Raw genomic sequence first — 57,671 nt, forward strand, 5'->3', positions numbered from 1 at the left:
AGTTGCTGTCCATCGAAATCTTCATCCGCGTTAAATCCTCCCTTGTGAAGGGCATTCGTTGATAATGCCGCTTGAGCTTGTTCGTACGCTTGCTTCCAGCCTTCTGTATCCATTGTAACTTGCAATGTATCAAGGTTAACTGCCTTTAATCCCATAGATAAACCGATCCACGTACCTAGTTCATCCAGAGGGTTTTCTTTGTTTAACCCAAAACTAGTGAATCCCCCGTATATCCTAGACTGCTCATCTCCATCGGTAGGAAATCGTGCTGCTAAGTCGATCAGCTCTTGCCAAGTCATCCCGTCGCGTGGCGGCTCAATTCCATATTTCTCAAACAGGTCAATATTGTAAAAAATGGCTTTTCGCTGGAATGTAGGTGCAAAACCATACAACTTCCCGCCGCCTTGCTCCCTGAGAAAGCTGGTGATGGAAGGATAAATCGTGTCGATATTGTAGTGATCCCGCACCGCCAGCGGTTCAAGATCCAACAAGAACCCTGCTGCTGATAATCGGTTATAATCATCAATACTTAAGTAAAGAACATCGAGTTGTTCTTGTTCGATAGACTGCTCAAGAGCCTGCACATAGTTCGAAGCGGTCTTCTCAAGTTCCACACTTTTGGGTCTAACAAGCTGAATCTTAATCGAACCGTTCTCGGCATGGAACATATCACCGTATTGATGATTAAAGTATCTGTTTTCTTTGTCGTAAGTCATCACCTTCAACTTAACAGTGTTTGCCGCCGGCGAGCTTGTACAACCTGCCAACCCAATCATTAGTAAACCTATAAGCAGCATCGATGTTAACTTGAACTTGCGCAAACGGAATCCCCCTTTTTGAAAAACTGATTCATCTTTCCCATAAGTCCTGGCGGCTGTTCATACCATCATTTTCTGTAAAGCTTTCACATAACGCGATCTCGCCATGATAAAGTAGACGGTCTGGGCGGCCAGAAAAGCCAGTGCCACTGTAAAAGTACCCGTATAGACATAGACATGCGAGATCCTCATATATCTCAGTACAGACTTCAAAACCACAAGCGTTTGTATCGCGGATATCGGAATCGGAATAAAAAAGATAAAAGCAATTTGCTTCGTAGCCGCCGCGCTCATTTCTCCGCTGCTCAATCCGATCTTGGACAGGGCATGGTACGTTCGGCTGTCGGCAGATAGCTCCGTATAAAGCTTGAAGTACAAAAAGCTTGCCGTCGAAATCGAGAAGATCAGGGCGATAAAAATTCCGATAAAGCTGAACACGGAGGTCGTATCTTTCGTGCTCCGGTATTTGTCGGAACGAACCGTCAAAATATTATTCAGACAGTCTGCGACGCAGCCGTTCATTTGCTGCTGATTCCATGCGTACAGCTCTCTGCCGATCTTGGATTGCTCATCTTGCAGCGAGGGAAGCTGTGTCCAGGATGGTACATGATAGTGATACTCTGGTCTGCTAGATAAATCAGCTGTTAATTGGGTAAAAAAGGCATCTTCAACAATGAGCATAACCCCTGCATTACTAACGCCTCCCAACTGGGGTATGCTGATTTCCTGCACAATCGTAATGCTGGACTCGGTTCCCTCAAACTTTAAGGGCTGCCTGGGCAAACGTTTAACGTCCGGATAAACCGCCACAGCCGTTTGCCAAGGCAGATTCTCCAACGGCTCTACCTCCAGCAAAGCCGCCAGTTCATTAAACTGGCTTGCCCGAACAAACTCTACATCGCTGCCAGTTGTTGGGTCGTGGGCATAATTCTGCAGCATAGCGCCAATCGAATCTATCCGATACCGCTCAAAAGCGATGCCCGCTTCCTGCATGGACTGCTCAATAGTGGCCAGCTCCGCATCGATACGCTCTGGCTGATATACGTCATACCTGAAAGCAAATTTATTGTTCAAAAACTGCTGCTTGTTGTCTTGATCAACGGCCAGTACGAAGCCTGCACTTATGCAAGCGATCGAAGTAACAACCGTCACCAGAAACAGCATTTTGGCATTATCCTTCAGCTTATAGCTGATCTCGGAAATCCACAGCAAATTAGTGCCGCGCCATACACGCCTTCGATTTCGTTTGAGCAAACGAATGAGGAGAACTGACAGTTGGGAGTAAAAGAAATAGGTGCCGGAAATACCGGAAAAAGCGGCGATCATCAGTACTTTCGGAGATAGAGTGTCTTTGTCGAGGGCCACAAAACTAATAGTCAGTAAAATCGCGCCCAATATGGAAAGCCAAATTGAAACTTTCGGCTCCCGCTTCGGCCTGCTGCTGCCCTTCAAAAGCTCCAGCACCCGATTTTTGCGAATAAACAGCAGCGTAAATAGCGATATCGCCATAAATAAAGCAACAAAGCAGCTCGCCGTCAGTGCAATTGCCTTTACTGGCCAATAGAAGTTCAACTCGTTCATACCGATCATTTTTGTACTGACCAGTAAAAACAGCTTGGCCAACAGCAGCCCGCCGGCGATTCCGGTGACTATGGAAACTGTGCCGATGATCATATTTTCCAAAAAAATCAGGCCATTAATTTGTCCCGGCTGTGCGCCCAGTATCATTAAAATCCCAAACTCCTTATTGCGGGACTTCAAAAAGGCGCTGATCGAGTAGAGCACAAAAAAGATCGCAAAAATAAACACCACGTACGCGGCAACCTGCATGCAGATTAACGTCATTTTGCCCATCGGCGCCCGCTGAATTTCAGGATGATAAATGAAAACGGCATATGTAAAAAAAATCATCACCATAAATGCGCTGCTTAATAAATATCCCGTGTAAGCACGGCCGTTGCGTCTGACATTATTAAACGCGAACTGAGGAAAATTCATTTATATTCCCTCCCCAAAAAGACAAAAAATCGATAATTTTCTGAAAACTCGCAAAATGCGCATGCTTTTCATCCCTTTCAAGAGATGCCGCCCGATCATTGGTTCTTTCTCTATTAATGTACCTTATCGGCGGCTTGGGAACTATCGATTTACCTTAATCACAGCTTACATTATGGTTAAGATTATGTTCGCCTTTGCGTTCGGCAGTCTGTTCATTTTGTACATAAGTCCATCTCCTTTTTCCGACTTGAAAGTAAATCCAAGCGTGTGCGATGTTCGAACCAACTTATACAAAGAGGCTTTCCGTCTGATTGAGGATTATTACGGTGATCGCATTCATTTTTTTGAAACGCAAATTCCATTATCCGTCAAAGTTGGTGAAACAAACTTTTACTGTCTTACCTGCTCCACTGCTGCCGGGAAACATCGATTTCCGTATCGACAGTCCCTGGATTCCAGTTAAAGTATATCGAACATTTATGTATGAAACGTTTGGCACAGCCCAAATCATGACTCTTTCGGGATAACAAAATGAGGGTTTGGTAGAACACAAAGGAATGGAACACTAACCTATCAAAAAAGAAAACCGCTCCAAAGGAACGGAAATTAGTAAGCTTGCTTGCGCCAATCTTCAATAGTTTGGACCGAAAATCCGGTGGCTTGGGCAATAGATGAATCATCCATCCCCATTCGTATTAACTGTTTAGCTACTTCTTCTTTGCCTTTTTGCTCACCTTTGTGTTGTCCTCTGCGTTCAATATCATCCAAGATTTTTTCCAGTCCCATGAACGAAGCATCCCCTTTCACGTTTTGAATAAATTGCTGTAAGCTTGGCTCATTTTCCGGCAGCTTCTGTAGTAGAATGTTGGCCATCCAAGCCACAAATTTCTGCTGACTATCTGCCGGCAGTTGCTGAATCGTATTCATCAGCTTGCCGAGACGGTTCAATAACTGCTCCTGGTCTTCGGTCTGGTCGAGCAAGAAAACGGAGCCTATCGTATTCGACAACGACAATAGTTCTTCTTCTGTATAACGTGCAACATCTATAAGCAAATATTCAAAATTCAGCAGTTCCGAACCAAACAGGTTCTCGTTAGCAAGCAGCTTGCGGAACTCCAGCTCCGCTGACCACTTTAGCTTTCCATTATACAACACAATCGGAACAATCGGCGGCAATTGAAATGTTTTCCGGTTAGACAAAGCGTCCTCTTCATTTTGCAATAAGTAGCGCCAAATCTCCACCTGATACAAGAGCAACCGATAGGGCATCCGAAAATCCACACTAGATTGCATCTCCAGGAGCAAATAAAATACAACATCCTTGCCGTTCAGATTTACCCGGTAGACCAGATCGGCCTCCTGGCGCTTAAAGTCCTGCAGCACAAAGGAATGAGGAATCTCCTGTACATGCTCCTCGTCCACCGCTTGTACCCATCCTTTATTAATGAAAGAACGAAGTAGTTCCACAAAAAGCTTTTTACTGGAGAGTAAAAAGCGATAGGAGGTATCGTGCCGCTGATGCACCGTTTCTGGGTTCACATCTGAAGACATCCAATCTGCTCCTTTCCAATTTCCTATCTATATTATACGATTTTCCACCTTCCTAAACAACGAATGGAGGATGTGTTTCTATGACACAATACACCCTGTTTACCAAAGAGCAAATTAGATCAGCCAATCAGGTGAATTGGATTGAATTTGCAAAATCGCAGGGTTATGTACTTGAGTTGAAGAGGGGAGGCGGCTAGCTCCTTCTCGAGTAGAAGGGTCACCTTAACTGGAGCCCCCCCCAAGAGTCACAAGTGAATCTATAATAATGACTTACGTCAATAAGCTGGGAGAGTGAATTAAGCCGGGTTATATTACTCAACATTTTCCGCTCGTCCTGAAAAAACATAACTTGCGACGGATTCGGTTTCACGATCTTCGTCACAGTTGTGCCAGCTTAGTCCTTGCTAACGGTGTCAGCTTAAAGGAAATTCAGGAATGGCTGGGGCATAGCCATTATTCCACAACTGCCAACATTTATGTTCATCTTGAATACAGCTCGAAACTTTCTTCGGCCCAAGTAATGAGCAATAACTTGCAGATTCTAAGTATGCAAAAAGCCCTTGAATCTCCACCAAAAGGAAATTCAAGGGCTCGTTCATTGTTAAGCTGATGCGGTCGAGAGGACTCGAACCTCCACGGGGGGTTAGCCCACACGGACCTGAACCGTGCGCGTCTGCCAATTCCGCCACGACCGCGTATTTCGTTGATGCATTGTTTTGCAGCAACGAAATTTATAATATCACGAATATTTGGGGGAGTCAAGGCAGGAAAACAACTTTTTTACCGTTACTTAACCCCGGCCGATTGCCTCTCATTAAGAAAGTCGGCCATCGTTTGGAAGAACTTCAGCACCGCCAGCAGCTCGGCTTCGGCAAACGAGTCAAAGGTGTCCAAAAACCTGCGTTCCATCATCTTGTGCATCGCTTCATGCGCTTCGAAAATCCGCCTGCCTTTTGGCGTCAGGCTGAAGTACACTTCCTTCTTATTGTCGTTCAACTGGCCGCGCTTCACATACCCTTCCTCCAGCAGCTTGGCGCTGATTTTAGTAATGCTCGCTTTCGATAAATTCAGCTTGTCGGCAATGGTAGTGTTGTTGATCGGCTCGTGGTTGCCGATGCAGTCGAGCACATGAACGGTCGTCAAATTGTTCGGAAACGAGTCAAGCCCCATTTCCCGCGCCTGATCGGCGAATTCGTCCAACTCCCTATCGAACGACTGCTCCATCATATGCGAAAAATGGAGAAACTGCCCGTAAACCAGTTGCTTTAACTTCTCGGACGAGTTCACCTTCTCCCCCCCTTTCTTCCTGTTGAATTTCCGGTTTTGTTTACTCGATAACAATTTAAACAAGGATAATACTGAGGTTCATCAGGAATTATCTTTATTATTCTATTTTAGCAGGCGTTCGTTTTCTTGCAAATCAGGCAAACCAAAAGCCGTCGGCAATCCGTCGATACTTGCCGCGTTCTTTTCATGCCAGTACTTATCAAGCTGTTCTTTTCTGAACTTCAGCGATATTTCCTTGAGCTTCTCCCGGTCACCCTCATACTTCATAAATGGAACCCCAAAGCCGCACGAGTCCTGCACCATATGAACGTCAACGATAATCATTTGTCTTGCTCCCGGAAGCGGATCAAACAGCGGATACAGCTCCTCCCACCGGTTTGACCCGGGCAGCGCGACCGTCCCCTTACCATAAAGCCGCACAATGGAGGGCGGCCCCTCGAACGCGCAGAACATCAGGGTCACTCTGCCGTTCTCCAATATATGCGCGCTCGTCTCGTTGCCCGAGCCGGACATATCCAGGTAGGCCACCTGATTGTCCGACAGAATGCGAAAGGAGCTATAGCCCTTGGGCGATAGATTGACATGCCCTTCTTCCGACAACGGCGCCGAACCGACAAAGAAAAGATACTGGCGCTGAATGAACTCTTTATGCTTCGGCAAAAGAGCATCGTGTTTAATCCCCATTTCCTCTCCACCTTTTTCATGATATTGGCATGACATACAGATTTTCCTTAAATATTGTTAACCTTGAAACAAAATTATCATAATTACCTTTGGAAATCAATAGTAAAATGGATGTTTGACGGGTTGCTGGCGATCGTCCAAGAACCGTGCGAAAGAGCCGCATTCCTCTTTGTAGGATGCGGCCAATATTTAAAAGGGAGACAGACCTGCAAAACCAGACCGCCTGAGCAACTCCAGCGAAAAAATAAGGACATAAAGTGTCTTTATTTCGGCGATCCCCGCCCATTTGAGAGAAATAGAGACCTTTTATGCCGTTATTTTCCACGATCACAAGGAAATGGCCGAGATCTCCACCATTCATCGGATAATAAGTACATAAACTGCCGTTAATGGAGTGAACTAGCCAGGCTTCCGGATAATAAGTACATAAACTGCCGCTATATTTGAAGGCCGACGGGTGAGTGAAAAATTCAGCGGCCGGCCCGGCCGCCGCCCAGAGCCAACATCACTTCACCGAGCCGATCATCCCGGCCACGAAATGCTTTTGCATCACGAAAAATACGAGCGCCGTCGGCACCGTCGATATGACGATGGCCAGCATGATGAGTCCGTAATCCGGCGCGTAGCTGGAGCCCAGCGTCGAAATCAGCAGCGGCACCGTCTGCTTCTCCGGCGTTTGAAGCACGATCAGCGGCCACATGTAGTTGTTCCAGCTGCTCATGAACGTGATGATCGCCGCCGCCGCGTACGTCGTTTTCATCGTCGGCACATACACGCGGAAGAACAGCCCCAGTTCGGACAAACCGTCGATCCGTCCGGCTTCCAACAGCTCTTTCGGGAACATTTTCGTGCTCTGGCGGAAAAAGAAAATCAGAAATGCCGTCGTCATCGTCGGCAGCACCACCGCGGCCAGCGTATCGATGCCGATCAGCGGGATCAGGTTGGTGATTTTCCCGAACATCCGGTACAACGGCACCATCATCGCCGCAAACGGGATCATCATCGACAGCAGCAAAACGTTAAACACGATATCCTTCGCCTTGCTGCGGTAGATCTCAAAGCCGTAACCGGCCAGCGAGGCGATGAGCAGCGCCAGCAGCGTCGTCGATACGGAGACGATCAAGGAATTTTTCATAGCGCCGAGGATATCGACGGAATCCAGCAAATTACGCAGATTGGTCAGGAAATATGTTCCCGGCAGCAGCCGCCCCCGGGTGACATCGACGGACGGATTCGTCGAACTGACGATGATCCACAAAAATGGAAAAGTGGACACAAACGCCGCCACGACTAGAAACAGGTACATCGACAATCTTTTGACTTTAAGCATTGCGGTCACCTGCCACTTTAAATTGAAGGATCGACAGCACGATGATCATGATCACAATCGAATACGAAACGGTAGCCGCGTAGCCGAAATCCGCCGAATATTTGAACGACAGATTGTAAATGTACTGCGAGATCGAGGTCGTGGCATTGCCCGGTCCGCCCTTCGTAATGTTCATCACTTCATCGAACAGCTGCAGCGTGCCGATCGTCGAAGTGATCGAGGTGAACAAAATGATCGGCTTCAGCATCGGGACCGTAATGCGGAAAAACTGCTTAACCGCCGAGGCCCCGTCGATTTTTGCCGCCTCATAGATCGATGGATCGATATTTTGCATGCCGGACAAGTAAAAAATCATATTATACCCGGTCCAGCGCCACGTAATGGCGATAATGATCGTCACCTTCGCCCAAAACGGATCGGTGATCCAATGAATCGGTTCACCCGCGACATGCAGGCCCATCAGCAGCGAATTAACCAGTCCGCCGTCCGCAAACAAATATTTGAAAACAACCGAATACGCCACCAGCGAGGTGATGCAGGGCAGGAAAATCGCCGTCCGGAAAAAACCTTTCCACTTCAAATGGCGGTCGTTCAGCAGTACGGAAATAAATAAAGCCAGCAGCACCATGAGCGGCACCTGCACGATCAGGTAAATGAACGTATTTTTGACCGCGGTGATGAACATTGAGTCAGTAAACAGGCGTTTGTAGTTGCCGAGCCCGTTGAAGCTTAAGTTTGAGCCGGTGCCGGTCTGAAACGACAGGATCAGGGCCTGAATCATCGGGTAAAAATAAAAAACCGCGATCATCAACACAGCCAGGATCACAAACAGCCAGCCGACGGTGGAAGCTTTCAGGCGCATAGCAGAAGCTTTCAGACGCATGGCGGAGGCGGAAGCGGGGTCGGATGCTCTCATCATCGGGTTTCATCTCCTTTTTCTCTGATACAATCCATAAAGCCGGGCGGATAACAATAAAACCTTGAACCGGGAACAGCCCAAGGTTTTACCGTTATGACCGCGGGAGGTTTACTGCAATTGCGCTTCGGCCTGAGCCTGGGCTTCGCGAATGACGCTGTCCACGTCCTTGCCGTTCAGGTAATTTTGAATTTCAATGACCAGAATATCCTCGATCGCATAGGTGTGCAGCCCGTAATTGACCTTCGGCACCTCTTCCGTCCATTTGGCGAAGTCGGCGTAAATCTTCTGCCCGCCGAAATACTCGTCGGCTTTATCGTAAGCGTCGCCGCTGGAGGCGGCTTTCAGCGAACCGATGACCCCGGCTTTTTCCAGCATTTCCGAATACATCTCCGCATCGGAGCCAAACGTCTCGGCCAGAAAATTCGCGGCGATGCCCTGACTGTCCATGTTCATGACGTACCAGGAGCTGCCGCCAAGGCTTGACGCGCCTACCGCACCCGCGCTTCCGGCCAGCCGCGGCGTAGGCACGACCGCCCATTTGCCCGCTTGCGACGCCTCCGCCTTAACCGAAGGCGTAATCCAGTTGCCCGTCGGCACCGAAGCAACGTCGCCGTTGTTGAAGGCCGCCAAAAACTGGCTCCAGTCCGCGTTCATTTTGACGATATTGGCGTCAAACATCGCTTTGTACGTTTCCAGCGCTTCCTTGATGACCGGATTGTCCGCAAGGTTCGGCGTTTGGCCGTCCTCTTTCAAATACCAGGTGCCGGCCGACTGCGCCATCACCCGGATGATGCCGAGATCGTTCGGGTCCTGGGTCAGCATATCTTTGCCGGTCGCTTCCTTGACCTTTTTGCCGATTTCGATGTACTGGTTCCAGTCGATGTTCGTCAAATCGTCCACCGTATAACCGGCCTGCTCCAGATAGTCCGTGCGGACGTACAGCCCGGTGGCGCCGGAATCGAACGGCACCCCGTATTGCTTGCCGTTATAGCTGGTCGGCCCGATTTTGTATTCCGCGAAATCCTCCGCTTTGATCGCGTCGGACATGTCGCGGAACGCGTCGGGGTAAGCCTGCAGGAAGTTTTGCGCCCGATAGTCCTCGATCAGCACGATGTTCGGCAGGCCTTTTGTCGTACCCGAATTCAGTCCGGTGTTCAGCTTTTGCACGATATCGGCCTGCGCATATTCCACGATGTTCACTTTCACGTCCGGATGCTTCGCTTCATATCTCTCTTTGGCGATTTTAAGCGCGGCGATGTTGAAGTTAGGGTCCCAGGCCCAGACGGTGATTTCCTGGCTGCCGCCGGAACCGCCGCCGCCATTCCCCGCTCCCGAGTCCGCCGTCCCTTCCGGACCGCTGGACCCTCCGGACCCTCCCGCTCCGCCCGGCCCCGCCGAGCAAGCGGATAAGGTCAACATCAGCAGCATACCGGCAAGCATCAGAATCAAGCTTTTTTTCATCTTAGTTCATCCCCCTGCTTGTTTGTTTGGAAAGCGCTTCCTATTTCCGTTTTTATGATAGCATCGCGGCAATTAGGGCGGTTAGAAATATCTTTGTGCGGATTGGTGATTTTATTGTCCATTGCGGGAAAGCGCATTCACGGGTTTGGTCATATTTTTGGATTTTGGTAATTTATTTGGGCTGCTTTGTTTTCTTCAGCACCGGCCACCAGCGGCAGAACGATGCGGATTTTCGTCCCCTCCCCTTTGGCGCTGGAAATATGCACCCCGTAAGGCTCCCCATACAGCAGCTTGATCCGGTTGTCGACGTTTTGGATACCGATGCCGGTAAACAGCTGGCGGTTGCTTTTCGGATTCGGCAGCGCATCCGCGCCTTCGGTCAGCTCCATGCCGTCGCCGTTGTCGACCACCTCGCAGACCAGCGAGCCGTCGTTTTTCGAGATGAGGATGTAAATGGTCCCTTCGTTTTTTTCGTTGAAGGCGTGGAAAAAGGCGTTTTCGATAAACGGCTGGATGATCAGCTTCGGCACCTCGTAAAGCAGACAGTCCGGGGAGACGAAATAATTCACTTTGATCCGGTCGCCGTACCGCACATGATTGATGAACACGTAATTTTTCATGTTCTCCAGCTCCTGCCCGATCGTGATCGTTTCGCTGACGTTGCTGATCGTGTTTTGCAGCAGTGAAATCAGCGCGTTGATCGTTTCCGCGGCCGCACTTTTGCTCCCTTTTTGCACCAGCATTTTGATCGACGCCAGCGTGTTGTACAGGAAATGCGGATTAATCTGCCGCTGCAGCGCGGCCAGCTCCGCGTTCCGCTGCTCCTTTTGCGTCTCCAGCAGCCGGCGGATGTAATCGTTCAGCTCATCCAGCATGTAATTAAACGCCTTGCCCAGCTCTCTAACCTCAAAACCTCCGCTTACCGTTATGTAGTTGCTGAAATCTTTTTTCGCGATCGTGGACATTTGGCGCACAAGGCGCGTCAGCGATCCGGTCAGCCTGCGCGACATGACGAATACGGCCAGCATCGCAAACACGATGATGACCATGCAGGTAAGCGCCACGGACTTCACATTGATGATCTGCCTTGCGGTATACTGGCGGTCGATCAGGTTGACGAGGTAAAAGTTGTACGAGGGCAAGTTATTGGACAAAATAATCCGTTCCTTGCCCAGCACGGTGCCGCTGCGGTAATCAAGCCGCTTCTGGGCGATCGCTTCGGCATCGTCCAGCAGCTCCGGGGCCGCGGTCCCGATCAGTTCCGGCCGGTTGGCGGACACGATCATGCCGCTCCTATCGAGTACCAGCACATCGTTGCCGACGCTGGTGAAATTCTCGAAAAACTGCTTAAATTCCCGCTCGCGGATCGCGATGTACAATGTGCCGTAATGAAGTCCGCTGGTCCGGTCCACCAGCGCTTTGCTCGCGATGATAAAATGCTTCGGCCCGCCTTCGCCTTGCCGGGTATCGTATTGGTACAGAATGCGTCCGGGATTGGCCGCCGTCCTTGCGGTCAGCGGACCCGCCGCCAGCTCCTCCCCCGTCACCGGCCAGTAGGACCGGTCGGTCGAATAGCTTCGCCCGTTGATACCCGTGATCGTCACGGCCACATCAAAGGCGCCCAGATTGGTAGCAAGCCGGTCCATTTGCTCCGACATGCGGTAGAACACCTTGGACATTGAAACCGAATCCAGCTCCCCGCCGGTCAAATAGGTTTTTACCGTACCGCTCTGGGCGGCATAAGTAACGGCGTTAACGATCGAATCGTTAAACGAATCGAGGCTGGTGTTGATTTGCTTCAGCACCTTGCCGTTGGTGATGCTGAACGTTTCCGCAAACAGCCGCTCCGACATGCGGATCGTAATGAGCGACGTCAGCAAGCAGACGGCGACGATGCTGACCGTCATAACCAGGAACAGTTTGGTAAACAGCCGCACGCGGCCCAGTTTTTCAAGCGCTTTTTGCATAAAATCAGTCCCTCTTGCCGTCAGTATGTCTGCGGTATTGGCTGGGCGACATCCCCGTCTGCTTCTTGAACACCTTGGTAAAATAGCTGTGGTCCGAATAGCCGGCCCGCGCGCTGATCTCCGAAATCGTCAGCTCGCTGGCGCGCAGCAGCTCGGCCGCTTTGCTGATGCGGATTTTGTTCAGATATTCGCTGAACCCTTCGGCATTATGAGCCGAAAAATAGCTGGAAAGATACGACGGATTAAAATGAAAATGCCGGCTGAGCGAGCTTAGGGTGAGCGGCTCGCCGTAATGCTCGTCGATATATTGCAAAAGTTGCTTCATATTGCCAGCGGCAGCCGGCTGGGAATTGGCGGCCGCCAGCTTTTCCGCCTCCTCCAGAAACGCGTTCAGCAGCCCAACCGCTTCGCTTGCGTCCTTCGCCTCGTCGATCGCTTTAAAATAAGCGTATTTCATATCGTCCAGGTCCTTCAGACGCTCATTCGTTTCCGTAATAACGACGGTCATGTTGAAAATGGCGTTGCCGAGAAACGCTTTGAACTCGAACGGCGGAGTCCGGTAATTGCCCGCGGCCCGGGCGGCATAATCGCGCAAGCGGCCAAACGCCTCGCCATAACGTTCCTTTCTTAGGTCGGCCAGCAGCCGCTTCATCTCAAAAACCTCCGGCTCCCGGGCGGGCGGCAGTTCATCCTGCAACATCAGCACCCGGTCCGGAAAATAAAACCGGAAGTGGAGCAGCTGCTGCCATTCCTCGCGGTAAACCGCCTCAAGCCGGTTCAGGTCGGCAAAGCCGGAGCTTACCGCCCAGACCATTTCGGGCATGGCCTCCGCTTTGCCGGCGGCAAGCTCTTTGACGGCGTGAACGGCCTGGCGAACGTGCTCCCGCGGCAGGTTGACCAGCATCAGCAGCCGCTTGCCGTCCACAGGGATCGTCCTTGGCCGAACCGGAAAAGGCGCCTCCTTCAGACGCGTCTCCAGGCCGGCGGCAAGCCCGGCGATATAGCTGTGCGGCTCCCCGGCGACCCGGCTGAGGTCCGCCCCGAGCAGCATAAACATGTCGTACGGAAAAAACTCCCGGAGACGTTCGCCATCCTCGGGCTGAAAGCCGGCCAACAGCCGCTCAAGCATTGGATCCAGCGGCAAACCGCCATCCCCCGTCAGCTCTTTATAATGCAGTCCCGGAATTTTCCGCGCCGTATTTTGCAGCACCTGCAGCAGTTCCTCCGTCTCCAGCTTGGGCTTCAGGATATAATCGGCAACCCCGCTCTGAAACGTGGAGCGAACATAATTGAATTCCCCGTAGCTGCTGAGCACGACAACTTCGATTTGAGGAAAGTGCGCCTTCAAGACTCGGGAAAATTCCTCGCCGTCCATGACCGGCATCACGATGTCCGTAATGACGATATGGGGCGACAACCGTCCGATCATCTCCAGCGCTTCCTTGCCGTTCGAGGCTTCGCCGACGATTTGAAAGCCGTATTGCTCCCAGTTCAAATGGTGTTTAATCCCCTGCCGCACCAAAATTTCATCATCAACGATCAAGATTTTGCACAGCTCGCGCATCCCCAGTCCCCCTTTTGCTGAAAGTTATACTTAGTTTGACAGCGTTTTCATTATTGCAAGTGCAGATATGCGCATCTCCAATTTATATATGCTAACATAAGATCAAAAATTGGCAAGCAGCCGTAAACCTTCGCATTAAAAGGCCACAGCCCGGGGAGAATCCTTTGGACTATGGCCAGTTCTCGCGCATGCATCCGTACCCGGCCGGCGGAACATGCCTACGAACCCAGCAACCTTACGGACCTTGCCCGGCCCGCCTTGATGTTGAAGCTGCCACAGCCTTGATATTGCAGCTAATACAGCCTTGATATTGCGGCTGACACAGCCTTGAAGTTGCGGCTGACGCAGCCTTTGGCGCCGACGAGGGCGCGGCCCACTGAAGCGCTACTCCCAGCGCTCCAGCATCCGGCACAACCCGACAAACCGCTTCAGACCTTCCCGCGATTGCTGCTCGTTCAGATAAGAATAACTGAGCCTGATCCAGGATGAGAACGATCTTAACGGGTCGCAGATAGAGCCGGGCACGAAGGTGATGGACTGCTTCACGCTTTCGACGAGCAGCCTATCGATCGAGACCGTCTCGGGCAGCTTGACCCATAAATTAAAGCCCCCCTCCGGGCTGGACCACTCCCAGCCTGCCGCGGCAAGCTGCTCCTCCATGATGTCCCGCCGGATCGCCAGCGCGATCCGCAGCTTTTCCAGATGCTGCTGCATCCGCTGCGAAAAGAAATAATGCAGAAAAATCTTCTGATTCAGGAGCGGCGTTCCACTGTTGGACAAAGATCTGGCTTTTAAGATATGTTTCATCACGGGCGGGCGGCAGGCCGTAGCGGCGATGCTGAGCCCCGGGGCCACGTATTTGCTGAAGCTGCGGATATAGATCGTCCACCCCTCCGTATCATAGGCGAACAGCGGCAGCGGAGGTTTTTTGCCGAAATAGATATCCCGGTAGGGATCGTCCTCGATCAGCAGGCATTGATATTGCTGGGCAAGCTCGACCAGTCTTTTGCGCTGCTCGGCCGGAATCGTGTAGCCCGTAGGATTATGAAAGGTAGGGTTGAGATAAAAGAGGCGTGGCTTATAGGACTGCATCAGTCTTTCCACCTCATCCAGCCGATAGCCGGATTCGCTTATTTCGATTGGAACGATGTTGGCCCCCCGCCCTCTGAAGACATCGATCGCCGGGCTGTAAGTGGGCCTTTCCATTAAAACGGAGTCCCGCGGTTTGACCAAAACTCTGGCCAGCAAATCGATGGCCTCCTGCGAACCGGAGGTTATCAGCAGTTCATCGGCCGACAGATGGAAGTGATATTGATCGGCTAAATAACCGCATAAAGCTTCCCGCAGCTCCATATCTCCCTGTATGCTTCCATAGGTGCCCAGAACTTTGGGGTACAAATCGAACACCTTTTTCACGTATTCCGAGAAATAGTGGTTCGGCAGCAGGTTGGGATCAAGCAGCGCTTTGGAATATTGATAGTCGGCCTGGACCTGATGGATTTCCGAAAGGCTGCCGCCCTGAACGCTGGCCAAGACGATCGGGTCGTCCCGCGTTTCGGCGGGCAGACTGCTGCCGGGCGACACATAGTAGCCTGATTTATCCTTCACATATACGGCTTGGCTTGCTTTCAGCAGTTGGTAAGCTTTAAACACCGTAAGCCGGTGGACCTGAAGCTCCGCCGCCAGCTTCCGCACGGAAGGCAGCTTCTCGTCGGCCCGCCACTCCCCGCGCCGGATTCTTTCCTGCACATAATCGTAAACCTGTTCGTACAGCTTATCCGCTTGAACTGCGGAGAACGCGGAGAACGCGGAGAACGCGGAGGAATTATCGTTTTCCACTCCAGTCCCGCCCCCTTCCTTCCATTTCAACTTCAATCTGTTCTATTATATTCGATCTGTTCTATAAAGTCTCCTGTATGATGGAGACAACGACAGGAGGAATGAATATGGTTTTACTGAATTACATCGTGATGTGTCTCATTTTCGGGACGACCTTTTTGGCCATTAAAGTGGGGGTTGATGCCGGGGCGCCGCCTTTTTTCTCGGCGGGGATTCGCTTTTTTCTGGCGGGCTGCGTCCTGTTTGTATGGATGGCGTGGAAAAAGAAAGCGCAGTTGTCGCTGCTGTTCCGCAAGGAGATGTTTCTAACCGGAGCCGGGCTCACCTTCGGCGTGTTTGCCCCGTTGTATTGGGCGGAGCAGTATTTGAGCTCAGGCATTGCCGCGGTATTGTCGGCGACGGGGCCGCTGATGATTCTGCTGCTGGAGACCCGCATCTCCGGACGCAAGCTGGCCCGCAGCTCCTGGGCAGGCTGCCTTACCGGGTTCGCCGGAGTGATCCTGCTGCTGCTGCCCGATCTGACGGTTGCGCTAAGCCCGCTCTGGCTGCTCGCCTGCGCCGCCGTTTTGTTCGGCGAGACTTTTTACGCGGCCGGGACCGTCTATTCCCGCCGCGTCATCCGGCGGTTTGAGGATACTTCGCCGATCGCCTTGAACGCGGCGCAGATGATGCATGGCGGGGCGCTGCTGCTGGTTTTGTCGCTGTTTACGGAAAACATCAACATCGGGTCCATGCTGGCGCCAAATGCGCTGCTGCCGCTGCTGTACTTGATCGTGGCCGGCTCCATGATGGGCCATACGATATACTACTGGCTTGTCGCCAAAACGAATCCCGTGTTCCCGGCGACCTGGCTTTATATCTCGCCGTTGATCGCCCTTACCCTGGGCGTGCTGCTCTACCATGAGCCGCTTTCTTTCGTGTCCGTGATCGGCGGGCTTACGATTATCGGCGGAATCGCGCTCGTCAACCTGGACAACCTGAAGCAGTTGGCGGGGAAAAAAGCAGCGCTGGCCGGTAAAGCAAGCGAAGCGGGGTAGGCGCGGTAGGTGAGACCGGCTAGGTAAGCGCGGCCCGCACGGTAGGCGCGGCTGGCGAGACTGGCACGGTAGACGCGGTGGGCGAGGCTGGCGCGGCGGGCTGGCCAGCACGATAGACGAGGCCGGCACGGTAGGCGAGACCGGCAAGGTTGGCGAGACCGGCAAGGTTGGCACGAACCGGAGGGCTCGCCGCGTTCATGGGCCGGGGGTTTCCCTTGAGCTGGCGCCTTTGCCCCAGGGCAGGATATCCGGCGAAATGCAAAAGTGCATGCGACTTTTGTCGAAACTCCTCAATGTGGGCAGCTCAAATGCAAATGTGCAGTTCATTTCCTCTCAAAAGATACTTTTTGATCAATTCGACGATTTTCAAATGCATTTTTGCATTTCATCCGCTCATAAAGGGAATTTTGTCTGAAATCAAATGCACTTTTGCATTTGATCAGTTGCTCCTGCGGTTGATTCAGCTAACTTAGAAAAGCGTTCCCTTTGGCGAGGCTCTTTGTCGTGTACACCCATACGCTGGTTGCGCAGGAGTGTTGGGATTTCCTCTTCGGTTCTACTACGAGAATCCTTCCCCTTCTTGCATGAGCAGGGGCACCGAGAACTTCGGCACTTTCGAATCTGTGGAAGCTGCCCTAACGGACTCCAGCGACCTTATCCGCCCATTCCCCGGGTATTTCCCGGCCTAACGGCCCCACATGTCTCTATCTAGCTGAAAACCAGGTCATCCGGACCGATTCGAGTGAAATAAGGTCATATGGGTCCGTTAAATTTTGCAAACCTCCGTTTTTCCGAAAATAACGGCTCTATGGAGCCCCTTAGCCTCCAGCTCCCTCCTCTCCTCTCTTCTCCTCGCTTCTCCTCGAGTTCTCCTCGCTTCTCTACCCGCCTCATCGGCCTCTGCCTGACCGGAAATTTGATAACGTTAAAAAAACCGCCATTCACATACAATGGCGGTTCCTTGATTCTAGGGGAGCTTCTTCATTCTAGGATTCAGAAAAACTGCGGGTATTGCTTGGCCATGCTGTTCACCTGCTCCAACAGGCTGCCCGAATGCTCCTTCACGGCTTGGCGCAGGGCTTCCGCATCGCGGCGGCGAATGGCCGCGACCATGTTCTCATGCTGACGGATATGGGATGGCAGAGCGCCCTCCATCTTGCCGTACAACAGACAAATGCGATTGTAATGGGAAGCTACCGTTTCAATCGTATTCCAGGCAAGCGATTCTCCGGCCGTCTCAAAAATAAGCTGGTGAAAACGATTGTCCTTATGGTAAAACTCGATAAAATACTTTTTGTCCGTGTATTTCTTCTGCTTGTTGATCAATTCCTGCATCGTGTCCGCCACCAGCTCACTGCACTTGCGGATAAATTCATCCACCACGGCGGATTCCAGCGATGTGCGAATAAACCATTCCTCGCGTACCCGCTGCAAATCGATTTTGGAAACCACCGTTTTGCGCTGGGGATAGATTTCCACAAGTCCCGACTGCTGCAGGCGCACGACGGCTTCCCGCACCGGCGTCCTGCTGACGCCGTAACGTTCGGACAACTTCTGAACGCTAACGTCCATGCCCGGCTCCAACGTCATATTCATAATATCTTCTTTGATTTTATTGTAAGTTACGTCATTTAATGAACTGCTGTTATTTATTATCTTCAACGGTTTCCCTACACCTTCCCGAACCCACTCCTAAAACGTCACGATATATGGTTTCCGCGCCGGAAGAATCGTAACTGAAGTACAAAAGAAAATCCAGAATAAACGGGGAGTAATTTAGTCCGTTCAGCTCCCGGGTAAACGCCATGGCGCCGATTTCGCTCAAAGCGCGGATCGTAGAGCGGTGTTTAAGCCCAAGCAAATTCCACAATACGACTTTTTCGGTCCGCGTATAAATTTCCGGCTCAAACCGCTCTTCCACAACATGAAAAATTTCATGCCCCAGGATAGTATTCATTATATCATCTTGCCGAAATAGATCAACCAAGCCCGGAGCTTCCCCGGACACCAGCCGCGCCGCCTTGCGCACGGGTTCCACCATTATTGTTACTTTGTCAGGCGGGGTATAGCAGGCAAACAGAATCCGTTTTCCCGTCACGGAAGCATCCTGGAACTCGATCCGGAGCTTCAACCTTTCGGCAAGCAAACGTACATCCGCACATCCATACTCCCCGCTGATCCGCCTGGCATATTGTTTGCCGCAAGAAACCGCCCCCGCAATCAGCTCCGCTTTTTGCTGCGGCCGTATACGCTGGTTTAAAAGATCCCTCGAAAAAGCATACCGTCCCCACGTTTCATCATTCACCCTGAGCAGCGCCCAGAGCATATCTCCCAATTTGCTTGGCTCCCCCATGCTCCCTCCGTTCCCCTTCCGTTTTCCACCGTTTTCAACTCTGCTTGATATTGGCGGCGACCACGATGATCTCGGTCTCGGGTTCAAAGGTGGACACTTCAATATCCATCAACAGTTCCAACTGTGCGAAATCGGATGCGGTAAAATCCATAACGCGCGCGCCGATGCACAGATAAAAGTCCGGTCTGGCAATGAGCTCCGTTTTATAAACGGCCATCGCTTCCCACAGTTGTTCCACGGCTTTGAGATATGCTCCGGCGGTTGTCTTGATCGCCATGGCCCGGCCGCGCTGAATTTTAATGAAGCCTTTGCTGTCCAGGATACGGACGGCCACGGCGTCTCCCGCTTTTTCAACCTTTTCGCCAAAAATATAAAAGTATCTGGTTTTCTCCAGCAACTCTGTCCGCTCAGCGGAAATCCGCATGTCGCCTGCGGCGATTTCCTTCAGTTCCGCTTCGCTGCATTCCTTTAGCAGCTCGTTGGTTTTGACCTCAGTGGAACCGGTGGCAATCGCGGTGACCTTGGAGGTTTGCGGATCGATATCGATATGGATTTCCACGCTTTCCGGCGTTGCCCCGCTTTGGATGGCTTTATTCATCGCTTCCATTTTAATCGCGCTGATGTCCTCCTTGGAAGGCGACGGGATGATCCGCTCCACCACGTCCCTGACCATGGCCAGGGCGACGCCGATCGAGGAAATGACCTCGGCATTTTCGGGGATGCTGTACTTTAGTCCCATCTTTTCCGCAAAATACACGATCAGCGAAGCCGCTCCGCCCCCGACCCCCACCAAAGAGATCTGATCCTTCTCCAGCTTGTATTTGTCCGCCAGCGCCAAAATAACCGGTTCGATTTTGGCGTACGCCTTCTCCATAATCTGCCCCGCGATATCTTCCACCGTCGTCCCGCAATAATCAGCCAGCGCCTGCATCGCCTTTCTTGCCGCTTCCGCATTGCCGTAGGAAAAATGCTCTTCCTTCACCAGTCCCAGCACATTGGCCGCGCAGGAATTCGTGATCGTCACCCGTTCGCCGTTCTCCAGCCGGATCGCCACATAATCCGCCGGATCACCCGGTTTTGGCGAGAAAAATTCCACCTTGGCCCCCTTGATTTTGGCCGGGTCGGTAAACACCGCATAATCGAGGCCGGCAATATGCGCGGATCTCGGTCCGACATCGATGACTCCGGTTTTGGCCGCGCGGACCATCGAACCCCCGGCCACGCCAAGCACCCGCACATCCAGCGAATTGACATAGGTGGGGTGACCGCCGACGATCGAGTAATCGATCGCCGGCCGCCCGTTTTTGATAACCCCGATATTGGTTGTCGTGCCGCCGACCTCAAAATACACGCCGTTGGAGGCGCGCAAATACATCAAAGAGCCCATCACCGAAGCGGCCGGACCGGAAAGCATCGTAAGAATCGGGCGTTTCTTCATTTCTCCGATTTCCATCACGCCGCCGTCGCCGCGCATAATCATTAGAGGCACGTAGACGCCGGCTTCCCTTACGGACCGCTCCGTTGAATTTGCCGTGTCCAGCATTTTGGGTAAAATACTGGCGTTGATCGCCGCCGTTCTTGTTCTGCGGGTCAGTCCGTACAACTTCGTAATATCCGACGCCATCGTGGTGGGGAGGCCTTTTTTCTCCGCTTCTTCATACACGAGCTGCTCGGGTCTGCCGTTGTCGACGCCAAAGGCCATGGACGGAACAATCACCTGCGCCCCCATCCTTTCCAGCTCTTCGATGACCTGCAGCACGGTTTCCTGCGTCATTTTTTTGACATTGATAAAGCTGTTGAAAATTTGAATCGCTTTGTTGTTTCCCAAATCGATGTTCGCTAGTTTCGTCTGTCTTTTGGCCAAAAAACCTTCGAATCCGCCTTTGCCCATCCCGACAATGCCGACCTGGGCGATATCGCCTTCGATCAGCGCGTTGGTTGCTTGCGTCGTACTGTGCGCCACAAAAACGACATCCTCCGGTCGGATGTTATTTTCCTGCAAGCAGTTTTGAAAACATTTTACTACTCCGGCGGCCACGCCCCTGGCATCGTCATGCGTCGTTTTGACCGACGATTTGCCGATAATCTCGTGGGTTTCGTTGTCAATGGCCACGGCTTTGGTATGCGTCCCTCCTACATCAATCCCCATGCGAATTACTCTGCCCATGTTTATCCTCCAACCTTATACGAGATTACCGTACATGACAAAAACGACGGCGCATAGAATAATCCCAATAATCCAGCCTGAAGGGATGGACATCTTCATGAAATCCCTGGCCGGTACCTTCGTATAGCCGAATCCCCAGGCGACCCAGGATTGGGTAACGTCAAGGTGCTGCGGTGCAACCGTGGTGACGGCGAATAATGGATACAAAAATTGCACCGGCCAGGCGGCCGTCGATACAACCACGGCCAGAATGGCCGCCCCGGACCCGACCAGATTCATCGGCCCGCGGAAGAAGCCAAGCGGCGTTAAAACCGCAAACACGATGCATAGCAAAAGCGCCGTCTGCGGCATCACTCCGCCAAATAGAATTTTAAAATAAGGGGAAGCATATGTAGCCGCGTTGTTGAACATGGCGAGCGTCAGCAAAAAGCCGATCATGGGCGCCACATCGATCGCGCCGTCGGCAAACTGCTTTGAAAGCATGCGGCAAATGCCGGCAAATCCGCCCTTTAGCTTGCCGCAGGTCCACAAAGCGAACAGGCCGGCAACAATAAATCCGAAAATAATCGGAATTTTGAACGCAACCACGCCGATCACCGGAAGAATGATCGAAATCCAGGAAATGGCGGGCGCATCTCCGGAATTTTGTTCTTCGGGCGTCGTTGCCGCCCAGGCGCGGGATATTTTCTTCTTGTTCATGGAAAGATTGGCTACAATGAGCACAACGACCAGCGAGACGGCCATCGCAATCATGCCGAAGGTGAAGTAGGCGTTATAATCATAGCTGGCGTAGCTTTCGTTGGCGGTGGCGAAGATCGCCTGATACTGTTTGAAGTTGACGATATTCCCGAAAATCCCGGCCATAATGGAGCCCATGAAGGAAAATAAGGCGATCGGCGAAGGAATGCCGAGCGACAGCATGATCGGCAATACGATGACGGCAATGGAAATTACCGGCCCGATCCCGGTCATGGAGGTAAAAATTACGGCCGTAACAATACATAGGAGCGACATCGTCACTCGCGGTTTGTCTCCGCCCAGTTCCACTACTTTGCGGATTAACGTCGCGGCGATCCCGGTGTCGATCAAAATTCTGCCGAAAAAAGCCCCGAAAAAAATGTTTACAAGGATAGCTTTACCGTAGTTTTCGGGTCCTGTCTGAAACACATTCGTCAGCACGGAAACCCAAGATTGCCCTTCCATCGTACCAGTGGGGGAAATCGCGTTACCGATTAAGGCGAGTGCCGTCCATAATACCGACATGATAAAAAAGCCCACCATGAGGTTATAGCCCTTCACGCAGTACCATACGAGTCCGAAAAACGACAGGACCATCATGAAACCGATTACAAAATTGGCTGCATCCACAAAATGCCCTCCTTAAAGTTTTGTGAGCATTGCTTCCTCAATACGGCATCGTAGAAACTCGCTTCGGAAGCACTACTGAATTAGGAATAAAACAACGCCAACTAACATACTAACATGCTATTTGCTATAACTGACATGTTAGTTTTGTGTCAAATGGTACCATGGCCGTTGTATAACGTCAATATACATTTTCACATAACTTTGAAATCGCTTAAATTCGCCTTGCCATGCAAAAAAGCCCGCAAATTACCGTGAAGGCAAATTTACGAGCTGAGTTGCGTGCTGAGTTGCGTGCTGAGTATTAGTGGATGCATGATGGTACGAAGCGCTACGGGTTCGTGGGCCGGCGGTTTTACCATTGCCGTTTACGACAGGACCGGAGGGGGCAGAGCATTCCCCGAATTTCCACAAACTGCAAAAGGACATGCGATATTTGTCAAATTCTCCCGAAACGGCCCATCGAAATGCAAAAGTGCAGTTCATTTCCGCCCAAAAGATACTTTTTTATCAAATAGCTCCAAAACAGATGCATTCTTGCATTTCATTCACTCAAAAAAGGGGATTTGCGTGAAATCAGATGTACTTTTGCAGTTGATTCGGCAGTTGGTCCCTTCACGAGGCGCCGGCCCCCGCAAAAAAACGGATTAACTCAAGGTTATTCGATGGTCTTCGTCGAGTTTCGTCGGGCCCTCGTCGGGTCTTCACGGTTTTTTTGCGGTCTTCTCCCGGGTTCCGCTCTTTCGGCAACAAACACGGTTCAATCGGCCGCTTGCTTACCTATCAAGCCTTTCCTGCCGCCAAAAATCCGTCCCCGAAAATACATGTTCCGGGCGATACTCGTATTCTTTCGCCGTGTCTTCCGCATATCCCGCCCACGGAACACGCAACGAGCGCAGCCGGGCGGCATCCTTGCTTCTTGTCCCCAATTCCATATACCGGACCGTCGCCTCGTTGGCGGGATTGTTCCAGTTGTCCCAGCCCTTAGGATGAATATGTTCATCCATCAGGCAATCAACAAACACGGTTTGCGCATACTCCCGCCAAGGGCGCCCCAAGTATACCGAAGCTTTAGGAACGCCCGGTTCCGCCGTCAGAAAACAATCGCGGAAGACGTAGCCGTGCTGCTGCCCCTGCGGCGTCGACGCTGCCGTTATATAGCCGACGCCGCAGCCTTCATGAACGAGGCTGCGGATTTCGCAAGCCTCGAACACCGCCGCCGCTCCGCCGAAGATGAAATCGACCGTCCCTTCGATATAGCAGTTTTGATAGTGCTGGCGGTAATGCTCATGATGCTCCTTAAGCGGAATCCCGCCGAACGCGGCCCTTTCCCGCGGCGCCGGGGGCAACGGGCCCGTGAACAGCGTATCCTGATGCCCTTTGAACGTACAGTTTCGGAACACTGCCTGGTCGCAATGCGCATACACCGCCACCGCCTGCCCTATCCGCTCGCCCTGCCCGGCCGTGTTCGAGATCGTCAGATTCTCCACAACGAGATGGCTGCCGCCCAAAAACAATGTCGGCGTGGCAAACGTCCCGATTTCCTCGCCGTGTTCATCCCGCTCCTTGGCATACCGGTTCATCGCGATTTCGACGTACCCGATGCCGACGATGCGAAGATGGGAGCGGTAAATCACCACCTGTTCTTCATATCGTCCCGCCAAAATGTACAGGGTTTCCGGCTGCATGGCGGCATCCCGCTCCAGCGCATCCACCGCTTCCCCGATCGTCCGGTAATCGCAAAACGATTCTTTTCCTACCAGCATGGTTTGCCAATCCCCCCGGTCAAATTATTCCGTCCGCTCACAAAGGCGACCGCAAGTTATACTTCCGATGCAGCTTTCTTTCAGAAAGCTTTCAGTTTCTGCGGAATCATTTTACTCCCTTGCCTGCATCACATTCTTTAGTGCATCCTATATAGATTCAAAGGACGAGAGCGTCACCTGCTCCACCAGTTTTTCCGGCTTGGCGGTATTTTTCGACCGGCAATCCGTAATTTCCACGTCATCCCCGTTTTCAATGTAAAAGGCCGGGCCTTCATGGTTTTCAATCGTTACCCGGCTGAACCGCACGTCCCGCACATTCCCCAAATAGAACCCGCGCCGCGCCATATCGCTGATGCCGGCCATCATCGCCGGGCGTCCGGGAATGGCGTCCTCCGCCATGGAAATGTCGATGTTATCGAACGTGATTTCGGAGATATACCGCTCCGCAAGACCGTACAGAAACCCGGCGGAAGCGTGAACCTGGCGCGCCGTGATCCCGGAAAAATGAATGCGCCGGAAGTTCGGCGTTTCCTCCGTCACAGGATACGGATTTTTATCCCAAACATATTTATCCTTGCCGCGCGGTCCGCAGAAATAATACAGATTCATAATGAACGGGCAGATCACGTCTTCCATCACGATATTGCTGATCCGGATATCTTCGACGACGCCGCCGCGGCCGCGCCGGGATTTCAGGCGGATGCCGCGGTCCGTTTGCTTGAAGACGCAATTTGCTATCGTCACATTGCGGATATTCCCGCTCATCTCGCTGCCCAGCACGACCCCGCCATGCCCGTGCACCATCGTGCAGTTCACGATGGTAATATTTTCGCACGGAATCCGCTCTTTCGTATCCTCGGTTCCCGCCTTGATGGCGATACAGTCGTCCCCTACATCGATATTGCAGTTGCCGATGCGGACATTCGTGCACGACTCCGGGTTGATGCCGTCCGTATTCGGCGAGTCCGCGGGGTTCAGAATCGACACATTGTCGATCGTCACATCGCGGCAGCAAATCGGGTTGACCGTCCAACTCGGCGAGTTGACCAAAGTTACATCCTTGATGCTTACCCTCCGGCAGCGGTCAAAGCTGATCAGCTTCGGACGCGGAAACTTAAGCTCCTCCGGGCGGTTTCTGTGCTTATCCCACCACGGCTCCCCGTTTCCGTTCAGACAGCCGCTTCCGGTCACGGACACGTTTTCGAGATCCTCTCCGTAAATGCAGGAGGCGTGGACCTCTCTTTTTACCCCTTCCCATCTGGACTCCACGGCCGGATAATCGTTTGGGTCCGTACTGAAGGACAACACCGCGCCGGGACTAAGCCGCAGCTCGATATTGCTTCTCATGAAGATGGCTCCGGTCAGGAACGTGCCGGCCGGAACCACCACCGTGCCTCCCCCCGCTTCGCTCGCGGCCGCGATGGCGGCTTCGATCGCCCGGGTTGCCAAAACCCCGCTGTCTCTGACGGCCCCATAATCGGCGATATTATACATACACATTCTCCGATCTGTTCAATAATGATTCCATTTCGACGCAAGCCATCACAAACGCGCCGACGCCATGCAAATCATTGTTCACTTTCGGGCGCGTTACGTAATTGTCGTAATCACCGGCCGAAGTGCCGATACAGATGCCCGGCAGCACCAGCCGGCCCTCATCATCCCACTCCACCGCACGGGTCAGCCCTTCATACCCTTTCTTGGCGGCGCTCAAGGCCTCTTCATCGGCGATTCCCCGCTGCACCGCTTTGGCGATCGTGTAGACAAAGAGGCAGGAGCCCGACGTTTCCAGCCAGTTTTCGGGCCGCTCCCCCTTGTCGACGACCTGGTACCATAACCCGCTCTCCCGGTCCTGATACCGGATCAGGGCATTTACGAACCCTTGTAAAGCGTTAACGAGTTCATCCCTCCCGGGCTCATCGTCAGGCAGCAGCTCAAGAAATTGCGCCAGGGCCAGGCCGTACCATCCGAGCGACCTGCTCCAAAATTCCGGAGAACATCCGGTTTGCGGGTCCGCCCATGGCATCCGCCGGCTCTCATCCCAGGCATGATACAACAGCCCGGTCCGCTCGTCCTTCATATGTTTGCGCATCAGTCTCTCCTGATGCAGCACCTCTGCCCTGAGCCCCGTATCCCCGAACGCATTCGCGTATTTCAGCGAGAACACCCCCGCCATATAAAGCCCGTCAAGCCACATTTGATAAGGATATTTATCCTTATGCCAATAACCGCCTTCGGACGTTCTGTTCAAAGTCAGCAGCAGGTTTCGCAGCTTATCCGCCGCGATCCGGTATTTCGCCGCTCCGGTCCGTTCATACAACCTGAACAGCAGCAGCCCCGCCTGCACGGCGTCCAGCTCATCCCTGGCAAAATAAAAATTGCCCCGCTCATCCACCAGATCATCCACATACTCCTGAATATACGAGATGTAGCGCTCATCCTGAACGGCTTCCCAAAGCAGCTCCATCCCGCACAGGAAAACGCCTTGATGGTAATGCCAGCGGTGCGCGGGCGGCAGGCTGCCGGCGGCGTAAGCGTCCATCAGCGAATCGCAGGCCTTCCTCGCCCACTCGATCGGTGTGTCCGGACAACGAACTGTCATTTCCAAGCTCCTTTCACTTCAAAATCATACTTTCCCGATTTTCCGCAAAAGTTCAGGTTTTCAAGCCGTTACTATCGCTCGCCGTAAATTTAACGGTTGCAGCAGCGGCTATTTTACGAAAAAAGGCCTTTGCTAAATTCTAACGGTTGCGAGCGTCGTTAATTTCCTTAGTTCAGGCAAACACAACCGGTTTTCAGTGAAATAAGCGCCATGGCAACCGTTACAATTTGAAATCAACGTTTTTGGAACAAATAGCGGTTGTGGCAACCGTTAGAATCGTTTTGCGGGTTAAAAAACGCACCATGTCACGCTGTACACGGAATAACGCGGCCTCTTAGCCTTTGATCGAGCCGAGCATGGCCCCTTTGGCGAAATGCTTCTGCAAAAACGGATACACAAGCAGAATCGGCACCGTGGCGACCACGATGACCGCCATCTTGATCGTCTGATCCGGCGGCGGCACCGTACCGTCCAGGGTGGAACTGTGATCCAGCCCGCTCGCCAGCACGACGATTTGCCGGAGCAGCACCTGAATCGGCCATTTCACGCTGTCGTTCAGGTACAAAATTGCCGACATGTACGTATTCCAGTACGTCACCGCATAAAACAGGGAAATCGTCGCGATTGCGGGCATCGAAAGCGGCAGTACGATTTTGAACAGGATGCCGAAGTCGCTGCAGCCGTCGATCCGCGCGGATTCCTCCAGGCCTTCCGGAATGTTCTGAAAGAAGTTTTTAAGAATGATCATATTAAAAGCGCTGATCGCCGACGGTACGACGAGCGAGGCATACGTATCGATCATCCCGAGCTCCTTGACGACCAGAAACGTAGGGATCAAGCCGCCGTTAAACAACATCGTAAAGACGACGAGGAAATTGAGCGTTTTACGGCCGTCGAGATCTTTGCGGGCCAGCGCGTAAGCCATCAGCGCCGTCAGCAGCATGCTGAACAGCGTACCGATCAAAGTAACGCCAACCGAAACGCCCATCGCCCTGAAAATTGTATTCGTCGAAAAAATAAATTTGTAAGCTTCCAAACTCCACACCTTCGGGATCAGCACAAATTTATTGGCTGCCAGCTCCGCGTTGGTCGTAAACGAACCGGCCACGACATGGATGAAGGGAAGCACCGTAATGAGCGCAACGATGGCCAGCAGCGTAAAATTAATGGCAGCGTATATTCTGCCGCTTATGGATCTGTCTTCTACCATATGAACTCCTCCACATCTATATTGAAACGATGGTTCAGGAAGCCATAAACCTAACTTCTTGAACACGTTCTAGTAGACGCCTTCCTCCCCGATTTTTTTGGCTACTTTGTTAACCAGCACGACCATGATCAGGCCGATCACGGATTTAAAGAACCCGATCGCCGTACTGTAACTATACTGCCCCTGCCGCAAACCGGCGGTGTATACGTAAGTGTCGATGATTTCCGCAACCTGCCGGTTCATCGAGTTCAATAGCAGGTAGACGTGCTCAAACCCGAGGTCAAGCACATGGCCGATTTTCAGAATAAACAGCGTGATGATGACGCCCCGGATCGCCGGAAGCGTAATATGCCATACCTGCCGCATTCTGCCGGCTCCATCGATCCGCGCCGCTTCATACAGTCCCGGATCGATGGCCGCAATGGCCGCCAGGTAGATAATCGTACCCCAACCCGCTTCCCTCCAAATGACCTGGAGGATATACATCGGCCTGAACCAGCCGGGATTCAGCAAAAAATTGATTTTTTCAAATCCGAAATAAACCAGCAGTTCGTTGATAATGCCGCCGTCCATCGTCACCATGACATAAGTAATCGAAACGATGATGACCCAGGACATGAAGTGCGGCAAATAGACAAGCGTCTGAAACAGCCGTTTGAAAAAATTGCCCCGCAGCTCGTTCAGCATTAACGCCAAGATAATCGGCACCGGAAAATAAATGAACAGGTTGAGGGCAAACAAAACGATCGTGTTCATCAAAATGTTCGCGAAGTCCGGTTCGGTAAACAATCGTTTGAAATGCTCCATACCGACCCATTCGCTGCCCATAATTCCGTTATAAGGCTTGTAATTCTGAAAAGAAATGATCAGCCCGTACATTGGCAAATATTTGAAAATGATAAAATAAAGCACTCCCGGCAGCAGCATGACATACAGCCATTTGTTTCTCCACAGCCGCTTCCTGAGCTCGCCGGTCTTGCGGCGGCTGCCAGGCTGGACCTTGGGAGTAACAGTGGACGGAGCGGTCGCTTCCTGCATGCGTCTCTTCCTCTCTGCTTCTTAATTCATGAACATCACATTCTTTAGTTCATCCTATTTATTGAAGCATCAGCCTCATTGCCTGTTCGGCCTACGTTTTATTTGGATGCGTTATACTCCTCGATGATTTTCGATCCGCCGCGGCTCTTCCATTGTTCCACCGCTTTTTCAAAACCGGCCTTGTCGATTTGACCATAGATATATTGGTACGTGGCGTCCGTAATGATTTGCTGAAGCTCTACTCCCTTATTCGTATAGGTTTGCGAGTCGAGAGCCGCCGTCGGGTCAGGCACGCCTACCTTCACATTTTCCTTGATTAATTCCTCGGCATGAATCCGCCCCGGCAGCGTATTGTAGCTTTCGTACATGCCGTTCGTTTCGAACTCGCCGATGACGCTGTCCTTGAACGGCTTCACTTCGCGTTCGATCAATTCCTTGTTTTCCGCAGCTTGCGCTTTTCCTTCCACTACCGTATAATGCGTGCCTTCGATGCCCCAATACATCAAATTGGCCACTTCAGGGGTCATCATCTTGTCAAAGAACGCCAGAATCTTCTTGAGCTCTTCCTCATTTTTTACTGCGGATTTCGGGAACAGGACGATATTGTTATAACCCGGAATCATCCATTGGGCGAATTTTCCGTCCGGTCCGGCAACCATACTGTGCGTGTCCAGCACGGCATTTGGAGCGTTTTTGATCAAATCCTTGTGGATCGAATCGATATCCTGCATGGACCCGCCGATATAAAGTCCGGCCTTGCCGCTGGTGAACATATTGACGGCATCGGTTTTGCTCGTGGCCGCAAAATCCTGGTTGATGTAACCGTTGTCACGAAGCTTTTTGAAAAAGTCCATCGTATCGATATACTGCGGGAACATGAACTCCGGCTGGAGCTGACCGTCCTTCTCGCCCCAGTTGTTCGGCGTGCCGAACCAGGAGGATACCGTTTTAAAGGCCCCGTAAACCAATTCGTTCCGGTCGACAATCCCCGTCGTATCCTTTTGGCCGTTGCCGTCCGGGTCTTGTTCGGTGAACGCCTTCGCCATTTCGAACAATTCATCCACATTGGCCGGCGCGTTAAGCCCCAATTTGTCCGCCCAGTCCTTGCGGTAAATGATGCCTTGGCGGGCAAGCGGTCTGCCGATGTATAGCGAATACAGCTTGCCGTCCACTTTCGTGTTGTTCAGAATTTCCGGCTTCAATTTGTTCAGATTCGGGAATTCACTCATATAAGGGCCGATTTCCCAAAACTGCCCGTCCTTGATCGCCTCTTTCATTTGAATAAACGTAGTCTGGTTTTTGAGGTAGGTCACTTGCGGCAAAGAGCCTGTTGCAAATGCGGTATTCAGCTTTTCCTCATAAGTGTCGGCCGGGAAAAACTGATACGTCAGCTTCGTGTTCGTCAGTTTCTCCAGTTCGGTTTTGATCGTGTCCGGAGGAGTCTCGGACGTATTCAATGGAAGCATGATCGTGATTTCCGTCGGTTTGTCCGACCCTGCGGATTGGTTCTCTCCGTTCGCCGCGGTGGACGAACCCGGTTCTGTCGCGGCTGCGCCGCCTCCATTGTTACCGCTTCCACAACCGGCCAGCATGACGCTTAGCGATAAAAGAGCGGTCAACAAGAGGGTGAAAGACTTTTTCTTCATACCGTTTTGACCTCCAAATGAAATGTATTGGTTACATCTTCACAGTACATTCCGCCGGAGCATTCCGGAAACAATCATTTCCTCATAACGGCCGGCGCGACGGGCATATCTGAAATAATGATTATCGTGGTGATGAATGATGGGAATATATTTTTTAATCAAATTATAAAAAAAATTACAGTATAATGTACAATATAAGCAATCACTTTTGTATAGCCCCGGAGCTATAAAGTACTATAGACGCGAATCTTTCGCTAATAAAAAGGAGGTAATATATGCGAGTTGAAATGTTACGAAAAACGTTTAACGGCATGGATGCAGCCGAATTCAAACCGTTTAGCGGCGCGATAGTCAAATTATTGGCCGCCCCTCTTCCGATCCGGGAATTTTCCGGTATTCTCCACGAGATGAGCGATGCCCGGAAACGGCGATTGCTATCATCGCTAAATATTAAAGGAAAGAGTTCCACGAACAAACCTTACCCTATGGAAGGACTCATCCATATCATTCGCGCGAAATCGGGGAAGCGCCACGAAAAGTTAAAAATACTGCAGCACATCCTATTGTCCGTAAGCGACCTTTATGAGGATGATACGGCTTCCGATGAATCGTTTTTGGCATTGGAGCAAGAAAAAAAGGAGCAATACGGGCCGTGGCATTACTATTGGGCTTTGCGTTTTTTTCCCGAAGAATCGGCGGCTATCGCCCAAAGGATCGCGGAGCTGGAGCAAGAATTGCCATCCGGCCTGGCCCTTGCTCCTGCCCCGGCCCCTTCCCGGGACAAGAAAGAGCTGGCCAAAGAAGAGAAGCAAAGAATCGACCATGAACGCGGTCTCCGCGTTCAAGCCGAACGGACCATCGCCAAACTGAAGCAGGAACTGCGGACACTGGAAGAAAATCTGCAGCGTGTGCTGGCCCAAAATAACGCCCTTCAAGCGGCAAAAGCGGAACTGGAACAAGAGCTTGCCGGCCTTCGGCAGCGTCACGAGTTCGAACGGAAGAGAAACTCCCAATTGGAGCATGATGTAAAGAAGCAGCGGCAAGAAACAAGAAAATGGCAACAGGCGGCCCGCGAGAGCGAAAAAAACGCCGCTCTGGCGCTGCAGAACGTCCGGAAAGAACAAGACGCGTTGCAAAGGCGGCTCAGTTTGGCGGAAAGTCCCGCGGCCTGTGGGGATCGGCTGGTTCGGCATTTTCATGAGGAAGCCTTCCTGCTTATGGAAACGCTAAAGCGCCGCGGCACGCTGACCGGGCCGGAACAAATACGCATCCGCAAAAAGATTTCCTTGAAGCTTGATCTCATCAATCGGCTTGAAGAACAGTTTCACGTTCACCCGGAGGAACCCGATTACAAGGCGGAAGCGGCCAGCAGCTTGAAGCCGCCCGCCCCGGCGCAGGATATTGTCCAGGACCGGACGACGGTCTCAAACAAGAAGACCGGGATCTTTTATCGCAAAGAACACGGCGGTTATATCCAGTTGGAAGACGGCGATTCCTTTACGGTTACGGAATCCGTGGTTAACGCCGTCGGGTTGGAGCATGAGGCCGAGGTTGAGTGCGAACCGCAAAAGAGGCCGGACGGCTCCGTCTTTCAGCATATCACCGTGCTGTTTCAAGGGGACGACACGCATGCGCCCATCGAGCAATATTGGGGATATGTGGAACTGGGTGAACACCATGCCTACTACTGCGTAGATATCCAAAACCCGCAAAACCGTTTTCCCGTACATGAAAAAGATTTGGAGGTCCAGCGCCCCTTTGACGGCGATCCTTGCCTGTTTAATGTAGCCGCGGGCGGAACCTGCGCCAGACTTTCAAAAGTGTTCCGGAACCGGGACGAGATGAACCGCGAACGCGGACAAGCCATAACCGGAAAGCGGAATACGGAGAAAAAGAAAAAAAGCGCCGCGGAAAGTGAACCGTTCCTGCAGGGGTGCAAAATCGCCGTCATTGGAGGACAAGCCAAATGGTTTGAATCCGTGGTCAAACAAACCGGGGCGGAATTCGTCCATGAAAACGGAGAACATCCGGAGCGAATCTTTGCGGAACTGCGCAAATCCCACGCCCTGTTTAAATTGATTACAGCGACCTCGCACGAAGCAACCTGGGCCGGTGTGGAAATCGCCAAAGCCAACGGCATCCCTCATTTTTTGCTGGAAGGCTCCAAAGCCAATCTCAGAAGACAGCTTTGGGAAAACAGAGAGCTCATACGCAGCAGACTTCAGGCCCGTGGCTAGATTGGATATGGAAAATGCATGCACGGCATCCGTGAAACGAAGCAACAAGGACCTTAAGTTCCGCCGGCAAGCGGGAGCTAAGGTCCTTGCTAAATCAAAACCAAGGTTTGTGTCTTGGTACCCCTGCCTGCTGCTTTTCACGATTATCCCTCTTGTTCAGGGGGAGAGGTTGGGGGCTAATCACGGTCCTTTCATTTTTCCCGGTGTCTTGCTCCATTCCTCCCGTGAGGTCTGCTTCACTTCTCCAAACCTCTTTCTCACAAACTGTCTAACGATCTCGAGCATGTCTGCTGCTCCCAAACCTATTTTCTTCTCCTGATTTATCTTCCTTTTTGCTTCCGGATCAAACGGGATAATCGTGCAAAGCGTCCGGAGCAGTGGATATTGACCTGCCAACCATCCCGATCAGTCGAGTTAGCATATCCTCGATTCGATCCAGTCTCTCTTCGCACATTGTGTACCTCCCAAAGCAAAGTCATGTTTCATGTCATTCTATAGCCTTGTTTTGAACAATCTTATATCGCTCTTTTGTTCTGCAAGTGAAGCCTCGAATTCCCGGATAATCGTTTCGCCGCCGCTAAGTTGCCAGCGTTCGATTTCCTGCTTGAAGCCTTCGGCATCGATGTGGCCAAGGATGTAATTGTATGTGGCATCCGCGATGATCGCGGAAAGCTCGGCGTTTTTCTCATCAAAGGTCGGTGAATTGAGCTGAACCGTCGGGTCAAGGGCCAGAAACGATTCATTGTCCTTACTGAGCTGATCCGCAATATAGGTCAGCTGTTCTTTTTTGGCGACCTCCATAATATTTTTGTTGCTGATGTCGGCAATGAGCAGCGAATACAGCGGGTTCACCTCGTACACCCGAAGCTGCGAAGTCTCTTCCGGAAGGACCACTTTCCCGTTTTCCGTATAATAATGTCTCCCCTCAAATCCGTACATCATTATATTGGCGACATCCTTGTCCATGGTCCGGTCAAAAAAGCCAAGCACCTCCCGCAGTTCTTCCTCCGTAGGGATCGCCTTTTTGGAAAACAAATAAAGCCCGTTGTAGTTCGGAATCGACCAGACCTTGTATCCGTGCGGGCCTTTGATCCGGTTGACCAGCGTAAATTCGGCGTCCGGATTGATCGCCCGCGCTTCAATGGACAGCCGCTGAACGTCGGTCATGCTCCCGATAAATACGCCCGCCTCGCCGCGAATGAACTTGTCGCGTTGAATCTCTTTGCTCGTAAGCGGAAAATCCTGATTGATCAGCTTCTCGTCGTACAGCTTTTTCATAAAATTCATCGTATCCATGTACTCGTCCGTCATAAATTCCGGGATGACATGGCCATCCTCAATTTTCCAATTGTTCGGCGTCCCGAAATAAGAGCTTAACGTCTTGAAAATGCCGTACACGAGATCATTGCGGTCCACGACGCCCAGCGTGTCCTGCTTCCCGTTCCCGTCCGGATCGTTATATGTAAATTGCTTCATCACCTCATACAGGTCTTCCAGCGTCTGCGGCGCTTTTAAACCGAGATGGTCAAGCCAGTCCTTGCGCAGAATAACCCCTTGCCGCGAGGAGGGGCGCTCGGTATATAATCCGTATATTTTTCCGTCCACCGCAGTCTGATCCAAAATCTTCCGTTCAAGCTTGCCGAGGTTCGGAAACTCCTCCAAAAACGGCCCGATTTCCCAGAAAACGTCCGAACGAATCGCATTTTTGACCAGATTGTAATCGGAAAATTTCACGAAGCTGACTTTGGCCAAGGAATTGGTCGTCAGCCCGGTCATCATCTTGTCGGTATAAACGCCCTCCGGCACCCAGCGAAGGTCAAGCTGCACCCCCGTCAGCCGCTCGATTTCCGCTACGACATCTTTGGAGGGCGGCTGAGGAAAATGAAGCGGTACCAAAATCGAAATAAAAGTACGATCTTCGCCGGCCGCCGCGTGTTTTGCGTCCCGGTTCATGCAGCCGCCAAGCAGAGAAACGGCGATCAGACAAATGGCAAACGCGCAAAACATGCTTTTTAATCCGCGTTTTTTTCTGAACATTTGATTATGCCTCCCTTAAAAATTCGAAGAATGAAACAAAATGATTATTGCCTAACGAGATGATTATTGTAATTATCTGTAAAACACTTTACACTTGATATAGCCGCAATTCATCACATAAGGTCAGGTGCTGATATTGGTGAAACCGTTAAGCTTTTTGAGCAAATTAATGATTTTTACGATCGTCGTAAGCACGCTTCCCGTGTTGTTCATCGGTACCTTTTCCTATTTGACTTCGACCCGGGAAATCCAAAAAAATGTCAACCAAAGCAAAATTGAACTGATTTCGCAAATTAACTCAAATGTAGAACGTAAATTGACGACTGTCAATCAAACTTTAAATCAGGTGGTCAACTCGACCGTGCTTAAAAGGGCTCTTAACAACCCGCTAAGTGAAAGCGATTTCAAATTATACAACGACTTGCGCAGTGAAATCCGCAACATGCAATCCTTCGATACGAAGCTGGAAGACGTCGTTTTGATCAACATGCAGCAGAACTGGATGGTGAAAAATTCGGGCCTTTACCGGCTGGACGAATATAAGGATCACGAGCGGCTCGAACGGCTGATGGATACGCCAGACAATACCTCGTGGATTTTAACCCCGTCCGCGTGGTTTTACAGCGAGGAAAACATCAATTCCGCACCATGCAATTACAGCATCAGCCTGATCAAGAAGCTTCCGGTCTCCAAGCTGCATAAATACGGGCTGGCCCTGGCGAATATTCCCGCTTGCAGCCTGCAGGACGTCATCGCGACGGACGTAAATTCGCAAGGCAGCATCATTGTCGTCGACGAACACGATCGGATTCTGATCCATCCCGATCCGTCGTTCATCGGCAGGCCGCTCGAAGAGACCGGATTTGCGGATGTGTCCCTGATTGCGGACGAGTCTAAGCCCTCCGGGCAATTTCAAACGTTGATCGGCAAAAAAGATTTTTCCGTCACCTATTTGCGCTCCCAATTGAACGGCTGGGTGTACCTGTCGGTGACTTCGATCGGAAGCCTGACCAAGGAAGCGGGCAAAATCGGGCTGTATACCTTTTACGTCTGCTTGCTTATGCTCATCCTGTCCATCTTGCTGGCCTGGTTCGGTTCACGCCGGATGTATTCGCCGATTGAACGCCTCCTTAATCAGATGGGCCGGCGAAAAACCGATGTCCGCCGGAGGCGGGCCAACGAATTTGAAATGATCGGCGAAGAGCTCCACCAATTGTTCCAGTCGAAATCCCGGCTCGAAACGGAGATCAGCCAGCACATTAGACAGGTTCGCACCTTTTCCTTGATCCAGGCCTTCCAGGGAAAATACAAAAAGCGCGAACTTCTGGAGAAACTCGAACAGCACGGCTACAAAGATCAAATCGAGGAATGGCAAACGATGGCGGTCATCGCGCTGGCGCTCGATTTTGCGGACGATTCGGCTTATGAGAAAAAAGATCTCAACCTGCTGCTGTTCGCCGCACAGAATATGATCGAGGAACTGGCGGATCCCCACAGCAGGTTTGCCCCGGTCATTATGGACCAGACCATCGTGACTTTGATCGGAAGCGCGGACGGAAATGCCGAAACCTTTCATCAAACCGTTTATGCTTTAACCGAAAAACTGCAGCACGAAATCGGCCAATATCTGAAACTGCAGGTCAGCATCGGTATGAGCTTGCCTTTCCAATCCATTCACAAAATATCCATCGCCTACCGGGAAGGAATCGAAGCGCTGAAATACCGGATAAAACTGGGCACCGGCGTGATTGTCCAATACGAGAACATCAACTCCGGCAAGCATGTATTGAACTTGAACTACCCGACCCATAAAGAAAACGACCTGATGGACGCGGTCAAGCTGGCCGAACCGGGCAGAGCGAAAGAGCTTACCGGCCTGCTTTTTAAGTCCTTGTTCGCCCAGGAGCTCTCGCCGCAAGAGTATCAAATTCCGCTGACCCGCCTGCTGAACAATTTGCTGATCATGATGCAGGAATCGGGGATTTCGCTGCAGCAGATCCATCACGCCAACAGCTCGTTGTTTGAGGAGATGCTCGACCTGCACACCAAAGCCGAAATCGAGGACTGGTTCTGGACCACGGTCATCCAGCCGATGATCAAAATTTTCAACAGCAGGCAAAACGCGCAGTATCACAATATATCGGAGAAAATCATCGATTTGATCCAGCATCATTACGACACCGACCTGACCCTGGAGGAATGCGCCTCGCGCCTGCACTACAATGCGAACTATATTAGCAGCATTTTCCGCAAGGAAACGCAGTACTCTTTCAGTGAATATCTCACGATGTACCGGTTCCAAATGGCCAAGAAATGGCTGAGGGAAACGGATATGCCGGTCAAGGATATCGCGGCAAAGCTCCGGTACAACAACTCGCAGAACTTTATCCGTTCTTTCCGCAAGGTGGAGGGCATGACGCCGGGGCAATACCGCGACGCCGCCGCTTCGCACGGGCCCGGCAAGATCCGTGAATCGATTTAGGCCGATTGCGGCGGACCTTGCATCGCTGGCTCCCATCCGGGCCTGCGAACAAGAAAAGCGCAGCGGGCTGCCCCTTCTGCGCTGTTAGCTTGGATCAGTATTCCAAATCAGGCGTTTTTCACTTGAATCGGCTCTACCTTTTTCATCAGGAACAGATAGTTCACAATCGCAATTACGATCAGTACCGCGGAGAAAATCAGCGCCGGTACGAACGAGCCTGTGCTGGCTACGATGAAACCGGTAATGATCGGACCAACGACACCGCCCATGTTGGAGACGGAGTTTTGCATCCCCGCAACAACGGAGGTCATGTTCTTCGGAGCCACATCGCCCGGAAGCGCCCACACCTGGGAGGCAGCGACCGTTGTGCCGGACTTGGCGATACACAGCAGCACCACGGCGAGAACGGCAGACTCGGCAAAAGCAGCAAAACCGATGCAGGCGGCCATTAGGAGACCAATAACCAGAAAGAGCTTGCGTGTTGCGGTCAAGGATAGCTTTCCGCTTGAGTAAATCCGGTCGGATAACCAGCCTGCGGCCACCTCGGCAACCATCGCACACAGCAGCGGCAGTGAGGCTACGAACCCCATTTCGATCAGATTCATTCCCCGTTCCTTGACCAGATACGTGGGAAGCCATGTAATGAAGAAATAGGAGTTGTAGTTAATCATAAAGAACCCGATACACATCGCCCAAATATTTCTGTGCTTCAGCAAATGATACCATTTCATCGGCTGCTTGCTGTCAGTGCCCTCTTTCTTGGTCTGGCCCTCGCGGATGTGCTGCAGCTCCGCTTCATTGACTCCCTTATGCTCCTCCGGGGTTTCCTTGAAATAAAGGAGCCAGATGATGCCCCATATGACGCCGAGCACACCGATAATGACAAAGGTCATTTTCCAGCCGTACATGGCGATCAGCCAGACGATCAGCGGCATGGCAATGGCCCCGCCAAACTTGGAACCGCTGTCAAAAATACCGGATACGGTTGCTCTTTCCTTGTCCGGGAACCATTTGGACGCGATTCCCGCATTGCTCGGATAAGCCGCCGCTTCCCCGACGCCCAAGGCAACCCGGAAGCCGAGCAGTGACTTGAAGCCGGTCGCAAGCCCGGTCACCGCCGTCGCCAGCGACCACCAGATGACGGCGAAGCCAAGCGTCTTCTTTTGGCCGAAACGGTCGGCAAACCAGCCGGCCGGAATTTGCAGCAGCGCATAGGACCAGAAGAAGCCGGACAGGATAATGCCCATTTGCGCTTCGCTTAACGAGAATTCATCCGTCAAAAATGGAGCGGCAGCCGAAAGCACCGTGCGGTCAATATAGTTAATGGCAATCGCCGCCCACATCAGAAAGGCAATAACCCAGCGGACTTTGGACTTTTTGCGGACAGGTTTTGATTCAGTGGCGGTTGTCGGTTCATTAGCTTGCATGTTGTCTAACCTCCCTGTTCCCAAGTCGGGATACAATGTTAAGAATAATTACAGCCCGTTCACCACGTGCTGCGGCGACTTCTCATGGACGATTACGTCTACAATATTGCGGACACAGGTCATGCCAAGCGTGTTCACCGCGCCATCCGTATACCCTGCGATATGCGGTGCGGCGATAAAGTTCGGCAGCGTGAACAGCGGGTGCGCGGTCAGCGGTTCCTGCTCGAATACGTCCAGCGCGGCGCCTGCGATTCTTTTCTCCTTCAAAGCCTGATACAGTGCCTCCTCATTGACGATGCCGCCTCTGGATGCGTTTACCAGGAAGGCGCTTTCTTTCATCATAGAGAATTGGTCCGCTCCAATTAAATTGCGAGTTTGTTCGATCAGCGGCATATGCAGCGTAATGAAGTCGCTTTCGCTTAGCAGCTCGTCCAGCCCGGCCAGACGCACCTTCCACTGCTCCGCAAACTTATGGTCAGGGTACGGATCATACGCAAGCAGGCTCATATCGAATCCGCCCGCCCTGCGCGCGACCTCTTTCCCGATGCTGCCCAGTCCGATGATGCCCAGCGTCTTGCCGTAAACGTCCGTACCGAAAATTTTCGGCCACTCGCCTGCCTTGGTGCCCTGGTCAGCCGCCGGAATCTGCCTGGCAAGCGCCAGCATCAGCCCGAAAGCAAAATCCGCGACTGCATGTTTATTCGCGTTCGGAACGTTGGTCACCCAAACCTGCCGTTCCTTGGCCGCTTGCAGGTCGATGTTATCGACGCCTACGCCGTGTTTACACACAATTTTCAGGCTGGGAATCCGCTCAAGCACATGTCCGTTAATCGTATTAAAAGCAACGATAGCCGCGGCTGCACCCTGAGCCTCCCTGATAAAATCCTCCTCCCCGATATCAGCAGGCAGATGAACCAGTTCAAGGCCATGCTGCTCCAGGTAGCGGAACGGTTCATCCGAATATTTGCCGAACGACGGCGATGTGGAAACTACTTTCATCCTGAATTGCCTCCTTTATCTTAGTCTATACACGCTTTGGCGCCAGTTCGGCAGCGGAACGGATGGCGGCCAGCAGGCTTGCTTCATCCGCCTTGTTCTGCCCGGCAATATCAAACGCTGTCCCATGGTCCACCGAGGTGCGGATCACACCGCCTTTCAGGCCCACCGTAATGTTCACGCCTTCCTCCAGGCCCAGCACCTTGATCGGAATATGACCCTGGTCATGGTAGCAGGCCACCACGATATCGAAATCGCCGCGTACGGCCCGGAAAAACACCGTATCTCCCGGCAGCGGGCCTTCCACATGAATGCCTTCCGCCCGCGCTTTTTCGACGCCCGGTACAAGCTGCTTTTCCTCTTCGCCGTTGCCGAACAACCCTTTCTCGCCCGCATGCGGGTTAATGCCGCAGACGGCGATGCACGGGTTCGCGTATCCGGCGCGCTTGAGCGTTTCATCAGCCAACGCGATCACCTTATAAGTCCGTTCCGGTGTGATGGACTGAATGGCTTCAAGCAGCCCCTGATGCGTCGTCAGATGAATCACCTTCAGCTTGGGCGAGGACAGCATCATGGAATAGTCTTCCGTCCCGGTCAAATCCGCCAAAATTTCCGTATGCCCAGGATAGCGGTGGCCGCCCATATGCAGGGCTTCTTTGTTCAGCGGAGCTGTACAGATCGCCTGGATTTCCCCGGCTTTGGCCAGCTCGACCGATCGCTTCAGAAACTGGAACGCCGCATCTCCCGCGGCCGCCGAAAGCTGGCCGAAGGGCAGCTCCTCCGGCAGCAGGTTCTGATCCAGACAATCGATCGTTCCCGGTTCGAACCGGCATTCCTGAATGGAATGCACGGGGTTCAGCACCAGACCGGAGCCCGTCACGCTCAATGCCCGTTTCATGATTTTGGCGTCCCCAAGCACAACCGGCCGGCACTGCGCATACACTTCCCGATGTCCTAACGCTTTTACGATAATCTCCGGACCGACGCCCGCCGCGTCGCCCATCGTAATCCCGATAATTGGTTTCATAATGCCCCTCCTTGCAGTTTCAGCACCGCTTTCTCCATTACAGCTTCCGAGCCGAAGTTGCCCGCCTTGGTCACTGCGAAAATATCTTGTTCTCCGGAAAGTTTACCAAGCGGTATGCCGTTCTCCACCTCTGCCAGCAGCCGGAATTCATGCAGGTTCAGCCTTTGGAATACCTGATGCGCCGTGTCTCCTCCGGTCAGGAACAGATGCTGCAGGCCGTGTCTAGTCACCAGCTCTGCGGCGCATTGCCCCAGCGCCTGCGAGATCCGGTTGCTGATCTCCACTGGGCCAAAGCCGAACCGCTGCCCGGCCCTTCTTGTTTCCTCTACTTTATCCGACGAAAATAACACCACATGCCTGTTTTTCCCCAAGGCATCATCCGCCAACCGCCGCAGCTTCTCCAGTTCGGCCTCCATGACGGTTTCGCCGCTGATCACCCGAACTGCGTCCATTTCGATGCCCGTCACCCCGGCCACCTGCAGCACCCGCTCCAGCTGTCTGCGGCCAGCCGGGCTTACGCTGCCGACCACCAGCAGGACAGGCTTTTCCGATCTCGGCAGGGCCTCCTCGGTATGCACGCGGGACAAGCCGTAGGCCTGGGGCAGATACCGGATCAGCCCGGATGAGCCGGCCCAGATGACCGAATAGGATAGCGGCGCGATATGCTTCACGATCGTCTCCATGTGGGCTTCCGTTGCGGAATCCGCAACGATATAGGCAATCCGCTGTTCCTTGAACGCAGCCATCCGGGCTGCGATATGCTCCGTTCCTTGCTCCAGATCGGCTCTGGACAGATGTCCCACCTTCCGCTGCGCCTGATCGCCGATCAGCTTGACCAGGCGCGATTCCTGCACCGGCGTCTTGGGATCATGAGCAGCTTCCGTTTCATGCAGCTTTATGCCGTTCACATAATGAATCCCGTCGATCACCTGCCGTCCATTCCCGATATAAGCGGGAGCAATGATGACAAAATCCGGCGCAAACACGTCATATACCGCGTTGATCTCCTGCCCCACGTTCCCGCGCATGGTGGAATCCATTTTTTTGTACAGCACGTCAAAGGGCTCATTGCGGATTTGCCGGCATGCTTCCTGAACCGTCCGGTAGGCTTCTTCCCCGGACAGGGACCTGCTGTCCGTATTCAGGATCACCGCTTCGTTCGGAAGCGGATTTGTTTCCCGCCGCCCCAGGACAACCGACACCTGCAGGCCGTAATGGACGAGCTGTCCCCCGCAATCACTGGCGCCGGTCAGGTCGTCGGCAATGACTGCTATCCTCATGCCATCACCTTCAAGAGCTTTGCGGGAGCAGCTTGCGGTAGATCACTTTCATGTCTTCCACGCTGACCGGCTTCGGATTGTTGTTCAGCAGCCGGGTAACCTTCGCTGCGGAGAATGACAGCTCCTCGACATCTTCCTCGGATACGCCGTACTGCTGCAGATTTTGCGGGATGTTCAGCTCCTGCGTCCACTCGGCAATGCGCCGGATGACGGCCTCCGCGGCTTGCTGTTCGGACAGCCCGTGCACATCCAGGCCCATCGCAGCACCGGCGGTTCTCAGGCGGGGAGCCGCCGCGTCCATGTTGAATTCCATCACATGCGGCAGCAGCATGGAATTCGCCACCCCGTGGGCAATCTTGAATTTGCCGCCAAGCGGATAGGCCAGAGCATGCACCGCAGCCGTTCCGGCGCTGGTCAGCGCCATGCCGCCGTACATCGAGCCAAGCAGCATGTTCTCTCTTGCCTCAATGGACGAACCGTGATGATATGCCTCAAGAATGTTAGAGGCGATAAGGCGGATCGACTCCAGTGCAAACATATCGCTGAGCGGATTCGCCTTGTTGGAAATCAAGGATTCAAGCGAATGGGTAAAGGCGTCCATACCGGTGGCGGCGGTTACCGCCTGCGGCAGACCAAGCGTCACTATCGGATCAAGGATGACAAGCTGCGGCAGCAGATAGGGGCTGACCACACCGATCTTCAACTCTTCCTCCGGAATCGTCACAATCGCATTGGGTGTCACCTCGGCGCCGGTTCCCGATGTCGTAGGGATGAGCACCGTTGGAATGCCTGCCTGTTTGATCAGGTTTGTGCCCAGGAAGCCGCGGATCGAGCCGCCGTTGGCCGGCAGCACGGACAATATTTTGGCCGCGTCCAGAACGCTGCCGCCGCCGATGCCGATAATGACATCACAACTCGCACCCGCTGCACCCAATGTTTTTTGATATACCTCTTCAATATTTTCCAGCGTTGGCTCCGGCAAAATATCCAGCGTCACCTGCGCCTGAATGCCCTTCTCCGTGAGCTGCTTCAGCAAGCCGTCCAGGATGCCGGAGCTTTGGATAAACGGCTGCGCCACAACCAAAGCGCTGCGGATTCCGGCAGCCACGGAGTCCAAATGCTCGCCTAAAGTGTGAAGGCTATCTCTGCCGGCGATGATTTTGGCTGCTGTCTGAAACTGATACAAATCCTGCATCGTTAACTCTCCTTCCCATTATCTGTCTCTAATGTTTATCTCAGCATGTAGCTGCTGACCATCTCCTGTACAATCGCCAGGGCCTCGCCGGACAACTCGCTGACCGGCAGCTTCGGCGGACCGACAGGAATGCCGGACAATTCCACCGCTTTCTTCAGTACGGACGGCAAGGTACCGTATTTGAACGTATCGCGCAGCGGATTCAGCAGGTCCTGGGCCTTCTGCGCTGCTTCGAGATCCCCCTTGAGCCAGTTCTGGTAAATGGACACGACGACCTCAGGCAGCATGTTGGCCGTAGCCGCCACCGCTCCGCTGCCTCCGGCGTTTAACGTCTGCAGAATCAGGGAATCGGTGCCTGCCAGCACGGAAAAATCTTCGCCTTGCGTGGCCTGAATATACTGCTGAATGTTCTCAAACTTGCCGCTGCTGTCTTTAATGGCGACAATGTTGGGGATTTTGGCCAGCCGCGCCACCGTATCCGCTTCCAAATGAACGCCTGTGCGTGAAGGAATGTTGTACAGGAGTACCGGCAGCGCAGTGGATTCGGCGATTTTGGCAAAATGGACGTACAACTCCTCCTGTGAAGGAGCGATAAAAAACGGGGTAATGACCGATAAGGCATCTGCGCCAAGCTCTTCCATTTTCTTCGATAGTCCAATGACGTCCGCGGTTGCGTTCCCTCCGCTGCCCATGATAACGGGAACTGCGCCGTTCACCTCATCCACGACAATTTGAGCCAGCTTCAGCTTCTCCTTCTCATCCAGCAGATGAAACTCCCCGTTCGTTCCGAGGGCAAACACACCGTTAACACCTGCATCGATCATCCGCCGCGTGAGCTGGCGGGCAACCTGTTCATTCACTTGCTGCTCTTTTGTCAAAGGAGTCAGCATGGCGGGAATAATGCCTTTGAATTCCATGGTTAAGCCTCCTATATTCAAGTGTTCCTGTTTCAGAATTGAACTGTTTTCATATACAAGCGCTTTCAAATGTGATTATAGTCCCGTCTGTTCAATTTAACAACACATTTTGAAAAAATGTTCAAATTAAAAACAACATGTTTCATTATGAAACATGTTGTCCTGTTTAGCTAGTTACTTTATTTTCCTCCACAGCGTGGTCCGGCTGATGCCCAGGCGTTCGGCGGTTTTCACCTGATTCATGCCTTCCTCCAGCAACACCTGCTGGATAATCCGCTGCTCAATTTCCTCCAGCGTTCCGCTGAGATCAAAGTCCGGTTTCCCGTATTCGGTCCGCATCCGCCTGGTGGACAACACCTCGCTGATTTCCCCCTGCTCAATGTACAAGCCTTTGGCAAGCAGCACGGCTTCTTCGATCACCTGACGCAGCTGATGAATATTGCCGCGCCATTCAAACCGTTCAAGCTCCTCTCTCGCTTCATCTCTGAGCCCGACCACCTGCTTGCCGTACTTGGCGTTATATTCGTTGATGTACAGCAGAGAGAGGCCTTCAATATCCTCCTTGCGTTCCCTCAGCGAAGGCAGCGGCAGCGTGACTTCCGCCAGCCTGTAATACAGCTCCGCGCTGAATCCGCCGCTCTCGGTCCGCTCCAGAATATCCTCCCTGGAGGACACAATCCATTGAAAAGCAGGCGTTTGCTTGTCCAGATAGTCCGCCAATCTCTTCTGCTCAGCTTCACCAAGGGCGTCAATGTCGCGCAAAAATACAGTGCCGCGCGCAAGACTGCCGAACAGTTCCTCATTCCGCTCCTCATTCAGCAGCATGTCCCACAGATCCTGTGAAGCCAGCCCGCATTCGATTTTCAGAAACGGCCGCAGCCCTCTTTCGCCGCCAAAATGAATAAACTGAGCCAGCAGCTCTTTGCCTGTCCCTTTTTCCCCGGAAATCCAGACGGAAAGCTGCTGATCGCGATAGCTCCGCGCTTTGTCCAGCGCATGCCTCATCTCGCTGTTATGGCTGACGATGTTGCCGGCCACCTGGGCCGCGCGAAAGCCGGCCTCAGCCGGTACAAGGGAAGCCCCCCGCAGCCTAAGCTCATCCCGGCTTTTGCCGCCCGCGATCCGCAATACGGCCAATGGCCCGTCCGGACCCGGCAGCGGGTAACCGCTGACCCGCCAGATTTGCTCCGCCTGCTCCAGCATGGTATGGAACGTACCCTCCGTTAGGATCTCGCGGACGATACGCCCTATTTTTTCTGAATCCATAAAAGGGGCCATCTGCCGGTTGAAATACGGATTGCCGAACACCTGCCGCTGCTCGCGGTCATAAACAGCCACCCCCGCCTGCTCTGCCTGAAGCACCTGGTAGGCCATGCCGTATTCCCGTTTGCACGCTTCAAACAGCGCATGCCACTTCCGCGCCTGCTGGAAGGAACGCAGCACGCTCTCTTTGCCCGAGGTCAGCAGAAAACCGATCAAACCCAGCTTTTCCGCTTCCTTAACGGTAATGACGTCCCCGACGATAATCTGATACCCCTGCTCCCGCAGCTCCTGCAGCACCTGGCCAACCCCGGATTCATCCTGAACCGTGTAGGAGGAAATTTTCATATCCAGCACCTCGCACACCGCCGCCGCGCCGGCGACCACCTGGGCGAAGCCAACGATCGCCACCTTGCCGGGATATCCTTTGGCCAGCGTCAGCACCCTCAGCATATCGTAGCCGGACACTTCAATCTCAACGACAGGAATGGCGACCCTGGACTGGATCAGCTTGGCCGTGCCGCCGCGGCTGATAATGATATCCGTCCCGCTGCTCGCCGCTTCCTCGGCATATTTCAACCCCTGCTGCAAATCCCCGGTTTCCACCCTCAGCTCCATATCCTGGCCTTCCGCCAAGCTGAGAATCATTTCCTTCAATCCTTCATACGGCGCAATCGCCAGTACCTTCACGTCCATCATCCTCTGTTTCAGAGATAAACATTTCTTAGTTACACTATAATCAAGATGAACGTACTGTTTCAATAACTTACAGTCCAAATGGTACTGCTCCGACTCCATCGGCACGAGGTCCAGCTCTCCTTAGGAGCCCGCGAGCCCACGTTCGGGATCTTTCCCCTAAAGATGAGAGGTAAATAGAGGCATTTGTTTCAGGCCAAATTGATCTCTTTAATTTGGGCAGGCGGGATTTTCGGCTTGCGGTCCTCTGTCAGCAGTCCGTTGATTTCCTGCTGCACATCGGCAAGCTGGGTGTAACAGTAGCCGCAAATATAATCCAAGCTTTTGATCGCCCGTGTCAGGCCTTCGAACCGTTCGAGGAATTCCGCTTCCGTTAAGACCTGGCGGCCATACCCCCAGCCTTTGTCCGACCTAAAGGCGATCCCGCCAAATTCGCTGATGATGATCGGCTGCCCGCGGTACCCGTAGCCTTCGGCCAAAGCGTATTTCCAGTGATTGCAGGTTGTTTCCCTATTTACGATAGCATCCTTGCTGTCTTTATACCGCCGCAAAAACCCGTCGCCCGTTTCCACGTAATCATGGAGCGTCAAAATATCGGAAACGGTATGCTCCCAGCCGTCGTTCGTAATGACCGGACGGTAGGGATCGACCGCTTTGGTGAGATGGTAGATGCCTTCGGTAAATTTCTGCTGCCTTACGTCACGGAGGATGGACGGAATGCCCCACGATTCGTTGAACGGCACCCAGGTAATAATGCTGGGGTGATTGTACTGTTGATCGACGATTTCCAGCCATTCCTTCGTAAACGCCTCAATCGCACGGTCGTGAAATTCGAAGGTCGCGGCCATTTCCGACCAGACCAGCAGCCCTTTGACGTCGCACCAATAGAGAAAACGGGCATCCTCGATCTTCATATGCTTGCGCACACCGTTGTAGCCCATTTCCAGCATCCGGTCGATATCGGCAATGATCGCTTCCTCGCTGGGCGGCGTTAAATGGCTGTCCGTCCAATAACCCTGATCCAAAATCAACCTTTGATAGAACGGCGCATTGTTCAGCAGCACCTGGCCGTTCTCGATCGAAATCTTTCTCATCCCAAAGTAAGAAAAGACCCGGTCAACCACCTGATCTTCCGCATACAGCACAAATTCCACGTCATATAAATTCGGATGCTGCGGCGACCAGAGGCATTTTTTCCACGGCCCGTTTGCCTCGTGCACCAAATCAACCTCCACCGACAAGTTCGGGCGATCCGCTGCCAGCGCGACCCGCTTCACCGGCTTGCCCTTCAGCGTCACGATCGCCTCCAACCGCAAATCACCGGGTTTTTCCACGCCGCTTATCCGGTAATCGAAACGGACCGTGGAGCGGTCGATATCCGGTGTAATTTTGACCGCGTCCAGCCGCTGCGCCTCCACGAATTCCAGCCAAACCGTCTGCCAAATTCCCGTTGTCTGGACATAAAAGCACTCGAAGCTGTCCTTGGTCCAACGCTGCTTCCCCCTCGGCTGTGTGCAATCGTCGCTATCCTCTACTTTTACCGTAATTTGATTGTCTGCCCCGAAAACCAGATAAGGGGTGATATCGAAGCCAAACGCCGCGTAACCGCCATGATGGCTGCCGGCCATCCTGCCGTTGATCCATACTTTGGCGATATAATCCACCGCCTGAAAGTGCAGGATCACCCGCTTGCCTTCGGCCTCCTTCGGGATATGAACCGATTTGCCGTACCAGACCTGCGGGTGGAATTCCTCGATGCCGATCCCGCTGGCCTGTGTTTCGTACGTAAAGGGAACGGTAATCGTATGCGTTCCCGCAAACTTTTCCGGCCAGTTCTCTTGCTCGCCGACATTGTCGTCGTCGAAACGGAAGTCCCATGCGCCGTTCAAATTGAGCCAATGCTCCCGGACGAACTGCGGCCTGGGATAATCCTTCTCATAAGCTCCGGTTGTCACTGTTCTCCTCCTGTTCAATTGCACGTAATAATGCGGCCCTGTTCCATATGAAATACGCCAGAAATCTAACGATTGTATCCGTCGCTATTTGGCGAAAAATGGCCCTTTCTAAATTTTAACGGTTGTGAGCGCTGCTAACTGCTCTAATCTGAGCCAAAACAGCCGAGTTTTAGCTAAATAAGCGCCACGGCAACCGTTAGAGTTTGAAAACGGCGTTGATGGAGCAAATAGCGGCTGCGGCATCCGTTAGAATGGAAATGGATTCTACTAGGCCCGTTCGGTTTTAATCTCCAGCGCGTACACTGACGCCGGGCGCAGCGGGCAGCCTTGCCGCCAGGCAGCAAGCGGCACCGTTCGCGATTGGCAGGCGATGCGGTCCGGCTCGAATACGGAATTGATCGCTTCAAAGGAATCGCCCGTAATTTCGTGCAGCAGCAGTGTGTCCCCGGACGGCTCTAGCCCAAGCAGATTCAGCTCGGCGCGGACTTCCCCGAGGCTGCGGTTGACGATAAAGACGGTGACGACGCTCCCGTCTTCGTTCACGCACGCCGCCACGTCCAAGTCCGGCAGCGCGCCGAGATCAAACGGAGCCGGCTTGTTCGCGCGCACGGCGAAGGTGCCGCACGCCACGTCGGCGGGAAGCAGCCGCCGGATGTCCCGGTTCGCGTACAGCTTCAACACTTCGTAGGTCGGCGTGCCGTACACCGTGAGCGGCTGGCCGCTCCAGCCCGGCGTTTTGCCGCAATATTGGTCGGCGTAATAATCGCCCACGCGAATGCAGCCGCCGAGCCAGCCGTTTACGAGATCGGAGAAGCTGCCGATGTGCACGATGTCGCTTGCGCGCAGCATTTCATTGAGATTCGCGGCGTTCGCCACCGCCGCTCCCAGCGTATGCTCATCCGGCAGCCCTTTCCGCACCGTGTTCGGATAATACATCGTGTTGTATTCGGTGATCGCCACCTTCACATGGCGATGCTTCTCGTTCAAGCTGATCTGCTCCAGCGTTCGCCGGAGATCTTCCCGGGTCCACTCGGGAAAAGAAGCGATCGCTTTGTAGCGCTCTTCGGCCGGCGTATCCCGGTCCATCCCGAAACGACCGTATCCGTGGTACAAATGCAAGGTCAAATAATCGATATGTTCGCCCGCGATATCAAGCACCGCCCGGTTCCATTCCTGATCGGTATGCCCGCAGGCCAAAATCACAAGCGACGGGTCCGCCGCCTTCATCGCCTCGGCAAACGTTACGCAGCGCTCCGCAAAGCGGCCCGCGGAGCAGGTGCCGACCTGCCACCCGCCCCACACTTCATTGCCGATCTCCCAATACCGGACGTTGTACGGCTCGGGATGTCCGTTCGCCGCCCGCTTCGCCCCCATCGGGGTATCCATGCCGCCGTTGCAGTATTCCACCCACCGCGCGGCTTCCTCGGGCGTCCCCGACCCGTCGTTGACGCAGATCAGCGGCTCCACCCCAAGCTCCCGGCAAAAGCGGATAAATTCGTCCGTGCCGAAATATTTGCACGTCCACCCGCCCCACGCTTCGTTGTACATCACCGGCCGCTCCAATACGGGGCCGACGCCATGCTCGAAGTGGTAAGCGCTGATGTAGTTGCCGGCCAGCCTCATCATGCCGGCGTTCAGCGCCCGCGCCATCTCCATCACTTCGCGCTTCACCCCGCCGATATGGTCCGCCGGCAGCAGGGATACGTGATCGAGCCACAGCATGCCGGTGGACACATGATCGTTCCATCTCGGGTGGTCGGCCGGCACGTACACCCGGATTTCGGCGTTGGCGCAGGCGCGGGAGACGGACAACTTCGCCTCGTATTCCCGCCAGTTATGGCTGCCCAGGTCGATCCTAACAAGCCCAAGCAGCTCTCCCGTGCACCGGTCCGCCGCCTCGACGATCACGTATTTCAGCTCGACCGACGCCCGCGCCACCAAGCGCACCGCATATTCGCTCGGCCCCTCTAAAGCGGCCGCCTGCGCGATCCCGGCATCCGCCTCGTCGTCGCTCAAGACGCGAATGCGCACGGCGCGGCCCGAGTGCTTCGGCGCCGGCGCCTCCAGCGCGTACCGGGTATTCCGCCCGTTCGTATAAGCGCTCCAAGCCCCGGAAACCGCACCTCTGCCTTCGGCGCCGCTTTCAAAATCCATGTCTTTGAGCGGATAGGCCAGCATCGCCTCCATATGGTCGCGGATATCCTCCACAAAATGCCCGAACAGGTACGGGTTCACCGTAGGCCCGCTGGCCCGGCCGCCGTCAATCGTAATCTTCGCGTTTGCCTTCAACCTGATCCCTCCCAGCTTTTTTAAGTATTAGAAAGTATGAGCTTCGGAGCCGCTTAACCTTTAATCGACCCAATCATCACGCCTTTGACGAAATGCCGCTGCACAAACGGATACATGATGAGCACCGGCAGGCTGGAGACGATAATGACCGCATATTTGATGCTCTCCGCCAGCAAAACCTTGTCCTCCATCCCCACAAGTCCGTCCACCGCGTCCGATTGGCTGATCAGCAAAATTTCGCGCAGCACCAGTTGCAGCGGATACAATTCTTCGCTGCGGATATATATGAGCGCGTTAAAAAACGAATTCCAGTGTCCAACCGCGTAAAACAGCACCATGACCGCCAGGATCGGCTTCGACAACGGCAAAATGATGCTGGCGAGCAGCCGCCAGTTGGAGCAGCCGTCCATATGGGCCGCCTCCTGGAGCTCCCAGGGAATGCTGGACTGAAAATACGTCCGCATGACGATCAGATTGTACGTCGAAACCGCCCCCGGCACGATCAAGGCCCACATCGTATCGACCATCCCCAGGTCTTTGACCAGCAAGTAAATCGGAATCAGCCCGCCGCTTAAAAACATCGTCAGCGTCACGATCAGCATCAGCCCTTTACGCAGGGGCAGATCCGGCCGCGACAACGGGTACGCCGCCAGCAGCGTCATAACGATGTTGACGGCCGTGCCGACCGCCGTATAAAGAATCGAATTGGCATAACCTCTCCAGATTTTGTCGTTATCCAAAATATTGGCGTAAGCGTCAACCGTAACGCCCTTCGGCAGCAGCCACACTTCCCCGCCCAGCACCTTGGCCGGATCGCTGAACGAAGCGCTAACCACAAACAGCAGCGGATACAACACGATGACGATAATGACCGCCGCGATCAGGTACACAAGCCAATCAAACCACCGTTCGTCAGCCGGGCCGGCCTGCGCCTTGGGCGCCGCGGCTCGTTTGGACATCTGCCCCGCCTCCTTTACCATAAACTCGTCTCCGACGTTTTGCGGGCAAAACGGTTCACCAGAAGCAGCAGCGTCAGATTGATCACCGAATTGAACAGCCCGATCGCCGCCGTGTAGCTGTATTCCCCCTGCAGAATCCCGGTCTTGTACACGAACGTGGAGATCACGTCGCTCGCTTCGAGGTTCAGATTGTTTTGCATCAGCAGTATTTTCTCAAACCCGATGTTCATAAACTGCCCTACGTCGAGAATCAGCAAAATGACGATGACCGGCACGATCCCCGGCAATGATACGTGCCGGATGCGCCGCAGCCGGGAAGCCCCGTCCATTTTGGCCGCTTCGTACAGCTGCGGATTGATCCCGCTGAGCGCCGCAATATAGATGATCGATTGCCAGCCCATGTTCTGCCAGATATTTGAGCCGATAAAAACGGTCTTGAACCAGCCGGCGGATTCCATAAACCGGACCGGTTCGCCGCCGGACGCCTGGATCAGCTGGTTGACCGGACCGGCGGGCGACAGCAGCACCGTCAAGATGCCCACGATGACGACCACCGAAATGAAGTGCGGGATATAGGTGATGTTCTGCAGCAGTTTGCTGTACGTTTTGCTGCGGATCTCGCCGATCAGCAAGGCCAGCAGAATCGGAATCGGAAAGGCGACAACCAAGGAAAACAGATTGATCGACAGCGTATTCCACAGCAGCCGCCCGAAATAATACGAATCGAAAAAGCGCGTAAAGTGATCGAAGCCAACCCATTCGCTGCCGGCGATTCCTTTCGCCGGATTGAAATTTTTGAAGGCGATCTGCAGCCCGTAGAGCGGCCCATAGTGGAACAGCAAATACCAGGCTAGCGGCAAAAGCAGCATGAGGTACAGGTCGTACCTTTTGGCGATCTCCCGGGCCAGCCGGGGGCCCCGTTTCGAATGGTTCCGGGGCACTGCGGCGGCTGGCGGGGCCTCCGTGTTTTTCATGGAAATCCACTCCTTATCCGCACAAGTTCCTCATCAATGCTGCATCTTGTCGTAAGCTTCCTGATACAGCTTCTCCAGCTCGTCCAGCTTCATCTTCTTCAGCGTGGACTGGAATTCATCCCATTTGTCAAAGCTCAGCGCCCCGGCGATAAACTTGGTGCTTTGCTCTTCGTAATATTTGTCGATGTCGGTCCGCAGGATATTGACCTCCTGCGCCGTCTGCTCGTCAAACATCGGGGTCGCGTAGCGAACCTGCGGCATATACGGATCAAGCTGCTGCTGCGCCTCCTGCACCTGCGGAGGATTGATGTAGGAAGCGACCTTTTCGCTGATCAGATGGGGCGCTCCGCCTCCGGCGTAGGGGGTGATTTTCGGCTGGGTCTCCGAAGTCGAGTATTCCGGCTTATAGTAGGGAATGCCGTCCTTCAATTCATAATGCTCGCCTTCCCGGCCGAACCGCAGCAGCGTAGCTCCTTCGTCGCTAAAGAAATAATCGATCCAGCGCATGGTCGCTTCCGGGTATTTATTGACCGAAGTGATCGCAAAAGCTCCGAAATCCCGCGGCACCGGCAAGGCCTGGGCTTGCAGCCGGTCCCCGTGCGGCCCTGCGGGAGGTGCGATCCCTTCATATTGATCCGCGATCGGCAGGAAGTTGTTGTTCGTCTGATCGAAGAACACCCCCGTTTTGCCCGAGCCCTGTTTGGCCAAATACTGCGCTTCCGTATGCGAGAACACTTCCGGGTCGAGCAGCTTCTCTTGATAAAGCTTGTTCAGGTACATCAGCATCTCTTTGTTGCGGTCGCTGCCCATCCAAATTTTCACCTTGCCGTCGACGATGTTAATGTTGTAGCCAAGCTGCTGGTCCAGGCCAAACGACCCGCTCATCATCGTGACGATATGCAGGCCGACGCGGGCGGTCAGCGGAATTTCGTCCTTTTGCCCGTTGCCGTTCGGATCCTGGTCACGGAAGGCCGCCAGCACGTCGTACAGCTCGTCCGTCGTCTCCGGTACCTTCAGGTTCAGCTTCTCTAACCACGCTTTGTTGATCCATTTCTTGTCCGTACGCGCCGCGGCCAGCGTCACGATGCCCGGTACCGCGTAAACATGCCCTTCCGGCGTCGTGATCGCGGCGCGGATTTCCGGGTACTGCTCCATCAGCTTCGTTAAATTGGGGGCGTATTCGGCAAGCAAATTTTCCAGCGGGATCAACTGGCCGCCCGCTCCGTAGCGGACCGCTTCGAGCGGCGTCAGACCGGACCGGTACAAAGCGTCGGGAAGCTCGTTGGACGCGAACAGCAGGTTTTTCTTCTCCTGAAAACCATCCGTCGGCGCTTCGATGAATTTTACCTGCACATGGCTCATTTTCTCGTAGTCCTGAAACACCGGCATATCTTTAAACGGCCCGTTAACCGGGGCAATCCGGGTGAACATCGTCAACTGAATCGGTTCCCGCACGATCGGAAAACCGTCCTTGCTCACCTCATTTGACGCCGCCGCCTGCGGGGCGGGCTCGTTGCTTTTGCCGGCGCCGGAGCTGCACCCGCCCAGCACCAAACCGGCGATGATCATCATGCTTAACGCCGATCTTTTCCAGTGTTTGCGCATTGTTTACGACCTCCTTTTCTTATCGCCGAACCCATGATGTAAGCGTTTCCTATGATGTGCGTTCATTATAGTCCAGCCTTTGAAGACCGCATATTATAAAAATATGACTATTTACTCCACTATTTTTACGGGCCGGTTCATATAATCTTGCGGCGTCATCCCGGTCAGTTCCTTAAATACTTTAAAAAAATAATTGTACGTCGTAAAACCCACCTGGCTGCTGATTTGCTTGACCGAACAGCGGCCGCTTTCCAGCAGCTTGCGGCTTGCGTCGATGCGCACACGGTTGACATACTCGGAGAACGTCGCCCCCGTTTCTTCTTTAAAGATCCGGCTCAAATACGAAGGGTTCAGTCCGATCGCCCCGGCCGCCAGCTCCAAGGTAACATAGCCCTGGTACCGTTCCAGAATCAGCATGATCGCCTGCGACACATGCTGCGAATACGGGCCGGCCGCACGCTGCCGCTTCAGCCGTTCCAGCAGGGCTTCATAATAAGACGAGATCCACTGCTCCAGTTCGTCCACGGTGCCGATCTTCCCCAAAGCTGCGCGCGAAGGCCACCCGCCCGCGGCGGCTTCGTCCGTGGCGGCTTCGTCTGCTTCGTCCGCCGGCAGCCATTTCTTCCGCGCCTTGTTCCCGATCGAAAGCAGCTCGCTGACGATCATTTGCACCGGCAGGGCATGGACCGGCTGCCGGCGTACGCTGGCGAACACGGACGCGATTAACCGCAGCGCGCCTTCCTTGTCCAGATTTTCTATGGTAAGCAATAGCTGCTTCTGCTCCTCGATGGTCAAGGCGACGCGTTTGCTGCCGGTTCCCGTTTTCGCTCCGGCCGGGGATGCGTCGAGAGCCCGTTCGGCCGAGCGGTAGCTGGCTTCGAGCTGCGCCAAGCTGCCGCCGAAATGGCCGACGGAATAGATGCATTTCAGATTCAGGAACAGCTCGAGCGAGTGGCGCAGCTTGCTCATTAGCCTGGCGGCCTCGCTTGCGGCCGCTTGCTCACTGCGCTCCCGGAACGCCAGAACGACAGCCAAGCGCCCGTTCCCGACATAAGCCGCCATGGCTCCCGGGAGATCGCCCAAACTTTGCTGCATGACGTCAACAGCCTGCTGCATCAGCCGGTTCGTCTCCACGTCGCTGTGCGATTCCGTCAGCAGCCGGAAGGAGACGATTTGCACCGCCGCCGCCGTATAGCACACCGCGCCCGCAAGCAGGCCGCTTTGCCGGGCATAGGCTTCCAGCTCCCGGGCTGCGCCCGGTTTTCCCCGCACGCAGTCAGCGATATGCTCGCGAATCAGCCGCGTACCGGCGCTTGCCGCCATCTCCAGATCCCCGCCCCGACTCTCGGCCGGCCGCTCCCGCAGCTCCAAATCCTCGACCGCCTTGCGCAACGCGGCCATCAGCGTCCCGCCGTCAAGCCGGTGCTTGAGCAAATAATCGGCCGCTCCGTTTTTCAGGCATTCGCGCACATAATCGTAATCGTCATAGCTGCTGAGCATGATCGTTTTGACGGAAGGAAACCGCTCCCCGATCGCGCGCTGGAGCTCCACCCCGTTCATGCCCGGCATGTTCACGTCGATGATGGCGACATGAGGCCGGGTTCGTTCGATCATCCGCAGCGCCGTTTCCGCATCGTAAACTTCTCCGCACAGCTCGAAGCCGTTACCTATCCAACCCGGCAGCGACCCTACATGTTGATGGACCAATGGCTCGTCATCGACCAAAAGCACTTGGAACATGGATCATCCCACCTCTTCCGCTCTAGTTTCCGAACTCCATATCCGGGGAAACCGGATCTCCACCTTCGTGTACAACCCCTCTTCGCTGTACAGTTTGACACCGTAAGGCTCGCCGTACATCCTTGCGATCCGTTCATGCACGTTGCGAACGCCCATGCCGCTGAATCGCGACGGGATTTCCCCTTTTTTCCCGAGCAAAGCATCGATTTGTTCCCGGGTCATGCCTCTACCGTTGTCCATAACCTCGATTTTCAGATCGCCTTCCTCCCCGTAGACGCGAATCAGCACGAAGCCCCCGGAAGCCGCTGCGCCGAGGCCATGCATCAGCGCGTTCTCCACGATCGGCTGCAGCATCAGCTTAAGAACCCGGCATTCCAGCAAAGCGTCATCCTCGATCTGCATATGAACCGGGATCGGGTTCATAAACCTGTATTTCACGATCGATACGTAGCAGGAAACATAATCCAGCTCCTCCCGTACGGTGAGAAATTCGTTTGAGTTGCCGAGCACGCCCCGCATCAGCTCGATCAACGCTCCGGACACCTCCTCAATATTGGGCGCCCCGTTCAGCTTGGCCAAATATTTGATCGTGTTCAGCGCATTGTACAGAAAATGCGGGCGGATCTGCGCCTGCAGCGCGGTCAGCTCCGCCTCCCGCTTCGCCTGCTCGCTGACGCGAATCCCTTCCATCAGCCGTTTCAACTCGTCCACCATGCTGATAAAAACCCGGTACAATTCGCCGATTTCGTCTTTGGTGCCGATCTCCGTTTTCGGGAAATCCAGATTTCCGTCTTTGACCCGCGTCATCATCGTTTTCAAGCGGCGGATGTGAAGGGTGGTCCGGGAGGACATCTGCAGCGTCCCGATCAGAACGGCGATAAACACGACGACCGACACCTCGACCATCAGATTGCGGACCCGGACGGACTCGCTTAGCAGCGAATCGAGCGGGATCAGCGCCCGCGTGGTCCAGCCCGTAAAGTCGGAGCGGCGGGTGACGACGATATAGGATTTGCCGTCGATGTTTTGTTCCGCCGCCAGCTCGGACGGGCCCGCCGAAGCCGGACGGGCGTAAATCGTCTTTTCCATTTGCGGAGATAGGGATAACGGCGCCGAGTCCGAGCGGTAGACGAGCTCATTTTGCTCATCGAGCACATACAGGATGCTGTCCGCGGTCGGTTTCACGCCGTACGTGTTGCGGATAAAATCATAATTCAAATCGACCATCACCACGCCGATCGTTTCCCGGTTATAACGGAGGACACGGCCGACGGAGATGGCGTCCGTTGGGCCGCCCTGCTTAAAATAGGCATGGCGTTCCCCGTTTTGCAGCATATAATCCATCGTCTTCGTTTCCAGGAACGTCCGGTCGATCCAGGGACCGCCCGCGAAGAACACCTTCCCGTTCAGGCCGATCACGGCGATCCGCGAGATATACGGCTTATAGTCGATCAGTCCCGACAAAAACTCGGTGATCCGCTTCTGCTCCTGAAACCATTCGTAGCTGATTTCCTCGCTTGGGCTAAGTACCGTGTCGATGACCGTGTTTTTGTTGGTCGCGGCCACCGTGTTCAAACGGTCGATTTCCTTTAACATCACGTTGAGGGATTCATCAGCCTGGCGGATGCTGTCCGACACTGAGGTGATGGCGTTAGCTTTGATCGTCTCGCGCATGTTCACGTACACGATGCCGGTTACGGAGACGATGGAAAACAGCGAAAGCAACCCGAAGGCGATAAATATTTTTGCCTGGATGCTTAACTTCGGCGAGGATATCCACTTGCGCAGCGTTATGAGCGTCATATCGGGCACTCCTTTTCGTTCGGGTGAAGATGAAAGATGTAAACGCTTGCCAAAATGAACCCCCGCGGCTACCCGTTTTTTGCCGCGCGCATCGCGAGCGGGGGAATCTTGTAATAGCCTTTGAAGGCTCTGGTGAAGGTGTACAGGTTCGGGTACCCCAGCGACAAAGCGATTTCCGTTACGCTTGCGT

General features: G+C 53.4%; 41 protein-coding genes and 1 tRNA gene (2 of these 42 only partly in view). 4 read left to right on the forward strand and 38 right to left on the reverse strand.

All coding sequences use genetic code 11. The features are described 5' to 3' along the window. From NYE74_RS22925 to NYE74_RS22935, 3 genes are all read right to left on the reverse strand, one after another. Positions 1 to 821, reverse strand: partial view of an ABC transporter substrate-binding protein gene (locus tag NYE74_RS22925; protein WP_155620398.1) — the 5' portion only. 655 nt of this gene lie to the left of the window's left edge; 821 of the gene's 1,476 nt are visible here — the first part of the coding sequence; its start codon is at positions 819 to 821; the stop codon falls past the left edge of the window. A gap of 57 nt (positions 822 to 878) precedes the next feature. After that, positions 879 to 2,735, reverse strand: coding sequence for an ABC transporter permease (locus NYE74_RS22930; protein ID WP_316560741.1), 1,857 nt, complete (start codon positions 2,733 to 2,735; stop codon positions 879 to 881). Positions 2,736 to 3,422: 687 nt separating this feature from the next. Next, positions 3,423 to 4,367 carry an Rpn family recombination-promoting nuclease/putative transposase gene (locus NYE74_RS22935; RefSeq protein WP_155620396.1) on the reverse strand — a complete coding sequence of 315 codons (945 nt, stop codon included), beginning with the start codon at positions 4,365 to 4,367 and terminating at the stop codon, positions 3,423 to 3,425. A gap of 334 nt (positions 4,368 to 4,701) precedes the next feature. On the opposite strand from NYE74_RS22935, the gene NYE74_RS22940 reads away from it, so the two are divergent. Beyond that, positions 4,702 to 4,977, forward strand: a complete 276-nt coding sequence (locus tag NYE74_RS22940; RefSeq protein WP_394373450.1) for a tyrosine-type recombinase/integrase — start codon at positions 4,702 to 4,704, stop codon at positions 4,975 to 4,977. Here the strand turns inward: NYE74_RS22940 and NYE74_RS22945 are convergent. The 9 genes from NYE74_RS22945 to NYE74_RS22985 all read right to left on the reverse strand — a co-directional run bounded on the left by NYE74_RS22945 (position 4,978) and on the right by NYE74_RS22985 (position 15,418). Next, positions 4,978 to 5,062 (reverse strand) — tRNA-Leu (locus NYE74_RS22945). A gap of 91 nt (positions 5,063 to 5,153) precedes the next feature. Then, a complete protein-coding gene (locus NYE74_RS22950) occupies positions 5,154 to 5,654 on the reverse strand; it encodes a MarR family transcriptional regulator (RefSeq protein WP_036623908.1) in 501 nt (166 codons plus the stop codon). Positions 5,655 to 5,756: 102 nt separating this feature from the next. Beyond that, positions 5,757 to 6,338, reverse strand: coding sequence for a pyridoxamine 5'-phosphate oxidase family protein (locus NYE74_RS22955; protein WP_155620395.1), 582 nt, complete (start codon positions 6,336 to 6,338; stop codon positions 5,757 to 5,759). 505 nt (positions 6,339 to 6,843) lie between these two features. Further along, complete coding sequence (locus tag NYE74_RS22960) at positions 6,844 to 7,668, reverse strand: carbohydrate ABC transporter permease (RefSeq protein ID WP_316560743.1); 825 nt, start codon at positions 7,666 to 7,668, stop codon at positions 6,844 to 6,846. Further along, the gene (locus NYE74_RS22965; RefSeq protein ID WP_240752593.1) at positions 7,661 to 8,551 is read right to left on the reverse strand and encodes a carbohydrate ABC transporter permease; all 891 of its coding nucleotides are present in this window, start codon (positions 8,549 to 8,551) and stop codon (positions 7,661 to 7,663) included. Before NYE74_RS22965 ends, NYE74_RS22960 begins: the two co-directional genes overlap by 8 nt. A gap of 144 nt (positions 8,552 to 8,695) precedes the next feature. Continuing rightward, the gene (locus NYE74_RS22970; RefSeq protein WP_240751600.1) at positions 8,696 to 10,048 is read right to left on the reverse strand and encodes an ABC transporter substrate-binding protein; all 1,353 of its coding nucleotides are present in this window, start codon (positions 10,046 to 10,048) and stop codon (positions 8,696 to 8,698) included. Between the two features lie 149 nt (positions 10,049 to 10,197). Beyond that, complete coding sequence (locus NYE74_RS22975) at positions 10,198 to 12,015, reverse strand: cache domain-containing sensor histidine kinase (RefSeq protein WP_240751599.1); 1,818 nt, start codon at positions 12,013 to 12,015, stop codon at positions 10,198 to 10,200. Between the two features lie 4 nt (positions 12,016 to 12,019). Next, positions 12,020 to 13,579, reverse strand: coding sequence for a response regulator transcription factor (locus NYE74_RS22980; RefSeq protein ID WP_240751598.1), 1,560 nt, complete (start codon positions 13,577 to 13,579; stop codon positions 12,020 to 12,022). Between the two features lie 384 nt (positions 13,580 to 13,963). Beyond that, complete coding sequence (locus NYE74_RS22985) at positions 13,964 to 15,418, reverse strand: aminotransferase-like domain-containing protein (RefSeq protein ID WP_316560744.1); 1,455 nt, start codon at positions 15,416 to 15,418, stop codon at positions 13,964 to 13,966. A 107-nt stretch (positions 15,419 to 15,525) separates the two neighbouring features. On the opposite strand from NYE74_RS22985, the gene NYE74_RS22990 reads away from it, so the two are divergent. Beyond that, a complete protein-coding gene (locus tag NYE74_RS22990) occupies positions 15,526 to 16,455 on the forward strand; it encodes a DMT family transporter (RefSeq protein ID WP_036623914.1) in 930 nt (309 codons plus the stop codon). Between the two features lie 993 nt (positions 16,456 to 17,448). On the opposite strand, the gene NYE74_RS22995 is transcribed toward NYE74_RS22990, so the two are convergent. The 10 genes from NYE74_RS22995 to NYE74_RS23040 all read right to left on the reverse strand — a co-directional run bounded on the left by NYE74_RS22995 (position 17,449) and on the right by NYE74_RS23040 (position 30,602). Continuing rightward, positions 17,449 to 18,117 carry a GntR family transcriptional regulator gene (locus tag NYE74_RS22995; RefSeq protein ID WP_036623916.1) on the reverse strand — a complete coding sequence of 223 codons (669 nt, stop codon included), beginning with the start codon at positions 18,115 to 18,117 and terminating at the stop codon, positions 17,449 to 17,451. Continuing rightward, positions 18,101 to 18,808: a hypothetical protein gene (locus NYE74_RS23000; protein ID WP_036623917.1), complete on the reverse strand. Its 708-nt coding sequence runs from the start codon at positions 18,806 to 18,808 to the stop codon at positions 18,101 to 18,103. The genes NYE74_RS22995 and NYE74_RS23000 overlap by 17 nt, the downstream gene beginning before the upstream one ends. 34 nt (positions 18,809 to 18,842) lie before the next feature. Next, positions 18,843 to 20,975: a hydantoinase/oxoprolinase family protein gene (locus NYE74_RS23005; protein ID WP_124332855.1), complete on the reverse strand. Its 2,133-nt coding sequence runs from the start codon at positions 20,973 to 20,975 to the stop codon at positions 18,843 to 18,845. 15 nt (positions 20,976 to 20,990) lie between these two features. Continuing rightward, complete coding sequence (locus NYE74_RS23010) at positions 20,991 to 22,343, reverse strand: citrate transporter (protein ID WP_213510780.1); 1,353 nt, start codon at positions 22,341 to 22,343, stop codon at positions 20,991 to 20,993. A gap of 773 nt (positions 22,344 to 23,116) precedes the next feature. Next, positions 23,117 to 24,106, reverse strand: coding sequence for a pectinesterase family protein (locus NYE74_RS23015; protein ID WP_036623919.1), 990 nt, complete (start codon positions 24,104 to 24,106; stop codon positions 23,117 to 23,119). Positions 24,107 to 24,253: 147 nt separating this feature from the next. Continuing rightward, positions 24,254 to 25,606: a glycoside hydrolase family 28 protein gene (locus tag NYE74_RS23020; protein WP_155619893.1), complete on the reverse strand. Its 1,353-nt coding sequence runs from the start codon at positions 25,604 to 25,606 to the stop codon at positions 24,254 to 24,256. Then, a complete protein-coding gene (locus NYE74_RS23025) occupies positions 25,593 to 26,708 on the reverse strand; it encodes a glycoside hydrolase family 88/105 protein (protein ID WP_316560745.1) in 1,116 nt (371 codons plus the stop codon). Before NYE74_RS23025 ends, NYE74_RS23020 begins: the two co-directional genes overlap by 14 nt. Before the next feature lie 334 nt (positions 26,709 to 27,042). Next, entirely contained in the window at positions 27,043 to 27,918 is an 876-nt protein-coding gene (locus tag NYE74_RS23030; protein ID WP_036623923.1) for a carbohydrate ABC transporter permease, read from the reverse strand. Between the two features lie 69 nt (positions 27,919 to 27,987). After that, positions 27,988 to 28,956, reverse strand: a complete 969-nt coding sequence (locus NYE74_RS23035; RefSeq protein WP_036623924.1) for an ABC transporter permease — start codon at positions 28,954 to 28,956, stop codon at positions 27,988 to 27,990. A gap of 98 nt (positions 28,957 to 29,054) precedes the next feature. Next, the gene (locus NYE74_RS23040; protein ID WP_036623925.1) at positions 29,055 to 30,602 is read right to left on the reverse strand and encodes an extracellular solute-binding protein; all 1,548 of its coding nucleotides are present in this window, start codon (positions 30,600 to 30,602) and stop codon (positions 29,055 to 29,057) included. A 275-nt stretch (positions 30,603 to 30,877) separates the two neighbouring features. Here NYE74_RS23040 and NYE74_RS23045 point away from each other — a divergent pair, with 275 nt between their 5' ends. Next, positions 30,878 to 32,839, forward strand: coding sequence for a hypothetical protein (locus NYE74_RS23045; RefSeq protein ID WP_124332854.1), 1,962 nt, complete (start codon positions 30,878 to 30,880; stop codon positions 32,837 to 32,839). Positions 32,840 to 33,331: 492 nt separating this feature from the next. On the opposite strand, the gene NYE74_RS23050 is transcribed toward NYE74_RS23045, so the two are convergent. Continuing rightward, complete coding sequence (locus tag NYE74_RS23050) at positions 33,332 to 34,876, reverse strand: extracellular solute-binding protein (protein WP_051985526.1); 1,545 nt, start codon at positions 34,874 to 34,876, stop codon at positions 33,332 to 33,334. Between the two features lie 139 nt (positions 34,877 to 35,015). Here NYE74_RS23050 and NYE74_RS23055 point away from each other — a divergent pair, with 139 nt between their 5' ends. Further along, positions 35,016 to 37,358, forward strand: coding sequence for an AraC family transcriptional regulator (locus NYE74_RS23055; RefSeq protein ID WP_036623928.1), 2,343 nt, complete (start codon positions 35,016 to 35,018; stop codon positions 37,356 to 37,358). 107 nt (positions 37,359 to 37,465) lie between these two features. On the opposite strand, the gene NYE74_RS23060 is transcribed toward NYE74_RS23055, so the two are convergent. From NYE74_RS23060 to NYE74_RS23130, 15 genes are all read right to left on the reverse strand, one after another. Further along, entirely contained in the window at positions 37,466 to 38,785 is a 1,320-nt protein-coding gene (locus tag NYE74_RS23060; protein WP_036623929.1) for an MFS transporter, read from the reverse strand. 48 nt (positions 38,786 to 38,833) lie between these two features. Then, the gene (locus NYE74_RS23065) at positions 38,834 to 39,784 is read right to left on the reverse strand and encodes a phosphoglycerate dehydrogenase (RefSeq protein WP_036623930.1); all 951 of its coding nucleotides are present in this window, start codon (positions 39,782 to 39,784) and stop codon (positions 38,834 to 38,836) included. A gap of 25 nt (positions 39,785 to 39,809) precedes the next feature. Next, positions 39,810 to 40,808, reverse strand: coding sequence for a 4-hydroxythreonine-4-phosphate dehydrogenase PdxA (pdxA, locus tag NYE74_RS23070; protein ID WP_036623931.1), 999 nt, complete (start codon positions 40,806 to 40,808; stop codon positions 39,810 to 39,812). Beyond that, on the reverse strand, positions 40,805 to 42,088 hold the full coding sequence (locus NYE74_RS23075; protein ID WP_036623932.1) for a four-carbon acid sugar kinase family protein: 1,284 nt from the start codon (positions 42,086 to 42,088) through the stop codon (positions 40,805 to 40,807). The genes pdxA and NYE74_RS23075 overlap by 4 nt, the downstream gene beginning before the upstream one ends. A gap of 10 nt (positions 42,089 to 42,098) precedes the next feature. After that, on the reverse strand, positions 42,099 to 43,283 hold the full coding sequence (locus NYE74_RS23080) for an iron-containing alcohol dehydrogenase (RefSeq protein ID WP_036623933.1): 1,185 nt from the start codon (positions 43,281 to 43,283) through the stop codon (positions 42,099 to 42,101). 35 nt (positions 43,284 to 43,318) lie between these two features. Then, positions 43,319 to 44,200: a 4-hydroxy-tetrahydrodipicolinate synthase gene (dapA, locus tag NYE74_RS23085; RefSeq protein WP_316561079.1), complete on the reverse strand. Its 882-nt coding sequence runs from the start codon at positions 44,198 to 44,200 to the stop codon at positions 43,319 to 43,321. A gap of 174 nt (positions 44,201 to 44,374) precedes the next feature. Further along, positions 44,375 to 46,150: a sigma-54-dependent Fis family transcriptional regulator gene (locus tag NYE74_RS23090; RefSeq protein ID WP_036628363.1), complete on the reverse strand. Its 1,776-nt coding sequence runs from the start codon at positions 46,148 to 46,150 to the stop codon at positions 44,375 to 44,377. A gap of 197 nt (positions 46,151 to 46,347) precedes the next feature. Further along, complete coding sequence (locus NYE74_RS23095; protein ID WP_036623935.1) at positions 46,348 to 48,111, reverse strand: glycoside hydrolase family 2 protein; 1,764 nt, start codon at positions 48,109 to 48,111, stop codon at positions 46,348 to 46,350. Between the two features lie 267 nt (positions 48,112 to 48,378). After that, entirely contained in the window at positions 48,379 to 50,400 is a 2,022-nt protein-coding gene (locus NYE74_RS23100) for an alpha-L-arabinofuranosidase C-terminal domain-containing protein (RefSeq protein ID WP_036623936.1), read from the reverse strand. Positions 50,401 to 50,453: 53 nt separating this feature from the next. Continuing rightward, positions 50,454 to 51,359, reverse strand: coding sequence for a carbohydrate ABC transporter permease (locus NYE74_RS23105; protein WP_036623937.1), 906 nt, complete (start codon positions 51,357 to 51,359; stop codon positions 50,454 to 50,456). 14 nt (positions 51,360 to 51,373) lie between these two features. Next, a complete protein-coding gene (locus NYE74_RS23110) occupies positions 51,374 to 52,333 on the reverse strand; it encodes an ABC transporter permease (protein WP_036623938.1) in 960 nt (319 codons plus the stop codon). Positions 52,334 to 52,366: 33 nt separating this feature from the next. Then, entirely contained in the window at positions 52,367 to 53,938 is a 1,572-nt protein-coding gene (locus NYE74_RS23115) for an extracellular solute-binding protein (protein WP_316561080.1), read from the reverse strand. A 111-nt stretch (positions 53,939 to 54,049) separates the two neighbouring features. Then, complete coding sequence (locus NYE74_RS23120; RefSeq protein WP_036623940.1) at positions 54,050 to 55,678, reverse strand: response regulator transcription factor; 1,629 nt, start codon at positions 55,676 to 55,678, stop codon at positions 54,050 to 54,052. A 3-nt stretch (positions 55,679 to 55,681) separates the two neighbouring features. Continuing rightward, on the reverse strand, positions 55,682 to 57,481 hold the full coding sequence (locus NYE74_RS23125) for a cache domain-containing sensor histidine kinase (RefSeq protein ID WP_036623941.1): 1,800 nt from the start codon (positions 57,479 to 57,481) through the stop codon (positions 55,682 to 55,684). 68 nt (positions 57,482 to 57,549) lie between these two features. Continuing rightward, on the reverse strand, positions 57,550 to 57,671 hold the 3' end of the coding sequence (locus NYE74_RS23130) for an AraC family transcriptional regulator (RefSeq protein ID WP_036623942.1). Its footprint extends 733 nt past the window's final position; 122 of the gene's 855 nt are visible here — the last part of the coding sequence; the start codon falls outside the window, past its right edge; the stop codon is at positions 57,550 to 57,552.

Source organism: Paenibacillus sp. FSL P4-0127, from assembly GCF_038007325.1.
In the GTDB taxonomy this organism is placed as follows: Bacteria; Bacillota; Bacilli; order Paenibacillales; family Paenibacillaceae; genus Fontibacillus; species Fontibacillus macerans.

What these genes read in the sequence shown, in the direction of transcription:
- NYE74_RS22930 (WP_316560741.1), bottom strand. Translation starts at nt 2,735, where the DNA reads ATGGTGATGATTTTTTTTACATATGCCGTTTTCATTTATCATCCTGAA.
- NYE74_RS22935 (WP_155620396.1), bottom strand. Translation starts at nt 4,367, where the DNA reads ATGTCTTCAGATGTGAACCCAGAAACGGTGCATCAGCGGCACGATACC.
- NYE74_RS22955 (WP_155620395.1), bottom strand. Translation starts at nt 6,338, where the DNA reads ATGGGGATTAAACACGATGCTCTTTTGCCGAAGCATAAAGAGTTCATT.
- NYE74_RS22960 (WP_316560743.1), bottom strand. Translation starts at nt 7,668, where the DNA reads ATGCTTAAAGTCAAAAGATTGTCGATGTACCTGTTTCTAGTCGTGGCG.
- NYE74_RS22965 (WP_240752593.1), bottom strand. Translation starts at nt 8,551, where the DNA reads ATGCGTCTGAAAGCTTCTGCTATGCGCCTGAAAGCTTCCACCGTCGGC.
- NYE74_RS22970 (WP_240751600.1), bottom strand. Translation starts at nt 10,048, where the DNA reads ATGAAAAAAAGCTTGATTCTGATGCTTGCCGGTATGCTGCTGATGTTG.
- NYE74_RS22975 (WP_240751599.1), bottom strand. Translation starts at nt 12,015, where the DNA reads ATGCAAAAAGCGCTTGAAAAACTGGGCCGCGTGCGGCTGTTTACCAAA.
- NYE74_RS22980 (WP_240751598.1), bottom strand. Translation starts at nt 13,579, where the DNA reads ATGCGCGAGCTGTGCAAAATCTTGATCGTTGATGATGAAATTTTGGTG.
- NYE74_RS22990 (WP_036623914.1), top strand. Translation starts at nt 15,526, where the DNA reads ATGGTTTTACTGAATTACATCGTGATGTGTCTCATTTTCGGGACGACC.
- NYE74_RS23000 (WP_036623917.1), bottom strand. Translation starts at nt 18,808, where the DNA reads ATGGGGGAGCCAAGCAAATTGGGAGATATGCTCTGGGCGCTGCTCAGG.
- NYE74_RS23005 (WP_124332855.1), bottom strand. Translation starts at nt 20,975, where the DNA reads ATGGGCAGAGTAATTCGCATGGGGATTGATGTAGGAGGGACGCATACC.
- NYE74_RS23015 (WP_036623919.1), bottom strand. Translation starts at nt 24,106, where the DNA reads ATGCTGGTAGGAAAAGAATCGTTTTGCGATTACCGGACGATCGGGGAA.
- NYE74_RS23020 (WP_155619893.1), bottom strand. Translation starts at nt 25,606, where the DNA reads ATGTGTATGTATAATATCGCCGATTATGGGGCCGTCAGAGACAGCGGG.
- NYE74_RS23025 (WP_316560745.1), bottom strand. Translation starts at nt 26,708, where the DNA reads ATGACAGTTCGTTGTCCGGACACACCGATCGAGTGGGCGAGGAAGGCC.
- NYE74_RS23030 (WP_036623923.1), bottom strand. Translation starts at nt 27,918, where the DNA reads ATGGTAGAAGACAGATCCATAAGCGGCAGAATATACGCTGCCATTAAT.
- NYE74_RS23035 (WP_036623924.1), bottom strand. Translation starts at nt 28,956, where the DNA reads ATGCAGGAAGCGACCGCTCCGTCCACTGTTACTCCCAAGGTCCAGCCT.
- NYE74_RS23040 (WP_036623925.1), bottom strand. Translation starts at nt 30,602, where the DNA reads ATGAAGAAAAAGTCTTTCACCCTCTTGTTGACCGCTCTTTTATCGCTA.
- NYE74_RS23045 (WP_124332854.1), top strand. Translation starts at nt 30,878, where the DNA reads ATGCGAGTTGAAATGTTACGAAAAACGTTTAACGGCATGGATGCAGCC.
- NYE74_RS23050 (WP_051985526.1), bottom strand. Translation starts at nt 34,876, where the DNA reads ATGTTCAGAAAAAAACGCGGATTAAAAAGCATGTTTTGCGCGTTTGCC.
- NYE74_RS23060 (WP_036623929.1), bottom strand. Translation starts at nt 38,785, where the DNA reads ATGCAAGCTAATGAACCGACAACCGCCACTGAATCAAAACCTGTCCGC.
- NYE74_RS23065 (WP_036623930.1), bottom strand. Translation starts at nt 39,784, where the DNA reads ATGAAAGTAGTTTCCACATCGCCGTCGTTCGGCAAATATTCGGATGAA.
- pdxA (WP_036623931.1), bottom strand. Translation starts at nt 40,808, where the DNA reads ATGAAACCAATTATCGGGATTACGATGGGCGACGCGGCGGGCGTCGGT.
- NYE74_RS23075 (WP_036623932.1), bottom strand. Translation starts at nt 42,088, where the DNA reads ATGAGGATAGCAGTCATTGCCGACGACCTGACCGGCGCCAGTGATTGC.
- NYE74_RS23080 (WP_036623933.1), bottom strand. Translation starts at nt 43,283, where the DNA reads ATGCAGGATTTGTATCAGTTTCAGACAGCAGCCAAAATCATCGCCGGC.
- dapA (WP_316561079.1), bottom strand. Translation starts at nt 44,200, where the DNA reads ATGGAATTCAAAGGCATTATTCCCGCCATGCTGACTCCTTTGACAAAA.
- NYE74_RS23105 (WP_036623937.1), bottom strand. Translation starts at nt 51,359, where the DNA reads ATGTCCAAACGAGCCGCGGCGCCCAAGGCGCAGGCCGGCCCGGCTGAC.
- NYE74_RS23110 (WP_036623938.1), bottom strand. Translation starts at nt 52,333, where the DNA reads ATGAAAAACACGGAGGCCCCGCCAGCCGCCGCAGTGCCCCGGAACCAT.
- NYE74_RS23115 (WP_316561080.1), bottom strand. Translation starts at nt 53,938, where the DNA reads ATGCGCAAACACTGGAAAAGATCGGCGTTAAGCATGATGATCATCGCC.
- NYE74_RS23120 (WP_036623940.1), bottom strand. Translation starts at nt 55,678, where the DNA reads ATGTTCCAAGTGCTTTTGGTCGATGACGAGCCATTGGTCCATCAACAT.
- NYE74_RS23125 (WP_036623941.1), bottom strand. Translation starts at nt 57,481, where the DNA reads ATGACGCTCATAACGCTGCGCAAGTGGATATCCTCGCCGAAGTTAAGC.